At 44.9% G+C, this 54,496-nt stretch carries 52 protein-coding genes and 1 tRNA gene (1 of these 53 only partly in view); 26 read left to right on the top strand and 27 right to left on the bottom strand.

The features are described 5' to 3' along the window. Positions 1–215: 215 nt before the first annotated feature. The 10 genes from F0261_RS12360 to F0261_RS12315 all read left to right on the top strand — a co-directional run bounded on the left by F0261_RS12360 (position 216) and on the right by F0261_RS12315 (position 5,514). Entirely contained in the window at positions 216–638 is a 423-nt protein-coding gene (locus F0261_RS12360; protein ID WP_110289466.1) for a GCN5 family acetyltransferase, read from the top strand. A gap of 672 nt (positions 639–1,310) precedes the next feature. Further along, complete coding sequence (locus F0261_RS12355) at positions 1,311–1,676, top strand: hypothetical protein (RefSeq protein WP_171338092.1); 366 nt, start codon at positions 1,311–1,313, stop codon at positions 1,674–1,676. 149 nt (positions 1,677–1,825) lie between these two features. Further along, positions 1,826–2,614 carry a YwqG family protein gene (locus F0261_RS12350; protein ID WP_171338091.1) on the top strand — a complete coding sequence of 263 codons (789 nt, stop codon included), beginning with the start codon at positions 1,826–1,828 and terminating at the stop codon, positions 2,612–2,614. 65 nt (positions 2,615–2,679) lie between these two features. Continuing rightward, entirely contained in the window at positions 2,680–2,946 is a 267-nt protein-coding gene (locus tag F0261_RS12345; protein ID WP_171338090.1) for a thioredoxin family protein, read from the top strand. After that, positions 2,936–3,193: a PspC domain-containing protein gene (locus F0261_RS12340; RefSeq protein ID WP_171338089.1), complete on the top strand. Its 258-nt coding sequence runs from the start codon at positions 2,936–2,938 to the stop codon at positions 3,191–3,193. The genes F0261_RS12345 and F0261_RS12340 overlap by 11 nt, the downstream gene beginning before the upstream one ends. A 161-nt stretch (positions 3,194–3,354) precedes the next feature. Then, complete coding sequence (locus F0261_RS12335) at positions 3,355–3,789, top strand: energy transducer TonB (RefSeq protein ID WP_171338088.1); 435 nt, start codon at positions 3,355–3,357, stop codon at positions 3,787–3,789. A gap of 66 nt (positions 3,790–3,855) precedes the next feature. Next, the gene (locus F0261_RS12330; protein WP_252119685.1) at positions 3,856–4,188 is read left to right on the top strand and encodes a YnfA family protein; all 333 of its coding nucleotides are present in this window, start codon (positions 3,856–3,858) and stop codon (positions 4,186–4,188) included. 35 nt (positions 4,189–4,223) lie between these two features. Further along, positions 4,224–4,652: an N-acetyltransferase gene (locus F0261_RS12325; protein WP_171338086.1), complete on the top strand. Its 429-nt coding sequence runs from the start codon at positions 4,224–4,226 to the stop codon at positions 4,650–4,652. A 52-nt stretch (positions 4,653–4,704) separates the two neighbouring features. Next, on the top strand, positions 4,705–5,160 hold the full coding sequence (locus tag F0261_RS12320) for a GNAT family N-acetyltransferase (protein WP_171338085.1): 456 nt from the start codon (positions 4,705–4,707) through the stop codon (positions 5,158–5,160). Positions 5,161–5,184: 24 nt separating this feature from the next. After that, positions 5,185–5,514 (top strand): zinc ribbon domain-containing protein YjdM, encoded by a 330-nt coding sequence (locus F0261_RS12315; RefSeq protein ID WP_014948132.1) that lies wholly within the window; start codon positions 5,185–5,187, stop codon positions 5,512–5,514. Positions 5,515–5,605: 91 nt separating this feature from the next. On the opposite strand, the gene F0261_RS12310 is transcribed toward F0261_RS12315, so the two are convergent. Further along, positions 5,606–6,463 (bottom strand): LysR family transcriptional regulator, encoded by an 858-nt coding sequence (locus F0261_RS12310; protein ID WP_014978205.1) that lies wholly within the window; start codon positions 6,461–6,463, stop codon positions 5,606–5,608. Between the two features lie 171 nt (positions 6,464–6,634). On the opposite strand from F0261_RS12310, the gene glyA reads away from it, so the two are divergent. Next, on the top strand, positions 6,635–7,891 hold the full coding sequence (gene glyA, locus F0261_RS12305) for a serine hydroxymethyltransferase (RefSeq protein ID WP_014978204.1): 1,257 nt from the start codon (positions 6,635–6,637) through the stop codon (positions 7,889–7,891). Between the two features lie 9 nt (positions 7,892–7,900). Here glyA and F0261_RS12300 read toward each other — a convergent pair whose 3' ends face one another. From F0261_RS12300 to F0261_RS12280, 5 genes are all read right to left on the bottom strand, one after another. Continuing rightward, positions 7,901–8,371, bottom strand: coding sequence for a hypothetical protein (locus F0261_RS12300; protein ID WP_039225015.1), 471 nt, complete (start codon positions 8,369–8,371; stop codon positions 7,901–7,903). 147 nt (positions 8,372–8,518) lie between these two features. After that, positions 8,519–9,790 (bottom strand): NRAMP family divalent metal transporter, encoded by a 1,272-nt coding sequence (locus F0261_RS12295; protein ID WP_171338084.1) that lies wholly within the window; start codon positions 9,788–9,790, stop codon positions 8,519–8,521. 142 nt (positions 9,791–9,932) lie between these two features. After that, a complete protein-coding gene (locus F0261_RS12290; protein WP_171338083.1) occupies positions 9,933–11,270 on the bottom strand; it encodes an alginate export family protein in 1,338 nt (445 codons plus the stop codon). Between the two features lie 145 nt (positions 11,271–11,415). After that, the gene (locus F0261_RS12285) at positions 11,416–12,213 is read right to left on the bottom strand and encodes an ABC transporter substrate-binding protein (RefSeq protein ID WP_171338082.1); all 798 of its coding nucleotides are present in this window, start codon (positions 12,211–12,213) and stop codon (positions 11,416–11,418) included. 19 nt (positions 12,214–12,232) lie between these two features. Continuing rightward, positions 12,233–13,351, bottom strand: coding sequence for a porin (locus F0261_RS12280; protein ID WP_014975544.1), 1,119 nt, complete (start codon positions 13,349–13,351; stop codon positions 12,233–12,235). A 275-nt stretch (positions 13,352–13,626) separates the two neighbouring features. Between F0261_RS12280 and F0261_RS12275 the strand changes: the two genes are divergently transcribed. The 4 genes from F0261_RS12275 (at position 13,627) to F0261_RS12260 (ending at position 15,668) form a co-directional block, all read left to right on the top strand. Then, positions 13,627–13,881 carry a Rho-binding antiterminator gene (locus F0261_RS12275; RefSeq protein ID WP_014978199.1) on the top strand — a complete coding sequence of 85 codons (255 nt, stop codon included), beginning with the start codon at positions 13,627–13,629 and terminating at the stop codon, positions 13,879–13,881. 48 nt (positions 13,882–13,929) lie between these two features. After that, complete coding sequence (locus F0261_RS12270; protein WP_014978198.1) at positions 13,930–14,316, top strand: VOC family protein; 387 nt, start codon at positions 13,930–13,932, stop codon at positions 14,314–14,316. Positions 14,317–14,408: 92 nt separating this feature from the next. After that, on the top strand, positions 14,409–14,720 hold the full coding sequence (locus F0261_RS12265; RefSeq protein WP_014948122.1) for a hypothetical protein: 312 nt from the start codon (positions 14,409–14,411) through the stop codon (positions 14,718–14,720). A gap of 222 nt (positions 14,721–14,942) precedes the next feature. Next, complete coding sequence (locus F0261_RS12260; protein ID WP_014978197.1) at positions 14,943–15,668, top strand: YitT family protein; 726 nt, start codon at positions 14,943–14,945, stop codon at positions 15,666–15,668. 425 nt (positions 15,669–16,093) lie between these two features. Here F0261_RS12260 and alr read toward each other — a convergent pair whose 3' ends face one another. Further along, complete coding sequence (gene alr, locus F0261_RS12255) at positions 16,094–17,170, bottom strand: alanine racemase (protein ID WP_039225023.1); 1,077 nt, start codon at positions 17,168–17,170, stop codon at positions 16,094–16,096. A 190-nt stretch (positions 17,171–17,360) separates the two neighbouring features. On the opposite strand from alr, the gene murQ reads away from it, so the two are divergent. Together murQ and F0261_RS12245 are read left to right on the top strand one after the other, a co-directional pair. Then, positions 17,361–18,374 (top strand): N-acetylmuramic acid 6-phosphate etherase, encoded by a 1,014-nt coding sequence (gene murQ / locus F0261_RS12250; protein WP_084081806.1) that lies wholly within the window; start codon positions 17,361–17,363, stop codon positions 18,372–18,374. 18 nt (positions 18,375–18,392) lie between these two features. Further along, positions 18,393–19,916, top strand: coding sequence for an exo-beta-N-acetylmuramidase NamZ domain-containing protein (locus F0261_RS12245; RefSeq protein WP_171338081.1), 1,524 nt, complete (start codon positions 18,393–18,395; stop codon positions 19,914–19,916). Between the two features lie 159 nt (positions 19,917–20,075). On the opposite strand, the gene F0261_RS12240 is transcribed toward F0261_RS12245, so the two are convergent. After that, a complete protein-coding gene (locus tag F0261_RS12240) occupies positions 20,076–21,146 on the bottom strand; it encodes a mechanosensitive ion channel domain-containing protein (protein WP_171338080.1) in 1,071 nt (356 codons plus the stop codon). A 118-nt stretch (positions 21,147–21,264) separates the two neighbouring features. Next, positions 21,265–23,238: a glycoside hydrolase family 3 N-terminal domain-containing protein gene (locus F0261_RS12235; RefSeq protein ID WP_171338079.1), complete on the bottom strand. Its 1,974-nt coding sequence runs from the start codon at positions 23,236–23,238 to the stop codon at positions 21,265–21,267. Between the two features lie 196 nt (positions 23,239–23,434). Between F0261_RS12235 and F0261_RS12230 the strand changes: the two genes are divergently transcribed. Together F0261_RS12230 and ggt are read left to right on the top strand one after the other, a co-directional pair. Next, complete coding sequence (locus F0261_RS12230) at positions 23,435–24,811, top strand: Na+/H+ antiporter NhaC family protein (RefSeq protein WP_039219347.1); 1,377 nt, start codon at positions 23,435–23,437, stop codon at positions 24,809–24,811. A gap of 76 nt (positions 24,812–24,887) precedes the next feature. Further along, a complete protein-coding gene (gene ggt / locus F0261_RS12225; RefSeq protein WP_171338078.1) occupies positions 24,888–26,606 on the top strand; it encodes a gamma-glutamyltransferase in 1,719 nt (572 codons plus the stop codon). 100 nt (positions 26,607–26,706) lie between these two features. Here the strand turns inward: ggt and F0261_RS12220 are convergent, their stop codons facing one another. Next, the gene (locus tag F0261_RS12220; RefSeq protein WP_171338077.1) at positions 26,707–27,177 is read right to left on the bottom strand and encodes an NYN domain-containing protein; all 471 of its coding nucleotides are present in this window, start codon (positions 27,175–27,177) and stop codon (positions 26,707–26,709) included. A 77-nt stretch (positions 27,178–27,254) separates the two neighbouring features. Here F0261_RS12220 and F0261_RS12215 point away from each other — a divergent pair, with 77 nt between their 5' ends. After that, positions 27,255–27,974: a PepSY domain-containing protein gene (locus tag F0261_RS12215; protein ID WP_253819407.1), complete on the top strand. Its 720-nt coding sequence runs from the start codon at positions 27,255–27,257 to the stop codon at positions 27,972–27,974. A 52-nt stretch (positions 27,975–28,026) separates the two neighbouring features. On the opposite strand, the gene F0261_RS12210 is transcribed toward F0261_RS12215, so the two are convergent. From F0261_RS12210 to F0261_RS12190, 5 genes are all read right to left on the bottom strand, one after another. Beyond that, positions 28,027–28,443: a VOC family protein gene (locus F0261_RS12210; protein WP_049588357.1), complete on the bottom strand. Its 417-nt coding sequence runs from the start codon at positions 28,441–28,443 to the stop codon at positions 28,027–28,029. A gap of 11 nt (positions 28,444–28,454) precedes the next feature. Beyond that, a complete protein-coding gene (locus tag F0261_RS12205; protein WP_171338076.1) occupies positions 28,455–29,861 on the bottom strand; it encodes an aldehyde dehydrogenase family protein in 1,407 nt (468 codons plus the stop codon). 316 nt (positions 29,862–30,177) lie between these two features. Next, positions 30,178–31,476, bottom strand: a complete 1,299-nt coding sequence (locus F0261_RS12200) for an adenylosuccinate synthase (RefSeq protein WP_014948109.1) — start codon at positions 31,474–31,476, stop codon at positions 30,178–30,180. A 503-nt stretch (positions 31,477–31,979) separates the two neighbouring features. After that, positions 31,980–32,162, bottom strand: coding sequence for a DUF2065 domain-containing protein (locus F0261_RS12195; RefSeq protein WP_039219340.1), 183 nt, complete (start codon positions 32,160–32,162; stop codon positions 31,980–31,982). Positions 32,163–32,218: 56 nt separating this feature from the next. Further along, the gene (locus F0261_RS12190) at positions 32,219–33,397 is read right to left on the bottom strand and encodes an aminotransferase class V-fold PLP-dependent enzyme (protein WP_171338075.1); all 1,179 of its coding nucleotides are present in this window, start codon (positions 33,395–33,397) and stop codon (positions 32,219–32,221) included. Positions 33,398–33,661: 264 nt separating this feature from the next. Between F0261_RS12190 and F0261_RS12185 the strand changes: the two genes are divergently transcribed. Beyond that, complete coding sequence (locus F0261_RS12185) at positions 33,662–34,087, top strand: hypothetical protein (RefSeq protein WP_039219334.1); 426 nt, start codon at positions 33,662–33,664, stop codon at positions 34,085–34,087. 144 nt (positions 34,088–34,231) lie between these two features. Here F0261_RS12185 and trxA (F0261_RS12180) read toward each other — a convergent pair whose 3' ends face one another. Then, the gene (trxA, locus tag F0261_RS12180) at positions 34,232–35,101 is read right to left on the bottom strand and encodes a thioredoxin (RefSeq protein ID WP_171338074.1); all 870 of its coding nucleotides are present in this window, start codon (positions 35,099–35,101) and stop codon (positions 34,232–34,234) included. Between the two features lie 288 nt (positions 35,102–35,389). Here trxA (F0261_RS12180) and F0261_RS12175 point away from each other — a divergent pair, with 288 nt between their 5' ends. Both F0261_RS12175 and F0261_RS12170 read left to right on the top strand, forming a co-directional pair. Then, the gene (locus tag F0261_RS12175; protein ID WP_171338073.1) at positions 35,390–35,722 is read left to right on the top strand and encodes a DUF962 domain-containing protein; all 333 of its coding nucleotides are present in this window, start codon (positions 35,390–35,392) and stop codon (positions 35,720–35,722) included. Positions 35,723–36,005: 283 nt separating this feature from the next. Beyond that, positions 36,006–38,114, top strand: a complete 2,109-nt coding sequence (locus F0261_RS12170; RefSeq protein WP_171338072.1) for a S9 family peptidase — start codon at positions 36,006–36,008, stop codon at positions 38,112–38,114. 200 nt (positions 38,115–38,314) lie between these two features. Here F0261_RS12170 and F0261_RS12165 read toward each other — a convergent pair whose 3' ends face one another. The 6 genes from F0261_RS12165 to purE all read right to left on the bottom strand — a co-directional run bounded on the left by F0261_RS12165 (position 38,315) and on the right by purE (position 42,726). Then, complete coding sequence (locus tag F0261_RS12165) at positions 38,315–39,496, bottom strand: PQQ-dependent sugar dehydrogenase (RefSeq protein WP_171338071.1); 1,182 nt, start codon at positions 39,494–39,496, stop codon at positions 38,315–38,317. A gap of 194 nt (positions 39,497–39,690) precedes the next feature. Next, positions 39,691–40,164, bottom strand: coding sequence for a Dps family protein (locus F0261_RS12160; protein WP_014948101.1), 474 nt, complete (start codon positions 40,162–40,164; stop codon positions 39,691–39,693). A gap of 186 nt (positions 40,165–40,350) precedes the next feature. After that, complete coding sequence (locus tag F0261_RS12155; RefSeq protein WP_171338070.1) at positions 40,351–40,896, bottom strand: copper chaperone PCu(A)C; 546 nt, start codon at positions 40,894–40,896, stop codon at positions 40,351–40,353. A 66-nt stretch (positions 40,897–40,962) separates the two neighbouring features. Further along, positions 40,963–41,038 (bottom strand) — tRNA-Thr (locus tag F0261_RS12150). A gap of 60 nt (positions 41,039–41,098) precedes the next feature. Beyond that, entirely contained in the window at positions 41,099–42,235 is a 1,137-nt protein-coding gene (locus tag F0261_RS12145) for a 5-(carboxyamino)imidazole ribonucleotide synthase (protein WP_171338069.1), read from the bottom strand. Continuing rightward, entirely contained in the window at positions 42,232–42,726 is a 495-nt protein-coding gene (gene purE, locus F0261_RS12140) for a 5-(carboxyamino)imidazole ribonucleotide mutase (protein ID WP_014948098.1), read from the bottom strand. Before purE ends, F0261_RS12145 begins: the two co-directional genes overlap by 4 nt. A 278-nt stretch (positions 42,727–43,004) precedes the next feature. Between purE and nhaA the strand changes: the two genes are divergently transcribed. Further along, the gene (gene nhaA / locus F0261_RS12135) at positions 43,005–44,279 is read left to right on the top strand and encodes a Na+/H+ antiporter NhaA (protein ID WP_014948097.1); all 1,275 of its coding nucleotides are present in this window, start codon (positions 43,005–43,007) and stop codon (positions 44,277–44,279) included. Here the strand turns inward: nhaA and F0261_RS12130 are convergent. The 4 genes from F0261_RS12130 to trxA (F0261_RS12115) all read right to left on the bottom strand — a co-directional run bounded on the left by F0261_RS12130 (position 44,241) and on the right by trxA (F0261_RS12115) (position 50,471). After that, positions 44,241–47,057, bottom strand: coding sequence for an ATP-binding protein (locus F0261_RS12130; RefSeq protein ID WP_014978176.1), 2,817 nt, complete (start codon positions 47,055–47,057; stop codon positions 44,241–44,243). The genes nhaA and F0261_RS12130 overlap by 39 nt on opposite strands. 22 nt (positions 47,058–47,079) lie before the next feature. Further along, complete coding sequence (locus tag F0261_RS12125; protein ID WP_014978175.1) at positions 47,080–48,378, bottom strand: amidohydrolase; 1,299 nt, start codon at positions 48,376–48,378, stop codon at positions 47,080–47,082. A gap of 229 nt (positions 48,379–48,607) precedes the next feature. Beyond that, the gene (rho, locus tag F0261_RS12120; RefSeq protein WP_014948094.1) at positions 48,608–49,873 is read right to left on the bottom strand and encodes a transcription termination factor Rho; all 1,266 of its coding nucleotides are present in this window, start codon (positions 49,871–49,873) and stop codon (positions 48,608–48,610) included. Positions 49,874–50,144: 271 nt separating this feature from the next. Further along, positions 50,145–50,471 carry a thioredoxin TrxA gene (trxA, locus tag F0261_RS12115; RefSeq protein ID WP_012517074.1) on the bottom strand — a complete coding sequence of 109 codons (327 nt, stop codon included), beginning with the start codon at positions 50,469–50,471 and terminating at the stop codon, positions 50,145–50,147. A 100-nt stretch (positions 50,472–50,571) separates the two neighbouring features. On the opposite strand from trxA (F0261_RS12115), the gene rhlB reads away from it, so the two are divergent. Beyond that, entirely contained in the window at positions 50,572–51,864 is a 1,293-nt protein-coding gene (gene rhlB, locus F0261_RS12110; protein ID WP_014975523.1) for an ATP-dependent RNA helicase RhlB, read from the top strand. A gap of 33 nt (positions 51,865–51,897) precedes the next feature. Continuing rightward, the gene (locus F0261_RS12105) at positions 51,898–53,409 is read left to right on the top strand and encodes a hypothetical protein (protein WP_014978174.1); all 1,512 of its coding nucleotides are present in this window, start codon (positions 51,898–51,900) and stop codon (positions 53,407–53,409) included. 112 nt (positions 53,410–53,521) lie between these two features. Here F0261_RS12105 and hemB read toward each other — a convergent pair whose 3' ends face one another. Then, a protein-coding gene (gene hemB, locus F0261_RS12100) for a porphobilinogen synthase (RefSeq protein ID WP_171338068.1) crosses the window boundary here: on the bottom strand, positions 53,522–54,496 show its 3' portion. 36 nt of this gene lie beyond the right edge of the window; the window shows 975 of its 1,011 coding nt (coding positions 37–1,011); the start codon falls outside the window, past its right edge; its stop codon occupies positions 53,522–53,524.

The following is a 54,496-nucleotide window of genomic DNA, read 5'->3' as shown; positions in this document are numbered from 1 at the left end:
ATGTGTATTAGTATAAAAGTTCATTGAGTTTTCTCCCTTGGTTTGGTCGCCTATTAGGATAAACTCTGTTTATGCTGATAGGGAGGAGGCTCAATGATTATCAAGCCAATAAACTCACACACCTCGTTCGCTAGGACGCTAACTCGCGGGGCCGCTTCGGTATTATGCCCTACGTGCTATCGCCCCTTATTTAAAAGTTATGCTCAAGGAAGATTATGAAGATTTATCCAGAAGTACTCGACCCAGAACAAGTTGGAAACTATCCCGCAGTTGCCAAGTCCGGAGGTGGGTATGTTTGGGATGAAGTTCTCGAATATAGGGTATGGTGTCATCCTCACGATGGCGCGCCAGACCTCGAAGGTGGAAGCGACTATTACTATGCTTTCGCCACTTTTGAAGAAGCATTGGAATGTAGCAACGATATTCTAGGTGCAGAAAGACCAATGGCTCTAGTTCTTCAACGCGAGTACATAAGCGAACCAATCACCGGCCAATATGAACACATAAAAGAAGAAAGAATAACTGAATGGCCAGTTCAATTTTTAGGGCGCCCTAAAAGAAACAATCTAACCATTCCTAACTTTATGTCTCCAGATGCTCCGGACAACAAACTGGACATAATTAGAGGCCTTGCATAACTTTGGCGTAAGGCATAACAAGCCGCTGTGGACCCAAGCGGAGCATACTGGGACAAAAACACGCAGGCATGTTCGCCATTATGTCCCACGAGCCTGCGCCCGTCATTGAAGAGCTATGAAGTGTTGAATCATTTTAGAGGACTTTTTATGAAACTCTACCCTTATCAAACGATACAAACTGTAAACCTACCAACTCTTTTGTTCGCAGCTAGAGCTCTTGGTATTTTCGCCTATATATTCTCTTTTTTTACTGTTCTACTATGGGGCGCAGCTTTCGCTGTCGATCCTAGAGTCAGAGAAACTTGTTTACTTGTTAGCATGGGCACATTTTCCGCTACTATTTGCTTTTTAGTTATTAGCGGGTTATGCGCTGCCGTTGTCTCTTGCGAACAAAAATACACTCAAGGATAGAACGCTACACAACAAACCAAGCCAGCGGGATACAAGCACGTACGTTCCCGTAACTTCGCTTTGTATTTTAGCTTACGTATTTGTGTCCCTGCATGGGATATTCTACTCACAGGAGAAGATAGTGCTATTTTCTCCTGTGAATAGAAGAAAGGCGCTTAACACGTTCACGCCGTTCATTGGAGCAGAAACCCAGCGGCGCTAGGCTATGATACCGCTACGTTGCTGCTCGTTAGCTTAGCGTTAGGTACTACAAGGAACTTTATGGCAAAAGCCGAAATAAAAAGATTCATTAAAGACATACAGTCTCGTTTTCCGGATACTGTACCTTTAATGGAAAAACACGAGAGTTGGGCGCTAACCTTTCGAATGGAAGAGTTTGCAAACTCAACAACTTTTGCGTTGAACGAGAATAGACTAGCGGAAGCTGAAAGACATTTATCATACATGAGCCAAAAATTAGACTCGGCAACTTCAATTGAATTTGAGTACATCGACAAATATTACGTCGAACACTTGTTTTGGAATGCAACACCTGCAGGGATAAAAGCTGGTTGGCCACTCGTTCCAAACAACTTAAAAAAGCTCTACATAGATTTTCACGGTAACGAACCGAAATCGAGGTCATAGAGGCACGCACCTAGCACCCAAATAAACGCACTCGCTAGGCTACTTTGGACAAAAGCACGTAGGCTCCCTACCCTTTGCTTGATATTCTAGCCTACGTATTTTTCCCATAAGCAGGGTGTTAGCCTCACCATCAAAGGAATTGAACAATAATGAATGAAAAAATACTAAGCCTCGGTGAAAAGTGCCTTAGGCTTATTCCCGCAGAGACAGAAGTAGTTAGTTTTCTTGGTGGAAAGCCAGTAGTACGTTCACCTTTCGACTGGCCTCGTAAAAATAATAAACCACTTGGGTTCATTGCTCAGCTAGACTTGGAAGAAATTAACGTAAATCAAAGTATCGAATGGTTACCTGACAGTGGCCGATTATTATTCTTTTATGATTTTGAAGAGTGGCCTTGGGGGTTTGACCCAAATGATAAGGGTGGTTGGGCTGTAATTTATGAGAATGGTTCTGGAGATCTGTACTCTCATGAACTGCCCGGAGATCTCAGTGACGAACATGTAGCCCCTTCAATTAAATATTTGAAAGCAAAAAGTTTTACTAGCTATCCAGATGCGCAAAGAATTAGCTTTGAAGAAATTGGCTTATCTGAAGACGAGGATGATGAATACTACGACTTTATCGATGAACAGTACGGAGTAGAACCTCGCCATCAAGTTGGGGGCTTTCCTACACCAGTACAAAATGACGATATGGAAGAAGAATGTCACCTTGTGAGTAGTGGAGTAAATTGTGGCGGTTCAGAAGGATACAATTCAGAAAAAGCCAAACAGCTTCGAAGGCAGGAAAACGATTGGCGAATGATTTTCCAATTTGACTCTGATGATGATATCGAAGTTATGTGGGGGGATATGGGTATGCTTTATTTCTGGGTTAGAGAAAGTGACGCTAGAAAACGTGACTTCTCTGCTGCTTGGGTGGTGCTACAGTGCAGTTAATATTAACCCATGTATTACTTCTACTTATTTGAGTTGCTATATTCTTTGACAATTAGGAGGTCATTGTGAAGAAGGTTTCGATATTTCTATTTCTGATTTTCTCAAGCGGTTCGTGGAGTCAGACATATGAAGAGAAAGTCGCAGCATCTAGGGCATTCATAGGAAAGCCTGTTCAAGAGCACACGTTTTATACTATAGATAAACTGCCCATCACCTTTCAAAGCCTTGAAGGTGAAAATGTTGTTGCTTACTTTTTCGCATCCTGGTGCTCGCCTTGTTATGAAGGATTAGAAAATTTACAGTTAAGTCAAAGAAACTGGTATGCAAAATAAAACAAGTATTCTTACGCGCAGTAGTAAAGGAGTTATTGCTGGCGTTTGCTCAGGCATCGCTGAATACTACGGTCTGCGAAAAAATGGCCTTCGTTTAGCATTTCTAATTACCAGTTGTTTCTTTGGAATTCCAGTTCTCGCCTACATTATTCTGTGGATGATTTTACCAAGCTACCCTATATCCCAAGCTATGGCTCGCGAACTAAGCCGTAAAGCAGAACAACGGCGGGGTATTAAAGGCAAGTGACTCGCCAGCTTCGGTTTTACCTCTCTTTTATAATGGAAATTATGTATTCAGAATGTTTTTTCCTTTTATTTCATACAATGCGTTAAGTGGTATCTACCTAATGCAGAAATCGTGTTAGCGTAGAATCTAGGAAATATGTCAAACAACACAAGGAAAGTTATATGTTTTATAAAGCGTCGCTATTTTCACTCTGCTTACTGTCTGCCGGCTCCTTTGCCGATACCATTTATGGCACGGTAGAGCTTACGCACTTAACACCCACTCAAGCAGAAAGTACGTGGCAAAGAGAAAATCAGGTTGTGCCTCGCTATCCAATGAAACTAGCACAAAAAGGCATTGCTGGGTGCGGCATTTTTAAAGTTAACGTTGATGCTGAAGGTACCACTAAGAGCATTACATTAGTTAATTCGGTACCTAAAAGGGTTATCGAAAAACCTGCTGCTAGAGTCATAGAGGAATGGGACTGGACGCTGGCAGAAGGAAAGTCGGCTGCGAGCGAAGAAAAGCTGATTCGATTGGATTTTTGTTTGGGCGCAAGCTCTGAAGAAGAAGCCCATCAACTGTGTAAGCAACAAGCCAGCATGGCGTGCGAGTAGCACTTTAATGCCCTTTTCAAAAGGTATTATTTGCTTACCAGCAGTATTTCAAAAGAGGTCTACCCGTTGGAATTAAAAACCATTGGTTTGTTTGTAATTACTGCACTTGCTGAAATTGTTGGGTGCTATCTGCCCTACTTATGGTTGAAAGAAGATAAGTCCATATGGTTGTTAGTACCAGCGGCTATATCGCTCGCGCTTTTTGCTTGGCTGTTATCACTTCACCCGACCGCTGCCGGGCGCGTATACGCGGCTTACGGTGGTGTTTACATTTTCATGGCTATTATGTGGCTTTGGCTTGTTGATGGAGTGAAGCCAACGTTATGGGACTTGGTGGGCACCTTTGTCGCTATGATTGGTATGGCGATAATTATGTTCGCACCAAGAAGTCATGGATAAAAGTCTTGCTTGCAATAAATAACGAAGAAAACGCGATGAAGATTACCTTTATTCCAAGTACGAACCTACCAAGGGCTGCTGAGTTTACCTTTAATAACATGCGCGATTATTACGCTCAGTTTGCGCCTGATTGGGACGCCGACAAAGTACTTGGAGTTACCGCAGAGCTCATTAATTACGACATTCAAGTAGACAGCGAAACGGTGGGGGTTATGCGCCTTCAATACGACGGTAACACCTGTATATTGCGCGACCTTCAGGTCATACCCAGCGCCCAAAACAAAGGCATAGGTAGTGCTGCCATTGAAGAAGCAGAAAGACTTGCGTTAGGGGCCAATATTAACTCGCTTGAACTACGAGTTTTCAAAGTTAGCCCTGCAGTTTCGCTTTATAAAAAAGTGGGATTTGTCATTAAAAGTGAAGACGACCGCTTTTTTAACATGACTAAACCCTTAAGCACGTAGCAAACAGGCTTGTACCGCCGTCTACTCAGAATATACCTAAAGGCCAAAGCACATGAAGATTATTATTGATGATCTCACCGGAGGAGAAGTTCTAGCGCTTTTAGAAGAGCATTTGTATGAAATGTATGCTACATCGCCACCTGAGAGCGTACATGCATTAGATGTTGAAGCACTAAAAGCTTCGAACATTACTTTTTTTAGTGGCTGGAAGCAGCAACAGCTTGCGGGCTGCATCGCTATTAAAACCCTTGATACACATAGCGCCGAGCTAAAATCTATGCACACCGCCAAACCGTTCAGAGGTTGCGGGGTAGCGTCTCAGTTATTACTTTTTGCCCTAGAACATGCGAAAATGAAGGGGTTCAGTTCGGTAAGTTTAGAAACGGGAACGCAAGACTACTTTTTAGCGGCCAGAACCCTATACAAAAAGTTTGGCTTTGTTGATTGCGGTCCATTTGGCAGTTACTCAATCGATCCCAACAGCCACTTTATGACCCGAGCGCTTTAATTTAGTACTTTAAGAGAATTCCACATGTCGTTACCTCCTTGCCCGCATTGCCAATCAGAATATGTATACGAAGATCAGCCTCTACTTATTTGCCCTGAATGTGGACACGAGTGGAACCCGAACGAGGTAGAAGAGGAAGTCTCAGCAAAAGACTTCAACGGAACACCGTTAGTCGCCGGCGACAAAATTACGCTAGCAAAAGATTTGAAGGTAAAAGGCAGTTCGTTGGTACTTAAAATTGGCACCAAAGCCGTTATCCGACACGTAAAAGATGCCAAAGACCACCAGCTAGACTGTAAAGTAGATGGCGCGGGTGAAATGATGCTAACTGCACAGTTTGTTAAAAAAGCATAAACGGCACCTTATTTTAAAGCCTTTTCTCCTTTCAACGCGCTTGCCTTTTTGTTGTTCGGCAGGCGCGCTAGCTATCCCCTGCTATCTCCTCTTAAAAATTTGCGACTTCGTTGGTGATGGTTTCAGTGAGCAAGCTAATCGCTTTCGATGACACCTTCTGAGGATTAACTAAACAAACACCCACATGCCCAAGCTCGGGTAAACTTTCTGAATTAGATAGAACGTGTAGACCAGGCGGCACCGAACTTTTTGCAAGAACGGTTATACCCAACCCTTCGTTAATGGCCGTTTGTATGCCGTTTAAGTCAGCAATGGTATACACCACCTGCCACGGTTTTTTGATAGCCGATAACAGATTGGTTGCTCGCTTGCGGTAAATACACGGCGACGGTGCAGCAATAATAGGCAGTTTAGCAGGCACGCTATTTACAAAGCGCTGACTCCCCACCCATACCAATTGATCTGAAATGATGTAGCCGTCTTGCTGAGGATCTGGTGTTTCTTGTAGCGAAAGAATTAAATCGAACTGACTTTTAAGCGGCTCACTAAGTAAGTCTTTACTTAGCGCACAATGCACCTCTAGCGATATTTCCGGATAGGTTTGCGTGAACCGTCGAATAATTTTAGGCATAAGCGTTGTGCTAAATTCGCTGGGAATGCCTAACCGAATATTTCCCGTAACCTGCGGCTTGCCGAATTCGGCCATAGCCTGATCGTTAAGAGCCACTATCTTTTCACCATACGACAATAAGCGACTACCAGCGCCAGTCAGTGCCAAGCGGTTTTTGTCGCGGGAAAATAGCTTTTCCCCAATCATTTCTTCTAGTTTTTTTATCTGTAAGCTAATGGCAGGCTGTGTGCGCTGAAGCTGCTCCGCACATTGTGTGTAGCTACCCGTCTGTGCAATAAGCACGAACGAACGCAGAAAATCTATCGATAAGTTTTTCATTACTTTGCTGTACACCTCTCTATTAGCTTTGCCTGCTGTTTTGCCTTACTGATGCCAAACTTGCTCACAATTCCATTTAATAAAATTATAATGCCATATTTTTTATTAATTTTATTTATTCTTTTTACACTCCTAGTATCAGATACAAAATAATGACATTTAGGAGCCAGCATGAACCCACTTAACCAGCACCTTCACGAACAAGACCCAGATATCGCAGCATTTATTGCGCAAGAAAACGAACGCCAAGAACATCACATTGAACTGATTGCATCGGAGAACTACACCAGCAAAGCTGTTATGCAGGCGCAAGGCAGTCAGCTAACTAATAAGTATGCAGAAGGCTATCCGGGCAAGCGCTATTACGGTGGTTGCGAGGCGGTGGACAAAGTAGAACAGCTTGCTATCGACAGAGCTAAAGCATTGTTTGAAGCTGACTATGTGAATGTGCAGCCTCACTCTGGCTCTCAAGCGAATACTGCAGTTTATATGGCGCTATTAAACCCTGGCGATACCATTCTTGGGTTGAGCCTTGATCACGGTGGGCACCTGACACACGGTGCAAAGCCTAACTTCTCGGGAAAACTATACAACGCGATTCAGTATGGCTTGAACACAGAAACTGGTGAAATTGACTATGACCAAGTAGAAGCCTTGGCAAAAGAGCACAAACCAAAAATGATTGTAGCGGGCTTTTCCGCTTACTCTCGCGTGGTCGACTGGCAGAAGTTTAGAGACATCGCTGATAGTGTAGGCGCGTATTTACTCGTAGATATGGCACATGTTGCAGGCCTTGTTGCGGCCGGTGTTTATCCCTCGCCAATTAACGCGGCTCACGTGGTTACTACTACCACCCATAAAACACTACGTGGTCCTCGTGGCGGGCTTATTATGTGTAAGTCAAACCCCGAGCTTGAAAAGAAATTCAATTCATTAATTTTCCCTGGTATTCAGGGTGGACCACTTATGCACGTTATTGCCGCAAAAGCGGTAGCGCTTAAAGAAGCCATGACAGCAGAGTTCCGCGCTTATCAAAAGCAGGTAGTTATTAATGCACAAGCTATGGCTGATGTGTTTATGAAGCGTGGCTTCGACGTAGTATCTAATGGAACCGACAACCACATGTTCCTGCTAAGTCTTGTAAGCAAAGGAATGACGGGGAAAGAAGCCGACGCGATATTAAATAGCGTGAATATAACGGTAAATAAGAACACAGTACCTAACGACCCGCAGTCGCCATTCGTTACAAGTGGTATTCGAATTGGCACACCTGCGGTCACTTCACGCAATTTTAGTGAAGAAGACTGTGCTCAATTAGCCCATTGGATTTGTGATGTGTTAACAGCGCCAGAAGACAATGCAGTAGTACAGCAAGTGATAGATAAAGTGGCAACGCTAACAGCGGCTCGCCCCGTTTATACTAAGTAAAACCTAGTACTATACCGAGCGAACTCGTGCGTTGCAGGTAGCCACCATTACCCGCCACACGAGTTTGGCTCGTTCATTAAACTGCACTATTCCCACTCCCCAAGCGTCTTCCATGGCGCCTTGCCACACGCTACACGTTTCAATGGTATCGCCGTACAAGGGGGCTAACGATAAGCTAATGCGTAGCGACTCCAACCATTCCCTAAATAACGGGTCCTGATTACCTGCTTCACGCATTTGAGAAAGCTGTAGCGAAGCTTGTTGCTTAATACCTTGAAGCCTTTTGTAGATTTCTCGAGGGTCTTCTTGCTGCCCTAAAAGATGAAGTTCGCGCTCAATGTCGTAAGCATTGTGCCAGTGGATAGTTTGCTGCGGTTCTTTTGAACAGCCCCACATTGCCGCACTCACAAGCGAAAGCAGCATGATACGCTTACCCCATAATAAAAGGGTGGAAGGAAATAGTTTTTTGCCACGCACCAAGCTGCGAACTCCTCAAACGATGTCATCTACAGTATAGATGAGTATTGCGCTAGGGCTCGCATAAGTGCGCGTAATTAAACTAATTTACTAAGGCGAGACTTGCGAAGCACCTAAAGTGCTCTGCGCTCTCGTTACGGTAGGAAGTGGCTAGCTAAACCACTTCCACCATATAAACACCATTAGAAACCCAAATAGATAGATTAGGCCTAAATAGCTAAGCAGCTTCACTACCACGTTTGGCGCCGCGTCTTGATGAAGCTTGGTTTGTGCCACAAGCTTATGGTTAAGCCAAGCAAACATTGGAGTAGTAACAAAGGCCAGCGTCATCGCAAAGCCTAACATTGCCAATAGCGCAGATTTAAAGAACAACACAATGATAAAACTCGCCACTGCCATGAACAGTAACACCGGCGTTACCAGCGTATTTCGTGCGTTTTTATCTTTGTTAAAAAGAAGCGCTATTGCTTCAGCAACCACCCTCGCATAACCATCATAAACGGTTAGCGCCGAACCAAATATGCACAAAAATGCAACCAGTGCGATAAGCCAATGCGCCCACTGGCCAATGGTTGATGAGTACATGCTAATTAGCTGATGGGAAAAGCCGATACCGCTAGTACTTAGCTCTGTACCGCTGCCATACAAAATTAATGCACCTAAGCCCAAAAACAACAATGCGAGTAGCACCGTCACTGCATAACCTAAATTAAAATCGAAAAGGGCCGACTTTGGCGTTACGGCTTGCCCCTTGCACTGCCGCTTTAACCAAAGTGAAGTAATGGACGATATTTCAATAGGTGCGGGCATCCACCCCATTGTGACTACTAAAAAGCCTAATGTAGCGAGCGTCCAAGGTGAAGGCGGTGCCACGGCAGGTGCTGGTGAAGCAGAATAATTGCTTAGTGCCACCACGAATACGGCGGCTGTCGCCACCACAAGCACGCCCATTATGCCTTTGGCGATATTGTCCAATCCTTCAAAATGGCCAGCGAGTAGAATGATTAAAATAAGTGCCAAAACCACTGAAGCAGACAACGTTATGGCGATATCGAAAGGAATAAAATACGACAATAAACTTGCTGCAAACAACAACAGCGCTGCAGCATTGACCACCGACGCAATGGTATTCAAACCCAAGGCAAGGGCCAAATATCGTCTCCCCATTCCCAAGTACCCTTGCTGAAGGGTTTGTTTGGTACTGATGGTGTAGCTAACGCCTGCTCTAAAGAATGGGTATTTGAGTAAGTTAACTACCAATATAAGCAGCGCTAACTGCCAACCAAACTTCGCCCCCGCTTGAGTTGATGCTACTAAGTGACTACCGCCTACCGCCGCTGTTGCCATAAGCACACCCGGGCCGAGCAATTTTAATAGTGCAATACAACGGGCAAAAAACGATGTTTCAGCTGAATACGACAAGGCAACCTCTAAATGGGCATTTCAAAATAGCCGTTAACCATATCAGTAATATAATAAACAGAAAAGAGAGTACGCGCTCATCTGCAAGGCTTGTGGTGTAAGCAGCTGTACCCAGTTTACGCGGGCTATTTAGCCGGAGACTTTAAAAGGTATACAAAGCGCCAGTGAATAAAAAGGCGCTGTTGTCGCTGTAATCTCCACGCGCAAAACCCCCTCCTTTTTTGAGGTAGGCTCCACCTAGCACTAATCGCAACTCGGGTCGCACTTGATAACGCCAGCGAGCTTCCACTTGATGGCCAATGAAACTGTCCACGTCTTGAGGTGCTTTTTGGTACCACATGGCTTTGTAACCAAGCATAATATTGTGCGCTTTTGCTGGCTTAGACACGCTTCGAAGCCCCACTGCTTTTAGGTTTCTACGTGGCATAGCCTGATATACATCAGTAGGTCCGAAATCAAAACGTCGCACGCCGTATAAGGTATCAAAGTCAGAGATTGTGTCATCGCTTGTGTCGTTGTCGCCACTGATATAGTCAACTTCAGCTCTAAGAAAGGTGTTGTCTGTAATCTGTTTCCCAACATAACCAAATAGCATATATGCACGAACGTCTTTCTCGTTTGTATCGTTCGCAGATGCGGTTTGATAAGAAGTTCCCGTTTGCCCCACCACCTCTATATTTGTTATTAGGCCATTATCGAAAGGCTGGGTATAGTCTACACTCAATGTGTACAGATCACGTTTTTTGGTGGCAAGCGCTTCACTATCGTCTTCTTTTAACCAGTAGCTTTGCAGCTTGACGTTGTTGTCTTTTGACGCAGCGTACACACCAAAGAATTTTCGTTCGCTAAAGCTTTTGTCGAACGCGCGTTCGTTCCCATCCAGACTTTCATTGTCAGAAGGAAAGCGAGATACCGGCAGCACGTACACGCCGTGTACTTGCCAATCTGCAACTCTTGCTTCTACCACAATTCCATCATAGCTATTGGTGGCATTGCGATAGGCTGTTTTGGCCAATAGCCTGCGACTGCCGTAGTCGAGCTCCATACGCCCTACCTTTACCGCAGACACTTCGTATAAGTCAGATGCTCGTTCGGGTTTGTAGGTGATAAAGAACTGTGTAGGCTCTAGTGTATTAACCTGATTGGCCGTTAGCGTTGGATCGTTTTCATCCAGAAACACTCGCGAGTCACGAATTTCGATCGTTGCCGCGAGGTTTTGATAACTTACCGTAGAATTCACGATAAAGCGTGTTGAAAGACGCTGATTACTTTGTTCTCGTGCAGCTGAAGATGTTGGAAATATAGGGTTATTCAACGACTCGTAGCGCACTCTAAGCGAGCCAGAGACATCAAAGGCTATTTCATCACTCGACGCGTTGGCTAACGGGCAAACAACAACGAGTATTAGCAGAAGGCATGTGCTCAACAGCGAGCGAAAACGACCACGCCCGTAAAGTCGCACAAATAAAGGGCTGCGCATTAGGAAATAACCATTACATCAGTATCATGTGCACTGAAGTATATAGATTATTTTTATTATCGCACTGCCCTTTTAGTTTAATTTATTATGCCTTTGGCGTTTAGCCAGCGGGGTTTTGTATAGCCCCTTAGGCCTGAAACGCCAGCTAGCGTCTGTCAAAATTCACTTTTTTCTGCGGATGCTGATAGTAGCCTTCTTTTAGAAGGCGTTTAAAGCGGGTCAGTTTTCCGTCCAGCGTTAACTCTTCTAACCCTTTATTAAATAGCGACAGAATAAGCTGACTGTCACTTTCGCCTTTAGGCACTAACAGATGCGTGGTTACAGTTGAGATAAACGGCTTAATGGGCATCACATCTCTGCGGTCGCCACTATCGAAATCACGCTGAAGCAAGTACCATCCTGTTAGCTCATCAATGGGAAAAACGTCAATTTTACCGTCAATCAGCGCCTGTAAATTGTCTTTGTCTGTGGCACTTTCCACAACATTACTGCTGCTTTTAATGTAAGCGGCAAGTTCATCGTTATATAAGTACCCTTCTGTTACGCCCATCTTTAGGTCTTTTAAGTCGCTTAATTCAGCCCAAGTATCAGGGCCCTTTTCAGCATTAACATAAAACACCAAGCTTTCCGCACTAATAGGGTTACTGTGGAAAAACTCACTTTCCCGGGCGCGCACAAAATTGCCGTATGAGATGGCGTCGTATTCGCCTTTTAGCGTTGCTTCAAGCGCTTCTTCCCAAGGTAAAGATACAAACTCAACCACAACGCCCGTTTCTAAAAACGCATCAGCGATAATGTGATTGATATAACCGTCGTGCTGCATGTCAGTTGACGTATAAGGGGCATACTCTGTGGTGGCTATGCGTAGTTTCATCCATGAATGGGCAAAACTTTGCATCGGAATTAGCGCTAATAAAAATGTCGCTATAAGTAATGTTCGCATGTCAAAGTCCTGTGAGTGATTAGAAGTAAATACCAAGGTTTATGTTCAAACGGTGAGTAGTTTCTTGTCTGCCACCTAAGTCGAGTCCCACGCCCGGGCCACCTGAAAACCACATGTTTTTGCCTTGGATACTATCTACATATACAAACAATTTATCCCAGCCAAAGCTACAGCCGTTTATCCACTGCGACGAGTTTTTCCCTTCGCTTCCTTCACCTTTTGCCACGCTGTACTCTGAGTAACAAGTAAGTGATTCTATGTGAGTAAACTTATAAGGCACAGAGTACACAAGGTTTGCTGAATAGGTTTTACCGTCGGCCGCGGCTAAGAACGGGAAGGTGAAAGAGGATAGCGCTATGCGATCGTCTGCTTGCCCTTCTGGTGCAGCCAAATCGTATTCATAATCGATATACTGCAGTTCGACTTTTAGGTCGCCTTGGGTATGGCGCATATGCACGGCATAGGCATTCATATCGCCATCGTCCAGGGTATCCAGGTTTAAGATGTTGCCGTATTGGTAAGACACGCCAATATCGGTAGTGCCTCCGCGAATAAAGTTTGCCGTGTAGTTAGCACGTAAATTGTATTGGCCGTCTTCTTTATTTCGATATTCACCGTCGTCCGCCACGTCGAACGAATAGCGCCCAAACTCAGCGGCATCGTTGTACTCGTCGTTCATAAAATAGGCGGCTTGAAAATCCCAGTTGCCCCAATCGTGGTTTATTTTCACCCCAGCATCGTAATCATCTTCGAAGCCAAGATAATAATTTACCGAGAACCAAAAGTTGTTACTGGCAAAGGGCTGCAAACCAAACGGTGTTTGGGTTATACCTGCTGTAATTTCGGTTTGCTCATCGAAATGATAAGTCAGGTCGGCGAACCTTACTGTGTCGAAGTCGGTATTTTCATACCATCGATATTCGGCTTTATAGCTAAATTGATCTGACTCACCCGACACGCCAAGTTTGAATGATTCAAATTCGAAACCATCTCTAAACTCGGGAATTTGCCAGTCTTGATGCCCGTAGTTAACCCTAACATGACCGCTTAAATTAAAGGGAAGTTCGTCGGCATTTGCGAAGCTTGAGGTGCACGAGGCTATTGAAACTAAAGAAAATGCGGATAGTAGCTTGTTCATTACTGTTCCTGTATTGAATTTTTGGCGGGAACCCTTTGCTAAAAAATGCCTCTAAGAAACATGAGGGGCGTTCAAGCGCTTAGGTGTATCGCGCACCAAAATAAATCCTTCAGTACTAACAATACTGAGCAAACCTTAAAAAAAGATCATTTGTTAAGGTCAGACTTCTGTGAAGTGAAGCGCTATGTATGCGCGGTAAATGCGGAAAGTTTTGCTGTGAACGTTAGGTCTACTCTACTAATTGGTCGCCACTTGAACAGCGAATAGGGGAATATGTGAACATAGCGTGCCAGCTTTACGACTACATCGAAATTGCCTGCATGTATGGGCTTGAGGTGAGCGTAGTATTAAAAGACGGGAATACGATAAACGGTACAGCACTGACCACAATTATCGATAAACGCAACGACGTGGCCACAGAGTGTATTCAAATGTCCATCGACAAAACCACGCAAAATATTGCGCTTAATGAAATCGCTCAACTTCACGCAATAACTGACAACCCGCATTTCAGCTCAGTCAGCTTTTAGGTAGTATGCGCAGCTAACTTAGCTTAACTTTCAAAGTGATCCTGATTTATGACGCAAAACCTCTCGGCCATTACTTTTTTTGTAGACGACTACGACAGTGCCATTGAATACTTCTCCACGGTTTTAAACTTTACCTTAACCGAAGACAAAGTAACCGGCGAAAACTCGCGTTTTGTTCTGGTAACCCCACCACACAGTGCTACGAGCTTGTTGTTGGCGCAAGCAAAAAATGACACAGAAATGGCACTCATTGGCAGCCAAGCCGCCGATAAAGTATTTTTAATTTTGAATACTGACGACTTCTGGCGCGACTTCAATGCCATGCAAAGCAAAGGGGTGGCATTTTTAGAAACCCCTCGGGAAGAAGTGTATGGTACGGTAGCCATCTTTAGAGATAAGTTTGGCAATAAGTGGGATTTGATCCAAACGACCTAATTGCACTTTATATAAGTGCGCCTTGTCGTTGCGATATTTTTTGCGGCAAGGTTTTAAATGAATAGTGTAAGGAAGTAGAGGAGAAGTAGCACGTGCAGGCCATGAAGCGTTCCATTATTGCTGATGTTGTTGCAATAGCGGCAATAGCACTGTTGATCACTACGACGTTTTATTGGATAGAAGCAAGGCGCGAAGTCATAATTCTCTGCGATAACTTTACGCCTGGCGTATCGAAAAAAAGTGTCGAACGCCAGCTAGATACTGCAAACTTATTGTTATGGGATACAGAGTTTGTTGCAAATGGCAGCAAAATCGAAGCATATAGCCCTCTACACTTAGGCATTATGAAATGCAGTGTAGAGTTTAATAAGCAAGATACCGTTGTATTCTCTATTGTTGAGTAATCAGACTCCCTAGAAGTTTCCTCTACTTTTTGCGATTTATGTGAACCAGGTTGGTGCAACGTTTACATCGACGCAACACCCTATTCACCGGTGCGCTAAAAGTCGTAAAGGCAAACTTACCTTCCGCCATTTATCGCACCGAGTTAACTTTTCATCTCGCTGTAACCTACTGTGTTGTAAACGTATAATTACGCTGTGTCTTCTTAACGCAAACTTTTTCTTATGCAAAAAACAAAACACAGTGTCATCGAGGATGTTTTCGCCCTGATAAGCGCCGGCTTGTTTGTTGCTTTTGGCGTATATTTATTTCAGTCTCAAGACTTAATGGTAGGTGGCGCGGCAGGCTTAGCACTGTTAGGTACTTATGCCGTAGATATGGACTTCGGCTTGCTATTCTTTCTGATTAACTTACCGTTTTACACCCTAGCTTGGACGCAAATTAGCAAGCGTTTCACCATTAACACCTTTATATCCGTCACCACGGTTTCTGTACTGACTGAGCAAATTCCAGCGTTTGTGGATATTAGCCACGTAAATCCATTTTTCGCGGCGGTATTTGGCGGTATTCTAATTGGTGTAGGTATGCTGATGATGTTTCGTCATAGCTCAAGCCTTGGTGGCATTGGTATTATGGCGTTCTACTTACAACAGCGTTTCAATATTAGAGCCGGTACATTCCAGCTGACCGTAGATAGCTGTATATTACTTAGTGCTCTGTTTTTCATCGCTTGGCCTTTAGTGCTAATTTCAATTTTAGCGGCATTTTGTTTGAACATGGTTATTTCGCTTAACCATAGACCAGAGCGTTACTTCCCAGTGCAAGGCGAATCTGAATCAAAAAAGGCAAACGCTGAGTCAAACAATGCCGATACCAATCACATGGAAAATCGTGCTGAAAACAGCCTAGAACAGTGCTTAGACAGCGAGCTTCGCGCACAAAACGGCTAAATTTACTCAGCCAGTCTTTGCCATTCGGTCATAAATTTTCGCTGTTACTCCCCTCAAAAAGAGACAGCAGCGATGATTAGGGCAACAAATAAAAAGCCCGGTTAGGCACAACCTAATCGGGCTTTCTTGTATCTTTTATTTGTATTCCTAGACGCCTACAACAAACCTATTGCTTCTTCTGAACAGGTCTTGACGGTCGACTTACTACTCCACGGTTCACTCTTGGACGAGAAAACGAAGTACGCATACAAACCTCACTTATGAGTTGTTGCTCAGCACAGTTGGAGGCGAAACATTCACCGCAATCCCGCAACCAAGCCGATACAGTATAGGCTCAAAATGGGGGTAAAAGTCTCATTCTTTTAATGAATAGTGCTTTATTAAAACTTATATGAAGTCTAGCCAAATTGGCACTGCTTTGAAAGTTAAAGGTATTTTACAATGCGCGGCACCCGTTGAGAAACGCGGGTCATTAATTCGTAGTCGATAGTGTCAGCATTAGCCGCAACTTCCTGAATTGGCACATTCTGCCCCCAGAGTTCAACTTCATCGCCCACCGCGACGTTGTCGATATGAGTTACATCGATTGTGATCATGTCCATAGAAACGCGGCCAGCTAAATAGGCGCGTTTACCTCTAATCATTACCGGCGTACCGTTTTTGCAGTGTCTTGGATAGCCATCGGCATAACCAATGCCTACGGTTGCAATTTTGCTGGGCTTACTTGCTACCCAGGTTTGACCATAACCAATTCCCTCGCCTGCCGGTATGGTTCGTACCGCTAATACACTGGAGCGAAGTGTCATGGCAGGGTAGATTTCAATGTCGAGATTTTGTGAGGTAGAAACGGCACCGCCATAAACCCCCACACCTAAACGGTTCCAAGCATTTCGACTTGCAGGCCAGTTTACCGTGGCGGGAGAATTAGCCACGCTGGTTGGCAAGTCCAATTTACTCGCTACTTGATTGAACGCATCGATTTGCGTGTTGGTAAAGTTATTATCTACATCGTCAGCGCACGCAAAGTGCGTAGCAATAACCGTTTGCTCGCTAAGTAAATGATTGTACTTAGCAGCAATCCCTTCGATATCGGAAAGGGCAAATCCCAACCGGTGCATGCCGCTATCCACTTTAAGCCAAATATGCGGGCGCTGCTGTTCGGGGCAGCTTTCTAACCACGTAAGCTGTTCTTCGCAGTGCATAACTAATATACAGTTATGCTGAAATGCCATTTGGCACTCTTTTGCCTGATGTGCCCCTTCTAACACCACAATAGGCGCAGAAATTCCCGCGTCGCGAAGCGCAATGGCTTCTTCAATTATTGCTACGGCAAAACGCGAAGAAACATGCTGAAGAATGCGCGCTACATTTACTGCTCCATGACCATAAGCATCGGCCTTTACTACCGCCATAGACTGACTTGAGGGCGCTAAAGCAGCAAGGGCTTTAAAATTATGTAAAAGGGCATCAGCATGAATGATAGCTTGCGTTTGTCGGCTCACAGAAAAACACGTTCCTTAAATGTTTAATGAGAAAGAATATCGAAAGCCACAGTGTACCACGAGAAGCGTATTAGCTGCGCAGGATTAATAATGAAAAACGTACCATCTAACGCAAGGTTTCTTATGGCATAAAATACCGTTATGCTTTGCGCTAGCTCATTATTACAATTTCGTTGCCCCAAGGTTTTCAATGTCTTCGCACAATTCTTCTACTTCAGAATCATCCGCCAACGCCAGTATTGAAAATACAGTCAGTACTGACAATCAAGCGGCAGGTAATAAACCCACCGTTAACGAATTAGCCCAGTCACTGAATAAAATTGTGTCAGAAGGCAGAAACCCAGACACCCTCGATATAGACACGCTAAGCACCGAAGGCATTCTTGCCCGCATTAACAATGAAGACGCGAAAGTGGCAAACGCAGTTACCTCGCAAATTCCGCAAATCGGAAAAGCGGTGGATGCTGCAACCACTAGCATTAGAAATGGTGGCAGGCTCGTTTATATAGGCGCGGGGACCAGCGGCAGGCTGGGCATACTTGATGCGGTGGAGTGCCGCCCAACGTTTAGCGTGCCTGATGAACTGGTTGTTGGCGTGATAGCTGGCGGTGAAAAAGCCATTCAGCACGCCGTAGAAGGTGCAGAAGATGACGTCGACGCGGGGCGTGCTGATCTTGTAGCGCTGTCCTTAAACCACAACGATACCGTTATTGGTATTTCGGCAAGCGGTCGTACACCCTATGTAAGTGGCGCACTGGAATATGCCCGTTCGCTTGGCTGCTTTACCGGCGCTATTGCATGTAGCCCTAACGCCGCTATTTTTACCCATGCTGATGTAGCTATATGCCCAGTTGTTGGCCCTGAGGCACTTACTGGCAGTACGCGCATGAAGTCGGGTACGGCGCAAAAGCTAATTCTTAATATGATTAGCACCAGCACAATGATTAAGCTGGGGAAAACCTATCAAAACTTAATGGTAGATGTGAATGCCACTAACGAAAAACTAAAAGCCCGTGCGCTTCGCATTGTTATGCAGGCTACGGACTGCAGTGAAAATGCTGCTATAGCAGCGCTTGGTGCGTGTAATAACAAAGCTAAAGTTGCTATTTTAATGGTATTAACCGGGCAATCTGCCGAGCAGGCCACCGCTCAATTAGATGCTAGCGGTGGGTATTTACGTTCCGCCGTGAATAAAAGCGAATAACCACGGTAAACTAATGCTATGAAGGTTTTAACTTCGGTCACATTGAGCAAGGTATTCAGACGCCTAACGTCAAGCGCATTCATTGCTGTACTTTCTCTAGCATTAATTAGCTTATCGCTTAACGGCTGTGCACAACAAAGCTTATCTACACATGTATATACAAGTGATACTGATGGCCCTGCGAATCACTCAACATTAATAAACAAGCAACCTGCGCTAGGGACTAAGCAGCCCGTATCAAGCACCAAGCAGTTTACTGTAGGCGCTGAACGCTATTCGAAATACCTGCCCTTGCTAGCAGGTAAACGGGTTAGTTTGGTGGTAAACCAAAGCGCGTTGGTTTCGAGCCACAGCGCTTTGCCTTCTAGCAAAGTTGAGCCTGAAGAGCGCGAATCGAGCAACAGCTTGGCTGCACAAAAAAATAAGATAAAGACAAGCCAGCGCAATCAGCATCTGCTTGATGCCCTTCTTCAACGCAGTGTTAATGTTGTAAGTATTATGTCGCCGGAGCACGGATTTAGAGGAGACAAAGGCGCCGGCGAAAAAGTAGATAGCAATATTGATGCTAAAACCGGTATACCTATTCACTCCCTTTACGGCGCAACCAAAAAGCCTACCCCCGACATGTTGGATGGCATCGATGTGATTGTTTTCGATATTCAGGATGTAGGCGTACGCTTTTATACCTATTTAAGCACCTTGCACTATGTGTTGGAGGCGGCCTTTGCGCGTAATATCGACGTTATCGTGTTAGATAGGCCAAATCCTAACGGCCGTTATGTTGACGGCCCAGTACTTCAATCTGAATTTTCGTCGTTCATTGGCATGCATCCTATTCCCGTCTTACACGGTATGACCTTGGGCGAACTTGCTCAAATGATTGTGGGGGAACAGTGGTTAGATATTGACGCGAGCAGTTATGACAACGCTCAGCTTACCGTTGTCCCGGTGCAGGACTATCAACGCACTGCACATTATTCATTGCCCGTAGCGCCTAGCCCTAACCTGCCAAACGATTTATCGATACGCCTTTACCCAACGCTGTGTTTTTTTGAGGGCACCGACGTGAGTATAGGTCGCGGCACTGACTTTCCCTTCCAACTTATTGGCCACCCGTTTGTTGAATTTGGTAAAACCAAGATACCGGTAAATACAAATAATGCAGCGCCCCACCCTAAACATGAAAATACTCTGCTAAGTGCACATGTCTTTTCTTATGCTGATCCTACGATCTTGGAAGGCTCTGACTCTAAGCAAACAACTCACAAGCGCTCACCAATTAGTGGCTTAGATATCGCTACATTGATAGATGCCTATTCTCGCTTTTCTGAATATAACAAGGTGATCAGCGCCAGTGATGCCTCTGAAGAAACCTTCTTTACTCGCCCAGATTTCTTCGACAAATTAGCGGGTAACGATGCGCTACGATATCAAATTCAAGCCGGTAAAACGCCTGCAGAAATTCGCCAAAGTTGGCAGAAAGATTTAAGCAAATTTAGAGAAAAACGAAAAGCATACCTGCTTTACGAAGACACGGATTGATGTACAGATAAACGCCTTTACCCTTGAGGATTTGAGGTATCTTATCAAGGTAAATGTGGAGGAAGTGTTAGCGATACTAAACTTACCACATAATGTGTAAGTAAATACTCACACCCGCATAGCCCCAGATTTAATGGAAGCTAAAAAAGTTAGTAAAAACTAACCTTCTTCATTTTTTGTTTTTACCAAAGCTGCGAGCTGAGCTTCAGCGGTGGCTTTTTGATGTTTAAGCTCATCTCTGTTTTCGCCGTCACTCTCAGCGATTTTTGCATCAATATCGGCGATCGTCTGCATCAGCGTTTCTTTACTTTTTTCTTTTTGCTCGGCCTCTTCAGCTTTGTCAAAAATAACGTCTTCAGGAGATGCTTCTTCTTGTTTAGTGTGTCCAGGCGATTTAGCTATCATTTTCAAGCCGTCAGGTTGGGGGCGTTGATTCATAAAGCTAGGAGAAACAATTTCAATATCGGCATTATGCAAAGCGTCGAGTACGGCTTTGTGAAGTCTTGAACGCGCGCTCAGCAAACTCTTTACTTCGGTTAGTAGACCTGAAATGCGATAACTTACTGAAAAGTCGCCTAACCCAACTACTTGTACAAATGGCTCTAACAGCTGAGCATTTTCAGCTGCAACAAGTAAGTGCTTTTCAATAATGCTGTGATGAATATCGTAACCTAAGCTGATATCCACACTAACAATTGCGCCAGACGCTCTGGTCACAGAAACGGGCGAATTCACCATCAGCGTATTGGCAAAGGCAATAAGCTCTCTGCTCTCAGTCTGAATTTCCACATCGAGCAAGCCCATTTCGGTAACGCGACCGCTGTAGCCTTCTACCTTGATAAAGTCACCCACTTTAAACGGACGATTTACACGAAGTACGATCCCCGCCATCAAATTCCCTACCATGGTGGTAGAAGAAAAGGCAATCACACCTGATATAAGTACGCCGATAAGTGCAATAACCTGATTTCTAGTACTCTCACTTACAGGGAGCGTCATTGCAATTACAACAGCGCCAATGATAGTAAGTACCAACATTCCAACTTGGCGAGGTAACTTCTGCTCACTAGTAAGATGGCTCTGCTTGGCTAGCAGAAGGTAGTGCAGTGCGATGAGCGCACTTATTACCAATACAATAGCGACAAGAAGCGGAACAAAAGGGAACAACGCACTTAATGCCGTATCGACTAATGAAGTTTGCGTAGCACCTGATGTATTTGTTGTATTCACGATAACTCCTTTTAAAATGGCTTTTGAAATGGCTTTTGAAATGGCTTTTGGCTTGGCTCTTTGTTCGCACTTAAATGGGCAATATCTTTGGTTTTGGTCTCTGCTTTCGCGTGGCCACCTATTTCAACGAAACAGGTGAACGTCCCTCAGCGAGCGCGCTACCAAGTAATACATCAACCAATGCATTAAGACTATAGCTCGTAACGTGCTGATTTTCTTTGTCACTTTGCTGTGTAATGTTCACCGCATAACTAAATGTAGCAATAGCAACATCGGCTAGCTCTTTCACGTCATGCGCTTTATATGGCATGCGCAGTGGAGCAAAGACCACGGTTTTATTCTGTGCTTTCGCAGCAACCATTATTTTTTTGCTAAATGCCATCACCTCAGTCTCGCTTGCGCGTCGTTTCACATGCTCAGGTAAATCGACTCCTCCTAATTCATAGTTAGCATGTAGCGGACTAATATTACCAACCACTAGCACGTCAGCTTGTTTTAGTAGATTCATTGCTAATTGGGTTTTAGGTAACGCAGTTAACGGCAAACACGCAAACTCAAGAGTCTTATTGTTGAAGTTGGAACGTGCGCGTGTAAGCGCGGCTTCAAATGCTAAACATCTTGCTGCGTCTGGCATAAGCGCCAACCAGCGATTTGAAGTTATTGGCAACTCATCCTTCCCGAAGAGTACAGATACTGACGATTTAGAAAGCGCTTTCTCAATTTGAATTCCTCTGTTTTTCAAACTGTTAGGGTTATTCATTGAAGCATTTTCTTTCGCTTCATTGAGCCACCATGACATGGGCTTGGAAATAAAACTTTGCAAAGCAAAGCGCTGTTTTGCCTTAATAATACGATTATGAGACGCTTTCAAGAAAGCGCTTTCTGACATTCGACTTGCTGCATTATCCAAAAGTAACGCGAACTTTTTTATGTCGTCTTGGGTTCTTATGGTGAACGGCATAAGCGCAATGTCAGCACCTGCGCTGAATGCACTGACTAATGCTTCTTCATGGGAGAAAAACTGAGTAATACCTGCCATGTCTAACGCGTCAGTAACGATAAGGCCTTGATATCCTAATTGGTTGCGAAGCAAATTGCTTAGTATTCTCTTCGACAAAGTAGCAGGAACTATTTGTGACTTACCATGCTTATCAATAATTGTCGTATCGTCTAAAGACGGGTACTGAATGTGTGCACTCATTACCATTGCAGGAGGCGTTGCACTATTAATGATATTCGCAAAAGGAAGGATGTCACCCGCCATAGCTTGCGCTTTGCTATGCGTTACTTGCGGCAAGCCACTGTGGCTATCTACATGGGTATCACCATGGCCTGGAAAATGTTTGATAGCACTCATTACACCTGTACTTTGCATAGCACTGACAAATGTCTGCCCGAGTGCGGCTACCTGCTCTGGATTTTGCGAAAAGCTGCGTACGTTAATAACGGGGTTCTTCGGCTCGCTATTTACATCAACCGACGGCGCAAAATTGGTGTTTATTCCCAGCGGTAAAAGCGTTTGGCCAATATGCGATGCCACACTTTGCGCAAATGCGCTGCCTCGCTGATGAAAAGTGGCGCCAATGGCCATGTTACCCGCAAACGGCGAGAGCATGTCTGAAGGCAACCTTGCTACTCTGCCCCCTTCTTGATCGACAGCAATAAACAACGGCTGACGACCTGCTTTTACCATATGCTGCTGCATGGTGTAATTGAGCGTAATTAACTGCTCGGTATTTTGAATGTTCTCTGAAAACAAAATAACACCGCCGATGTTGTGCGTACTAAGCACATTTAAAAGTGACGGTGGAATTACGGTCATGGGCGTACGACAGCGCGAAGACGGCGTATTGTCTTCACAGAAATAGCGAAAATCCAAAATGATTTTTTGCCCGAGCATGTTTTTTACAGCGCGAATTGTTTCAGCATCAGCGCTGGGCTTAGGATTATTCGAAGCGTTAGCACTTCCAGATTGAGCGGTTGCGCTAGCAGTAAACAGTGAAGCACTTAATAAAATGAGTATGCCTGACAAGATAGCGCTCAGGCCCATCAATGAAGCACGTTTTTTACAAATAACTTGCTGGAATAACAATGTTTATCTAATCCTTGGTAACACGAAGCACAATACGGTACGCTAGCATAAATGAGAGAAGCATGTTCGCCAACTTTGAACTGCAATCACACATTCTCTTACGCAAATAGACATACCTATAGGGCAAGTAGAGCGTAGTAACTTATCAAAGCTCAACAAGTCCTAGGCACACATAAATTTAAGTTTGGAAAGAAGTATGGATTGGATGTCAGTCATCCCCCCTCTTGTGGCTATTGCCGTCGTCTTTTGGAAAAAAGAAGTCATACTCGCATTAGCGCTGGCTGTTTTGTGCGCGGAAGCGTTAATTTTGATAAATGCTGATATCGCTAGCAGCTATATGGCGCCCATTAATGCCATAGAGCGCGTGGTTGATACCGCCGCGAGTCCTGGCAATACACGGGTGCTTATTTTCTCTGTACTAGTGGGCGCGTTGCTCGCATTTATACGTGACTCTGGCGGAGTAACGGCAACGGTCAACTTTCTAGTAAACAAAGGGGTAGCGAAGAGTCGCAAACAAGTTGGCGGCTTGACCATGTTCACTGGCATCGCTGTATTCATAGAATCAAACTTAAGTGTGCTCACTGCCGGCATATTCGCCCGAGGCCTGTTTGACCGTTTCGGCATGAGCCGCGCGCGCTTAGCCTACATCATCGACTCCACCAGCGCGCCCGTTTGTATTTTGATTTTATTGAACGGCTGGGGAGCATTTATACTCAGCCTGCTCGATGCATACGAGCTACCAGCTTCGTCAGCCTCAATTTTATGGGGCAGCGTATTTTTTAACTTTTACGCTATCTTCACCTTACTTATTGTGGCCTACACTATTTCCGCTGACAAAGTGCATGGCCCCATGGCTGAGGAAGAAAAAGCACTCACGCATGCAGAGGTTAAACAAACTACGGAACCTGCCACCAAGGCTCGTTTCATGTTGGTACCGCTAATAATAATGGTATTAAGCATGGTTGGCTTCATGTTCTGGACAGGTAATGGCGTATTGTCTGAAGGCAGCGGGAGCAAATCTGTACTTTACGCTACGGCTCTTGCCACTGCCATTGCCTATGGTCTGCTCTTAATCCACAAGCGTTTTACCCACAAGGAAGCGGTAGAAATTGGTTTTAAAGGGATGGGTGAACTACTTCCTCTAGTAACCATAGTGTTACTCTCGTTAACCTTAGGCAATAGCCTTAAGGTGCTTGGAACAGGCGTGTTTGTCGCGGGCATAGTGGGAGAGTATCTTCCTTTAGTGCTTATTGTTCCCATGCTATTTGTTGCCGGAGCGATCATGTCGTTTACCACAGGCACGTCATGGGGCACATTCGCCATCCTAATTCCTATTGGTGTGCCGCTGATTCAAAGTTTAGGGTTACCCCCTTCACTGGTCATTGGCGCTATTTTGGGGGGCGGCATATTTGGTGATCACTGTTCGCCTATTTCCGACACTACTGCCGTATCTTCGCTAGCAGCAGGTACTGACGTATTAACGCACGTTAAAACTCAGTTTCCCTACGCACTATTTGCGGGCGCACTTACGCTTATTGCCTATTTTGTAGCAAGCTTGATCATGCTTGGTTAATGCCGTTGATTAAAGTTTGCTGGAAGTCAGTTGCTAATCGCAAAGGTTTAGCAATGTCTGTAACAAGGAGTTTGTAATGAAAAAGCGGATAGCTAACGTCGGGTTTATCTCGGTAATAGTGGCATTTATTTCAGTAGTGGCAGCGTGTTCCCATGCGCCAAATCCCCCTGTTGATAGTGCTAGCAACAATACAGTAGGGCTTAGCCAACAGGCCGTTGCCATGCCTGACAGCTACAGTGCCGATGCTGCAATGCAGGTACTCCAAGAAGGTGGTAACGCAATTGATGCTGCTATTACGGCACAGTTTGTCTTGGCTGTTACTCTACCTGAGGCGGGCAACGTAGGCGGTGGCGGCTTTATGACAATAAAGTTTGAAGATAGCACCGACTTTTTAGATTACCGTGAAATGGCACCTGAAAATGCGCATCGCGATATGTATCTTGACGAGCAAGGTGACGTAAAACCGTACGAGTCTTTGTTTGGGGCTAAAGCGTCTGGCATTCCTGGTACCGTTGCTGGTATGTGGGCCGCGCACAAAAAATACGGCACATTGGATTGGGAGCGTCTACTCGCACCAGCCGTTGATTTGGCCGAGCAAGGTTTTGTGGTTCACGAGAAGCTGGCCAATAACATTGATCACTATATTGAACGTACCAAAGAAGCAGCTATCAATAACAATTTTAGCGAGTATTTTGCACACGCTAAAGCAGGCACTACCTTCAAACAGCCAGAGCTAGCGAAAACGCTTAAAGCTATTCAGCAACAGGGAAAGGATGGCTTTTATAAAGGCGATGTAGCAAAGCATATTGTTGATTTTATGCAGCAAAACGGCGGCCTTATTACCTATGAAGATTTACTGGCTTACAAAGCAGTGTGGCGCAAACCTCTTCACCTAAACTGGCAAGGTTATGAGCTGGTGACCGCACCTCCTCCAAGTTCTGGTGGTGTTGCCGTTGCCCAGTGGATTGGCATGCTAGAAGCCTATGACGCAACGCACGATTTGCCAGCGCAAAACAGCACTGAATACATTCACGTTATGTCAGAAATTGGTAAGCGCGTGTTTGCCGATCGCGCTGAATACATGGGCGATCCTGATTTTGTTAGTGTTCCGGTAAAAGCGCTCACTGACGCTAACTATATCACTCAACGCGCAGCAGATATTCAGCCTACCAGCATTTCTGATACCCCAAGCGTTAAGCCTGGTTTAAAAGAAAGCGAAGATACAACACACTTCTCTATTATGGACAGATGGGGTAACGCGGTTGCCAATACAACGACCATCAACCTCACTTTTGGTAGCGGTGTTGTTGTGACTGGCGCTGGCTTTTTGTTGAATGATGAAATGGACGATTTTAGTGCCAAGCCTGGCGTGCCTAACTTCTTTGGCGCAGTGGGTGGTGAGGCGAATGCTATTGAACCTTACAAGCGCATGCTGTCTTCTATGACGCCAACGCTGGTCACTAAAGACGACCAAGTGGTTCTGGTAACAGGCTCTCCTGGCGGCACTACCATTATTTCGTCAGTCACTCAGTCGCTATTGAATGCCCTGCTTTACGATATGAGCGCTGAAGAAGCCGTGAACTCACCACGTTTTCATCACCAGCTATTGCCCAAAGACACCATTCGTATGCACGACGGGTTTACAGAGGCAACGGTAAATGAGCTTAAAGCAATGGGCTATACCATAGATAACCGTCGCTTTGGTGATGTACATTTAATTAAGCGCACTAAAGAGGGTGTAGAAGCCGCATCTGAAAAAAGCGGACGAGGTAAGAGCCTAGTACAACCATATTAGTACAGCCTTATCAGCACAGGGCTGTTAGCTGAGCCACATTAGTGGAGCTTTGGGGGCTCAGCGTTATTAGTTCAGCCTTGAACAAAGTACAAGCTGAAAACTACAACAACAGCGTGGTGTCGATAGGCACGTACTTAGACGCCGCTTTTTGAATACTTTCAGCCGTTAATGCAGGAACACCGTACACAGTTACGGTTTTCCCTTTTGCTTTAAGGGCGTTTACAAGAATATCGAAATCGCCGTCGCCCGACACCAAAATGATCTCATCGACATCGTCGGCGTGTTCAAGTGCATCTACTGTTATACCTACATCCCAGTCACCTTTCGCCGAGCCGTCAGCACGTTGAATGAAAGGCTTTAACTTTACTTCAAATCCAATAGCACGAAGAATGTTTTGAAATTCACGCTGCTTGCTGTCACCCCTGTCTATGGCGTATGCGAAACCATGGGCTATATCCAAGTTGTAGGTAAGTTCACGCCAAAACTGGTTGTAATTAAAGTTGCGTTTGTACGCCTGACGGCAGGTGTAATACACATTTTGTACGTCTACCAGCACTAATGCTTTATTCAAAACCACCCTCTTCTTCGGTTTACTCGGTTATTGTTTTCTGATGTTATAGCCTTTTGATAATAAAACCAAAAAACCTGATGATGAAATTTATGCGCAAGGCGCACAACTATTTGGGCTTAATTCTATTTATTCAAATAGGCCTATGGTTTTTAAGCGGCTTGGTTATGGCCTGGTTACCCATAGATGAAGTAAGAGGGAACCATTTAAGGAACAGGGTAACCACATCATGGCACAGCGCTTCCGTTACTCCTTCTGATATTTTGCGTAACCACAGCAGCACTGCGGTGCTATCACTCACCCATCGCATAAATGAAGTAGGCCTCGCAGAACCGGGCTCGCTCAATGCTATTCCTGTTTATCATGTCGTGGATGACAACATTGCCTATCGCTACAGCGCATTAACAGGTGAAGCTTTGCAAACCATGCAAGAAAGCGCTATTCGTAAAGCAGCAAAAGGGCAATACGCAGGTACTGGCGATATTGGTGAGACCCAGCTATTAAGCGTGTTACCTCAAGAAGTGCAAAACCTGTCTGCGCCATTATGGCAGGTAAACTTCGATGACGACCTTAATTCGCGGTTTTATATCGACCCAAACACAGGCAGTGTTCTGCGCGTACGTACCGACACATGGCGGCTGTTTGATTTTATGTGGATGCTGCACATAATGGATTATAAGGACAGAAGTAACTTTAACACGCCGTGGTTAATTGCTTTTTCGGGCAGCGCCTTTTTGTTCACCCTTACAGGTGTTGCGCTTTTATATAAGCGCTTCAAACCAAAAAAGAAGAAGCGCTAGCCTAGTATCAGTCAGCTCTTTGATGTACGGCAAAGAGCAACTGCCCCCATTATTATGAAGCGAAAAGCTGAGAAATATCGGCGAACGCTTTGAACTCTAAGGCGTTGCCGAAAGGGTCTTTGAAAAACATAGTGGCTTGTTCGCCCGGCTTTCCTTTAAAACGAATATAAGGTGCGATAACAAACTCGGTATCGGCAGCCTCTAATTTACTTGCCAGTGCTTGCCAATCGTCCATGGTTAGCACAACGCCAAAGTGCGGCACCGGCACAGCATGATCGTCTACCCCGTTATAGGCAGGCGGCGACGGCATAGCCTCTACACAATGGGTCACTAATTGATGGCCGAAGAAGTTCCAATCTATCCACTGGGTATCACTGCGGCCCTTTTCACAACCCAACAACTCACCGTAGAACGCTTCTGCGTCGGTTAAATTAGTGACCGGAATGGCAAGATGAAAAGGTTGAACCATGGAAACTCCTGTTATAAAAACTTCTTAAGCAACGACAGCTTAAACTTAGAAAACGGCGCATAACGGAAGAACACGTCGAGGGCGAATGAACGTTTCATTACCGTTTTAATATGGCTGAATGTATCAAAACCTGCTTGGCCATGATAGCTACCCATGCCGCTATTTCCTACGCCACCAAACGGCAACTCAGGGTTAGTCATAAACAGCATAGTGTCGTTAGTACACACACTGCCTGAACTGGTTTTGCTGATAATATTATCAAGCACATCGTCCTTATCACTAAATGCATAAAGTGCGAGTGGCTTAGGCCTGCTGTTCACAAACTTAATGCCCGCCTCCATGTTGTCGACAGTGATAATAGGTAGAATAGGGCCGAAGATCTCTTCTTTCATTAGCGGGCTATCTAGCGGTGGCTCCAGTACAAGGGTAGGCGCCATTGCTGGACGAGATTCATCTAGCTCGCCTCCATACACCACATTGACGTTTTCAAGATAACTTTCAAGACGCTTTAAGTGACGATGATTAACGATATTGCCGTAATCTCGTGACGATAAAGGTGCTTTGCCGTATTGCTTTTTCAGCTCTTTTTTAACCGCATCAATAAGCTTTTGCTCAAAGCCCTTTTCAACAATGACATAGTCAGGCGCAATACAAGTTTGGCCCGCATTCATCCATTTACCCCACACTAAACGGCGCGCGGTTACAGCAAGGTTTGTGTTTTTATCAACAAAGCAAGGACTCTTACCGCCAAGTTCAAGGGTTACTGGCGTTAAATGTTTGGCCGCGGCGCTCATGACAATATTGCCCACCACTTCACCACCGGTGTAAAAAATATGATCCCATTTGCAAGCAAGTAGCGCCGTCGCTTCATCTTTACCGCCTTCTATTACGGCAACGCATGAATTATCCATATATTGAGGGATAAGCTTAGCCACCAGCGACGAGGTTTCTTCAGCCAATTCAGAGGGTTTCAATACCGCACAATTGCCCGCTGCAATAGCGGCGATATAAGGGGCAAGCAATAACTGAAGCGGATAATTCCACGCTCCGATAATAAGCACAGTGCCAAGCGGCTCAGGCTTGCGAAAGCTTCTCCCTGGCCATGCCACCATGGGCGTTGATACTTTGCGTGGCTTTGCCCATTTATCCAAGTGCTTAAGCGTATGCTTGATATCAGAAAGCAGAAACCCTTGTTCCGCCACCATGGCTTCGGTCTTACATTTGCCCAAGTCATTTTTAAGGGCCTGTAAAATGTCGTGCTGGTTGTCTTTCAGTAAAGTTTCTAATGCCTTTAACTGGCTTTTACGCCACTCCAGGGACTGGGTTTTCCCTGTATCGAAACTGTCGTTAAGCTTGTGAACAACGTCAACGAAACACACGCCAGTTTCCACCGCGTGAAGAGAAGGTCTATTTGGCATAAGAAGGCTCCGATAGCATAACACCCACTGCAACAATTCTATGGCTCATCTTAAGATTGTTGCCGGGCCAAGCAGCGTAATAATTAACTGATACTACCTTATATTAATAGGGATGTTCGAAGACAACGCAACTAAATTGTTAATTAATGTTTAACGAGCTCGTATTTTAGGTGCAAGTGGCTGACGTTACACTTAAGAAGTATAAACAGTTAAGGTTGAAGCAATAACAAGATTATATAAAAGTAAAAGGTCGAAAAATTACAAACAAAAAAGCCCAGTGAACACTGGGCTTTTAAACATATTTAATGTGAAACTATTACGCGTCGTATGGGCTGCGTAAAACGATAGTTTCGTTTCTGTCAGGGCCTGTTGAAACGATATCAACCGGCACACCTGTTAGCTCTTCAAGGCGCTTAATGTAGTTTTTCGCAGCTTGTGGAAGCGCTTCAAATTCAGTTACACCAAAGGTGTTGTCTGTCCAACCTGGCATTTCTTCATATACTGGCGTTACTTTCTCGTAACCGTCAGCCGCCATAGGAGGAACGTCTTTCACGTTACCGTCTGCATCTTTATAGCCTACACAAATTTGAAGGCTTTCAAGGCCGTCTAGTACGTCAAGCTTAGTTAAGCAGAAACCTGTAATAGAGTTGATTTGTACTGCGCGTTTCATCGCAACTGCATCGAACCAACCTGTACGGCGCTTACGGCCTGTGGTTGCGCCAAACTCGTGACCTTTAACACCTAAGTGTTGGCCTACTTCACATTCTAGTTCAGTAGGGAAAGGACCTGAGCCTACACGGGTGGTGTACGCTTTAACAATACCCAGTACGTAATCTAGCTTAAGTGGGCCAAAGCCAGCACCCGTTGCTACACCACCAACGGTAGTGTTTGACGACGTAACATAAGGATAAGTACCGTGATCGATGTCTAGAAGTGTACCTTGTGCACCTTCAAACATAATAGGCAAGCCAGCATTGTGTGCTTTGTCTAGTTCGTCAGTTACATCAACAACCATTGCTTTAAGAATGTCAGCAACTTCCATTGCACCTTTTAAGGTTTCATCAAAGTCTACTGCTTCTTCGCCATAGTACTGAGTAAGCGTGAAGTTATGCACGTCTAACACTTCTTTCAGCTTTGCTGCGAAGTCTTCAGCATTAAATAAATCGCCAACGCGTAATCCACGACGGGCTACTTTATCTTCGTACGCTGGACCGATACCACGACCGGTTGTACCAATTGCTTTTGCGCCGCGGGCTTTTTCGCGCGCTACGTCTAGTGCAATGTGATAAGGAAGAATAAGCGGACAAGCTTCACTAATCTTTAATCGCTCGCGCACTGGAACACCACGCTCTTCAAGCATAGTCATTTCCTTCATTAGTGCGTCTGGGCTAAGCACAACACCGTTACCAATAATACAGGTAACATTATCGCGTAGGATGCCTGATGGGATTAAGTGAAGTACGGTTTTTTCACCGTCGATTACTAGAGTGTGACCTGCATTGTGTCCGCCTTGGTAACGAACAACATATTTTGCGCGATCAGTGAGTAGGTCTACGACCTTGCCTTTACCCTCGTCACCCCATTGAGTGCCGAGTACCACAACGTTCTTTGCCATGAATCATATGTGTAAGAAAATTAGGCGGGGATTCTACAAAATTCTAGGGCAAGGATCATCTTTTTTTCGAACAAAAATACGACTATTTTATTTTTATTTTTGAAATCACAAAGATGCCCCACTGCCGCTCGAGCCTTTTTGAAATAAGGCTTGGCTTCTTATTTTCCAGCACAAACATTCTAAGACGCTAATTTTTAAAGCTTTCTAAACATTACCTGGTATGAAAGCTGAACAGACGGTCTACCGCAGTCTGCACTACGCCCATTTATATAACGTTTTGCTATTATTCGTGGGCATTCGGTACTTAAGAGCTAATGAGGTATTCAAAGGGCTGAAAATATACCTCTGAATGTTGAATACAGGTTTAAGAGCACACTTTTCAGTCAACGGTAAAGTCGCGCTCCTTTTCGTACTATGTATTACGGTAAAGCGCGTGGCAGTGTTTGATGAGGTCCGTTTTCACACCGCTTTACGCCACTTAATGTCTAGTTCTGGGCGCTAACTCAACTGAAATAAAACAGCAGTAGTGCGCCTATTATCACAAGGGTTCCGCCAATTTGACGCAGTTGATTGCTGGGCTGTTGGCTTATCTGAAGTAAATAATTGCGCCATTTATTAGGAAAAAGAAGCGGCCCTATTCCTTCTATAATAAGTACAAACGCTAAAGCGGGTAGTAGCCACTCCATAAAACTATCCTTAAATAAGTGTGACGTTAATATTTACGTATGTTTAAAGCAACGACTTACGCTTTCTGATTCAGTGCGGTTAAATCAATGTACTCAGGGGTGTGGTACAGACCAAAACCAAACCGTAAACGGTTTCCTCTAAAATCGGTAAGGATATGGTGCTCTTTAAGCGCTGAAGCAAGGGCTTTTGTTTCATCGGCACTATCTAATTCAAAGGTAAGGAAGTGCCCTCGGTTTGCTTCATCACTTACTGCTAGATGTTTTTCGTTTAGCAAGGGATGGTTGCAGGTAGCAAGTTTCTCTAGAAATGTGCGCTGCATGCCCATTATATATTCGTTAACTGTGGTTACATCAATGCCATTGTCGTCGAACATGCGAAGCACGGCTCTTAATCTGTAGAGCGCGGTAAAATCCATGGTCGCACCAGCAAAGCGCATTCCATCTAGACTATATTGAACGCCCTCTTTGCCGCCAACCTTGCGAGGCTTATCTAGCTCGCCAAACTCTGCAAACCAGCCTGTGTAAGCAGGTCTTAGCTCACAGCCCACGGGTACGTGCGCAAAACATGCCCCCTCTCCTGCCTGAGCATATTTGTAACTACCGGCAAGATAAAAGGCTCGGTGGGCAATGTTCGCTATATCGGTAGGTTTTGCCATAAACCCGTGATAGCCATCAACCACAATAAGGGTATTGTCGTTAGTTACGCTATTTACGATATCTGTGACATCGTTCACCACGTATCCGGAATTAAAAAACACCTGACTAAAGAAAACCAGCTTGGGATCGTGTTCGGCAATGGCGGCCTTAAAGCGCGACGCAAACGTATCGTAGGGTTTAGTAGGTACGGTAATAAGTTCTATCGCACCCTGCTCTTGCATCCTACTCGCTTGGCGCTGAAAACTGTGAAACTCGCTGTCTGTCGACACTACTTTATAAGGCGCAGCACTATCGATGCAGCTCATTACGCGATAAAGCAGCTCATGGGTATTGGGCGCAAAAACGATTTGCTGTGGTGCTCCAGTGTTCAGTATGTTGCTAATGCGCTGCTGTAGCTCTGGCACCAAAGTTTGGAAGAAATATCCCCATTTTTCGTCAACATACTTAGCGCTGTCATCCCAGTAGTTGAGCATTGCATCACGCGTGCAGTCGGGCCAAAAGTAGTGGCTGTGACACGCATAATGCTGTTTACCTTTGTTCGCATTAAGAAAACCCGTATAAAAATGCTGATATGCCATGCTCTATTGCCCAATATAAAAACTGCGTAAACCCTAACAGACTTCTTTATTTTTCGCATGATTCTGCGCCTGCAACAAAACATTTATTTACAAATTAAGTGTAAATTGTTTTGCCCAAATCGACGTGCTTAGTGATATTTCTTATATAAACACAATCACAGCAAATTTTAAGAACTCTGCTATACCCTAAAGAGGCAAGATGTTTTTGTTAGCTGAGTTAGCAAGCTCCGTCTGTTCCACGCAGACAAACATTAAAGGTATTTTATGCGTTTTCCTAAATACGGAAATTATTCATTGGATGTCTCAGGTAACGTACTTGAGGTGTTTGCAACCGGGGCGTGGAACCTGAAAACGACAGAGTTTTTTATAGAAGAAATGCATGAACTTATCGCTAAGTTCGACAATAAGCCTTGGGCTGCCCTAATGGACGGTCGCCGCTGGGTGTTATCTACTCCAGATTGCCAAACTCGGTTAGCCGAGGCAATTAAGGTGAACATTTCGCGAGGATTAACTCGCTCTGCTTATGTGCTGGAGACTGGCATGGTAAGGCGAGCCCAGTTAGAAAGAACGCACCCCTCTAAGCAACGGGAGTTTGAAACTAGCAACTACGAACGAGAATATTTTCAAAAGTACTTTCAAGCTCTAAACTGGCTGCACAAAGAAGGTTTTTCCCCTATTGTTCAGCCTTAGTAAATGGGTTTATCAATGCGCTGGTGAAAAATAAAAGCGCATAGTTACAATTTTTTGTTCACCAGCACAAAGTCGCACGCCCCATTTATTGAAGTCAAAATGACCGTTTTCACGCTTTAACTACTTTTAAAGCGCTTTTAAAGCTTAATACAATAAACTGTATACTTTACGGCGGTATTCCGACTTAAGTGGGTCGCCGTCGGCTAATGCATTCATCATATCCATCATTAGCTTTCTAGCATCGCCAAACCCAAGTTCTTTCTTTAACACACTATAAAGAAGTTCTAGTGCATCTTGTGCTTTGTTCGCTTGCTGCAACTGTACCGCTAAATCAACTTTAAGCTGCAAGTCGTCTGGGTTCGCCTCTACCGCTGCTTGAAGCTGACGAATTTCAGGGGTGTCTGCCGCTTGCTCTGCCAGTTCAATTTTCCCTGCCAAACTTTTATAGCGAGAGTCTTGATCCACCAGCTTAATCTCTTCAAGCAAAGCTTTAGCTGTATCAATAGAACCGGTTTCAACGTAGCAATCAATAAGCATATATTTAGCGTTTACGTTATCTGGGTTAAGCGCTAGGGCTTCTTTAGCTGCGGGCAGTGCCTCTGCATAATCACCTTGCTGAATCGCTTTGCCAGCCGTGGCAAGTAAATCGTCTTCAGGATTAGGTAAATATTTAGCGAGCATTTCGCGAATTTGCTGCTCAGGCTGTACGCCAGCAAAGCCGTCAACAGGCTGACCATTTTGCACCACCATCACCGTTGGCAGACTTCTAATACCAAACTGTGCAGCCACTTCTTGCTGGGCTTCGCAATCAACTTTGGCCAAAATCAGATGCTGACTATATTCACCCGCCAGCTTTTCCAAAATAGGCATAAGATCTTTACAGGGCTCGCACCAATCTGCCCAAAAATCGATTAGCACCAGCTTATCTTGCGACGCTTCAATGATGATTTGTTGAAAGTTTTCTACCGTAATATCTACGATGGTTGCTTGGCTATTCGCAACGAGATGTTCCATAACGCAGGCCTTTAATTTCTTGTATTGAGAGGAATATGGGGCAGACGGCCTGAAATTACAAGGTTAAGGTAGGCTATCTTTGTTCACCGCGCCTTGCACTAGGAAGCGCCTCTTAATTCGCCACTTTGTTGGATCCGCGCCAGTGAGCACGCATGTTTGGAAAAACTCATTCTCTTTTTGTCGTATTCACGACAATCTATTTCAGAATAGAATGTTAACGTAGTGTAAACTACTGCTACTAAGTCACTCTACTTCTATAAAATACATGCTTATGGCCGAGAGGGTTTTATGTCTACACAAACAAGCGCTGACACGCATTTTTCTTCATTCAAAGAGTTTTACCCGTTTTATTTAAATGAACATAGAGATAGTACATGCCGCATGCTTCATTTTATAGGCTCGTGGCTGGTTCTCGGCGTTATAGCACTTGCAGTATTTATGGCTAGCTGGTCGCTACTGTGGTTTATTCCGCTAGTAGGTTACGGTTTCGCTTGGGTAGGTCATTTCTTCTTTGAGAAAAATCGCCCTGCAACATTTAAGCACCCGCTTTACAGCCTAATGGGCGACTGGGTCATGTTTAAAGATATTCTTGTAGGCAAAATTAGCCTTAAAGGCGAATAAAGCTCAAATGACGTAAAGGACGGCCAGCCCTCTATCGATAATGACAACCGCCATTGCTAGCGCCCTGCGTTGTTAAACGTTCCGCTTAATGTTGGATATGTACTTTTAACGGACAATCCAGCCTCTTCACCGCACACGCTTTACATAAAAGAAACGAAAGCGATATGGTTAGAGACAACGTTCGCAGGTTGCTACATTTGCGTAAGGATTTACGCTAAGCACACGACAGCGAACATTCTACCTATCGCGCTCAGCGCAAAAAACAATAACAAAAGGAACAACTATGTTTGCGTCTCGTTTCGCCTTTCGACCAGTACGAAAAGGCTTATGTGTTACCTCGACTGCATTATCACTATTGGTTTTAGGTATAAGTCAGGCCAATGCATTGCAGGGATCTGCCTCTGATTCGACTAGCTTAAATGCGCTGACATACGATGACACCTTTAACTTAGAATTTGTGGCCAACCCACAGTTTCTTAACAAGGATACGGTAATTTATTCTCGTCAGAGCATGGATGTCATGACTGACGGAAGACAAAGCCGACTTTGGCAAGTAAATATTAAATCCGGTGAGCATCGCCCGTTTATTGGTGTAGATGAAAACTTGTCACAGGCTACCTTATCGCCCAACGGTAAAATGGTGGCATATACAAAATCGGTCAACGGCCGCGCACAAATCCATCTCTATTACTTAGATACCATGCAGTCTGTGCGCTTGACCAACACCAGCGAAGCACCTCGTCAGTTAACCTGGTCTCATGACAGCAAAACCTTAGCATTCACCCAGTTTACCGAAGAAAAGCAAAAGCCATTGTTTACCGGCATGCCGAGCAAGCCTAAAGGAGCAAAGTGGGCTGACCAAGGCACCTATATTGATGCGATACAGTATAGAAGTGACGGAAGAGGCTACTTGCGTGAAGGCTTTGACCAGATATTTGTTCTGCCTGTTGAAGGCGGTACGCCGCGTCAGTTAACAACAGGAAAATTCCCTAGCGGCGGCACCCTTTCTTTCTCTAAAGAGAATGACTGGATTTATTTTGCCACACCACAACGAGAAGACTACGCGCTGCACCCTTTGTTTAGCGACATCTATAAAGTGAATGTGAATACAGCGGCAGTTGAACAAGTTACCGATATTGAAGGGCCTGAAGGTAGACCAACCTTGAGTCCCAACGGACAATACTTGGCGTTTACTCAGCTCAACGACAGAAAGCTTTCTTATCAGAATGGCGACCTAGTTGTACTTGAGCTTGAAAGTGGTGACATCACTCGATTAACCACGTCACTAGATAGAAGCCTAGGCAAATTTGAATGGCGCAAAGACAGCCGAGGATTAATCTTTTCTTACCTTGATCATGGCGAAACTAAACTTGCTGCGGTGAACCTGAAAGGCGATGTGAAACCGATCGACGTTAGCATAGGTGGACAAGCGTTTGGACGCCCTTACACGTCGGGCGACTTCGCCGTTAGTGATAAAGGCGACATTGTTTACACCACGGCAAGCCGCACTGTGCCTGGCGACCTAGCGCTTTATAGAAAAGGTAAAGACGATACGCAACTCACCGATTTAAACAGCGATGCACTTGGTCATAAAACGCTGGCAGAAGTACAAGACCTTTCCGTAGTATCAAGTGTTGACGAGCTACCTATCGACGCATGGATTGCATTGCCTCCTGGATTTGATAGCAGCAAAAAATACCCGCTTATATTAGAAATTCACGGCGGCCCGCATGCTGCCTACGGCCCTCACTTTGCTATGGAAATTCAGCTAATGGCCGCGCAAGGTTATGTCGTGGTATGGGCTAACCCAAGGGGCAGCAGCTCTTACGGTGAAGACTTTGGTAATTTGATCCACCATAACTACCCATCAGAAGATTATAACGACCTAATGGACGTGGTAGATGCGGTTGTTAAGCAAGGCTATGTAGATTCAGAGAACTTGTTTATTACTGGTGGCTCAGGCGGCGGAACCCTTACCGCATGGTCCATCGGTAAGACTGATCGCTTTAGCGCAGCTGTTGTAGCTAAGCCGGTCATTAACTGGGTAAGCTTTTCGTTGACTGCCGACGCATACCCGTACTTCAGCAACTACTGGATGGCAGATATGCCATGGAATATTGCCGATAAGTTATGGCAGCGCAGTCCGCTAAGTCTGGTGGGCAACGTGGTAACACCAACCATGTTGCTAACCGGTGAAGCCGATCACCGTACGCCAATTAGCGAAACAGAGCAGTATTATCAAGCCTTGAAGTTACAAGGCGTAGATGCTGCAATGGTGCGAATTCCAGGGGCTTCACACGGCATTGCAAGCCGTCCTTCTCGCTTAATACAGAAAGTAGGAAATATTGTGGCGTGGTTTGAACGTTACAAAAAGGGTAACGACAGCGAATAAGTCAATACGAGACCCGATGTCTTTATAAATAAAAAGGGCGCTTACTTCATTTTACAATAACAATGAAGTGGCGCCTTTTCTCATTCTACGTCTTATACCAGAATTTGAAAGGGAACAGCCATTCCTGCATTCCCACGCTTCGCTATGAAGCTTGCCAGCGCCTTCTGAGTGAGCACTTATCTATGCGGACTGGTATTATGCTATTTGGTTAGCTTTAATACTTTGCCGTTCGGTGCATCGGTCAGTAAGTAAATGGCACCTTCTGGGCCAACTTCAACGTCGCGAATACGGGCGTGATTGTCACGAACATATTCAAACTGCTCTTCGGGCTTTCCACCTTCTACCTTGATACGGCGAAGGTGGGTAAATTTCAACGAACCCACTAATATATCGCCGTTCCACTCTTTGAACATGTCGCCTTGGTAGAAGGTTAGGCCGCTTGGTGCAATAGACGGGTCCCAGTACAACCAAGGCTGCTTCATACCATCCATATGGGTTTTGTCGCTGATAATGTTGCCACTATAGTCAACGCCATAGGTAATCACAGGCCAACCGTAGTTTGCACCGCGCTCAAGGATATTGATTTCATCACCACCTTTCGGGCCATGCTCCATCGCCCATACCGCACCAGTTTCAGGATGAATAGTAACGCCTTGCACGTTGCGGTGACCATAGCTGAATATTTCAGGGGCTTTGCCGTCTGTGAAAGGGTTATCTTCTACTGCGCTGCCGTCACGCTTTATGCGTACAATTTTACCGAAGTGGTTATCGGTATTTTGTGCTTCTTTCATATACTTATAACGGTCGCCCATTGTGACGTACAAATGCTTTTTAGCATCGAACGCTAGACGACAGCCAAAGTGAAAGCCGTTATCGACGATTGAGTCGGCACTAAAGATAACATCAACATTTTCAAGGCCTGAATTAGTAAGCGTGGCTTTTGCAACACTACTGCTGCTGCCCGGCTTGCCCTCAACCTCACTCGCTTTGCTGTAACAGAAGTAGATAGTGTTATTGCTGGCAAAATCCGGGTCGATAGCGATGTCCAACATACCACCTTGGTTTTGCGCAACTACCTTAGGCACATTACCTAGACGTCCTGATAACTTACCGTCTTTTGATAAACGCTGAATGCCACCTTCACGTTCCGTAACTAGCAGATCGCCATTTGGCAAAAATGCCATTCCCCAAGGATGAACAAGCCCTTCAGCAAGCGTGGTTACGGTAATATCGCTGTCGGTGATTTCATGCGCTTCGCCATGTTTGTGGTCTCCGTGAGCTAAAGCGGATTGGCTGATCGTAAGCGCCAATACACAAGCAAGTGACTGCGCCAGCGCGCTCACAGGTTTGGATGGTACAGCTAAAATAGTTGATGGTTTCATCGCTAGGAGCCTCATTTTAAAAAGCCGTGTAAGCGTTGACACAGGCTTCTTCTATTATTTTTAGTGGAAGGCAGTATACAAAAAAGGGCACAGCGCTGCTGTACCCTTTGTGATAATTTCACTTGCTTATGCGATAAAGGTGCCTAGTCGATTGAGCCTAAGTTAAACCACCGTCACCGCACTTATATAGCGATTCACTTTGGTAATGTTGCGCGAAGCATCCACGCAGTTTTTTCGTGAACGCGCATACGATCGCCAATTAACGCTGCAGATGACTCATCGTCTGCGTCTTGCGCTAGCTTTAACGATTCACGGCAAGTTTTCACAACTTGCTCATGACCGTGAGTTAACAATCTCACCATTTCCGTCGCTTCAGGCACACCTTCCACTTCTTCAATTGAACTAAGCTCAGCGAACGACTTATATGTGCCCGGTGCAGCAACACCTAGAGTACGAATACGCTCTGCAATTTCGTCTACCGCTTCGGCAAGCTCTGTGTAATGCTCTTCAAACATTAGGTGCAATTCACGGAACTGCGGCCCTTCTACGTTCCAGTGAAAATTATGCGTTTGAAGGTACAAAGTGTAAGAGTCGGCCAATAGCTTTTTAAGGCCTTCTGCTACTGCGTTACGATCGCTCTCAGAAATACCAATATCAATCTTGCTCATGTCACACTCCTTAACGTTAAAACCCTTTTTAGATTTACCTTCAGCCCATTCATCGGCGCTGAAAAATCTTGGTTTAAATAATATAAGTTAATAGTACTACAGAAATTTTGATTTAGATTAACGGTTTAGTTGATTGCATTCATCGCATTAATCGATGACTTTATACATTCTGCCTCAGCCACTCTATTAATGGTGGTGATGGTGGCTTTCGCCCGCTTCTTTTTTAACAGGTAGCAAAACCGGTAGTTCACTCCCATCGCTAAATGTGAGGGTTAGTGCTACTTCGCTGCCCTCTTCTAATCCTTTGGTCAGCCCCATCAACATGATATGACGGCCGCCTGATTCAAAAGAGACCATTTCGCCCGCTTTTATTATAACGCCGTCAGTTAGCTCACGCATTTTCATCACGTCTTCCTCCATCACCGTTGTGTGGATTTGCGCTTCACTTGCTACATCGTTTGATACTGAAACAGACGTCAGTGTTTTATCGCTGTCACTATGATTATGCAAAGTAAAGTACACTGCGCCGGTTTTTGCCAAAGCAAATGTTGCTCTGGCATAACCATCCATAACCATTACATCTGATTGCTTACTGGCGTGCTTGTGCTGCTCTTTCGGCAAGTGATGATTTTCATGGTCATTGCCATGCGCGTAAATAGTCGCAGATATGCTTAAAGAAAATAAGCCAGTTACGATAACTAATGGTTTAAATGATTTGGAAAAAAGTGACATACAGTCTGCTCCGAATGAATACTCGTAAGCAAGTGTACGTAAGATTGGCATAGGAAAAAAGAAAAATGGTGCCGACTGCCGGAATCGAACTGGCGACCTACTGATTACAAGTCAGTTGCTCTACCAACTGAGCTAAGTCGGCACACTTTAAAAACCGCTGCCTAGACAGCGGATGCGTATTCTAGCGATAAACGCGTGGGTGTCAACCTTTTAATCGCGTTGCTTCACCAACTAATTTTGGGAAGTACTCAAGTGGTAAATATTTACTCAAAGCCATGAGCTTTTCACCTAAGTTTTCATAAGAATTAGTGGTGACGTTAATGTGTCCCATCTTACGCTTTTCACGCACAGATTTTCCGTACCAGTGAAGATGGCTACCATCAATGCTTAGCAAATCTCTTGAGAAGCTACTGCAACCAATGATGTTGACCATAGCACTTGGGCCAATAGCGGAGGTGTCGCCAAGGGGCAGTCCACATACTGCGCGTAAGTGATTTTCAAACTGACTGGTTACCGCGCCTGATTGACTCCAGTGACCAGAGTTGTGCACGCGGGGAGCCAGTTCATTAACAAGCAGCTTGTCGCCTACTTGGAACAGCTCAACAGCCAGCACTCCTACGTAGTTCATGCCTTCAGCCAGTTTCACGAAGATATCGTGAGCCTGATCTTGAAGTGCGTCGTCAACATTAGTCGCTGGTGCAACCGATACGTGAAGCTGACCTTGGTGATGCAAATTTTCAGCAAGTGGATAGGTGCGTACGTCGCCATTAGCATTGCGTACTCCGATTAATGACAACTCTCTGTCGAAAGCCACCATTTTTTCGACCACTAAAGGCACGGTCTGCAAATCCAATCCCTGAAGGGCATTTTTTAGTTCAGGTAAATCAGACTCATCACTTAGACGCCATTGACCATATCCGTCATAGCCATCACGGCTAGCCTTAAGAATAAGTTTGCTACCCAACTGCTTTACGCAATCGTCTAACTGGGCAAGGTCGGTAACTATTTGGTGCTCACAATTTGCCACCTGCATGCTTTCAAGCAGCTTTTTCTCACGTACGCGATCGGCGCCAACAAGAATGCTGTCAATATTTGGCATCAACTTGTTTGTTTTCGCCGCGTCTTCAAGAAGCCTTTCAGGTACATGCTCAAATTCTACGGTAAGAGCATCTGCACCTTCTAGTGCTTGAGCAAGTGAGATTTCAAGAGGGGTTTTGCTAACTGGATGTACAACGGTATCGTTGTTTACGTCCACAGCTTGAACGTCAATACCTAACGGGCTTCCCGCCAGGTACATCATTTGAGCAAGTTGGCCTGCGCCGTAAACGACTACTCTCATTCATCTAGCTCCAACGTATTGCTTGAAGCAAGTACCGTATCAGTTTGCGATTTTCTAAAAGCGATAACGGCATTGCGTACGCTTTCGTCTTGCAGCGCAACAACTTGTGCCGCGAGAAGACCCGCATTTGCTGCACCAGCCTCACCTATTGCCAGTGTACCTACCGCAACACCTTTCGGCATTTGAACGATAGAAAGCAGTGAGTCTAATCCATTGAGCGCCTTTGATTTAACCGGGCAGCCAAACACAGGTAAATGCGTGTGTGCAGCAATCATACCCGGTAAGTGAGCTGCGCCGCCTGCGCCAGCAATGATTGCGCTAAAACCTTCATCTGCAGCGCTTTCTGCAAACTCTACTAGCAAGTTGGGTGTACGGTGCGCCGACACCACCTTCGCTTCAAATTCAACACCAAACGACTTCAGCATTTTTGCGGCCTGCTGCATAGTAGGCCAGTCTGAAGTTGAACCCATTACAATCGCGACTTTTGCCATCTAGAGATCCTCGGGGTAGGTAAAGTGGACAACCTTGGAAAGGCCGCGATTGTAGCGTAAAACCGTTCAAAATCCCACCGTAAATGGCGTCAATTATAGCGCCACTCGCTTAAGGGTTGTTGAGGCTACTCTCTTATAAGGGTGATCTATCTCTTCGCTGTCAGTCGTATTAACTATAATTAATTTATGTAGAAAAGTTGCCTGACTACACGGATTAACGAACGCTTTTATTTCCACATTTTGCGACGTTGACCATGAACGGGCGTTAGAGGTTATTGATGACAGATAAACACGAACCCGACGTACTTGATGAGGTGATAGAAGAAGTACAAGACGTGGTCTCTGACTTCTTAAATCGCGAAGCCGCTCCCGGCATATTGTTAATGGGTGCAACGATTCTTGCGCTCATTATTGCTAATTCTCCCCTAGATACGCTTTACGATCATTTAATCAGTATGCCGGTACAAATATCAGCCGGTACGTGGGCTATCGATAAGCCATTATTGCTGTGGATTAACGACGGGTTAATGGCGGTGTTCTTTTTTCACGTGGGTCTGGAACTGAAGCGGGAAATCTGCGAAGGTGAATTGGCCAATCCTAAAGATATTATTTTACCCGCAGCGGGTGCTGTTGGTGGTATGGCACTACCCGCCTTGATATATGTAGGCATCAACTGGGACAACCCCGTAGCCATTGCAGGGTGGGCAATTCCCGCCGCTACTGACATCGCGTTTGCGTTAGGTATTTTGGCGCTACTAGGTAGTCGAGTACCTACGAGCCTTAAAGTTTTCTTAGTTACCCTAGCTATTATTGACGATATCGGTGCTATCGTAATCATTGCCCTGTTTTACACCGAGCACATTACCGCGGGTGCGCTGTATATTGCTGCAGGTTGTTTATTGCTGTTGTGGCAAATGAATAAACGCAATGTGGTAGATATTCCGCCTTATGTTTTTGTGGGAATCATTCTGTGGGTAGCCATGTTGAAGTCAGGCGTTCACGCCACACTGGCAGGTGTCGTACTTGCTGGCTTTATTCCTATGCGGGATGAGAAAGACGAATCTTATTCTCCGGTAACGCGACTAGAGCACGGTTTGAATGGCTCGGTGAGTTTCGCGATCCTACCTTTATTCGCCTTCGCTAACGCCGGCATAAGTTTTGGTAACATCAGTCCGGAGGGTATTTTCCATCCTGTTACCTTTGGGATCTTTCTTGGCTTGGTTGTGGGTAAACAAATTGGCGTATTCGGTTTTTGCTACTTAATGGTGAAGTTAAAGCTGGCTAAGTTACCAGAGGATCTTAACTTCAAGCATATCTATGGCTGTGCGCTACTTTGCGGTGTTGGCTTTACAATGAGCTTATTCATTGGGGGACTGGCCTTTGCACAGACAGGCATCAATCAAATTTTTGACGAGCGTGTGGGCATTTTAACCGGCTCTCTTGTCTCGGCGTGCTTAGGATATATTGTACTGCGATTCGTTAGCGAAGCGCCGAGCGATAACACTGATGTAGCCTCAAACGCGAGCAAGTTCACGGGCAATACAGTCAAATAGAACCTGCTTGCGAATAGGCTTACTTAAATGCGCATTCATGCCTGCTTCTAAGCAGGCATTTTTGTCTTCGATAAACGCATTGGCGGTTAAGGCGATGATTCTGACCGTGTCCTTATTCCTGCCTTCACTTCGAATAAGTTTCGATGCTGTATGACCATCCATGATCGGCATTTGGCAATCCATTAAAATTACGTCGAAATCGTGCCTCTTCTCGGCCTTAACAGCATCTTGCCCGTTTTTCGTTCTAATACATTTGATGTTGGACGATTTGAGCATGTCCATGACGATTTCAGCATTAATGTCGTTGTCTTCAGCCAATAAAACCCGTAATCCATCAGGTAATGACGGAATCACCTCATTTTCTGCATGCTCTTTTTCTTCACTTACTGTGGCAGGAATGTGGAAGGTGAAGCTTGTTCCTTTACCCAGTTCACTTTCAACATAAAGCTCTCCACCAAGAAGCTCAACCAAACCTTTAGAAATGGCCAAACCTAAGCCTGTGCCACCAAAATTTCGAGTAGTGGACGGATCTGCTTGCTCAAACTTATCAAAAATAAGGCGTAGTTTGTTGGGAGCAATGCCTATTCCTGTATCGGTAACCGAAATTTTAAGTCCTTGGTGGGCATAGCTGACGTTAACCGTCACGACACCATCGCTGGTGAACTTAATCGCGTTACTAAGTAAGTTATTGATGATTTGGCTCACCTTTCCTGCATCAATATTCAGTGCGTTAGGTACGCCCTGATTAATATACAAAGCAATATCGTACCCTTTTACTTGCGCAGCGTGACGGTAGAGGTCACAAGAAGCTTCAAGTAACTCGCGAATGGCACAGCTTTGAATATCGGTAAGCATTTTACCCGATTCAATCTTCGACCAATCTAAGATACTGTCCAGAATGATAAGTAAATTGCTAGCAGAGCGTGAAATTGTTTTGGCTCTAGCCGAAACATTTTCCGGCAACTCGTTCTCGAGCATCAATTCACATGAGCCAATAATGCCATTCATTGGCGTTCTAATCTCGTGACTCATGTTGGCGAGAAACTGCGTTTTCGCCACATTAGCGGCTTCCGCTTCTTTAAGCGCTAACGCAAGATGCTCGGTTTTCTCTTCTATGCGCTTTTCCAAAGACTGATTCAATTCCCCTAGTTCGACATTCAAGCTTTGCTCTACTTCTCTTGCTACCTTTAGCTCTTCAAATGCATCGAGCAATCGGGCTTCTAAACTCACGAACTCATCGCTTAGCGACGAGAGCTCTTGAATGTGCAGTGCCCTTTGTGGAGCTTTAACACCTTCTTTTTGTGTGGGGTCGAATTCGGAAATATAGCGAACAAGGCGACGAATAGGCGCGCCGACCATTTTTGCAACTACGTACCCGGTGAATGTTCCAAATGCAGATAATGCCAATAGCAGCAGTAAGTCTTTGAGTAAATAATTACTCATTGATGCCATTAACAGTCGTTTGTCGAAGTAATAGCTGACTTTCCAGCTAGCAAAAGGCATATCTTTCGCTAACCTCAACCATGTTTTTCCCTGAGGCCCGTTCTTAACCTCAACAGCACAATCAGGTTCACAAATATAAAAAGGTGCTTTAGTGAGTGGCTTCATCTTCAAGCCTTTAGATGCATAGATAACTTCGCCTTTTTGATCCTCAATGAGCATCAAAAAACCACCCAAGCTTAGGTTATCAATAGCAGAAAAGCTCTTTAACGATAAAGAGCCCTCTACAATACCTTTTGGAGTGCCATCTGCGTCTGTAATGGGGGCTGACAAGGCTACAATTGGATCGTTACCAAAACCTCGGCCTTGAAATGCATTTGAAAGAAATGGTTTACCTGCCTGCATGACTTCAAAGAAATACGGCCTGTAAGCCACGTTTGGCATACCGTTTTGCCTTGCTTTATCCAACAATGTAGGCGGGTAAGCGTGAATAATATCGCCATTGTCACCCGCAATAAGGAAGGTCAGAAATTCAGGGTTATTCGATGCCAACACCCGCAAATTTGTCACCGCTGCGTTATCGAAATCACTGTTTGATACCTCGCTAGATAACACTTGCGCTGCGCTAATAATGGCACTTTGATGTTGCTGAATAAAATTTGAAAGCTGGAACTCCAGCACATTCACACGCTGCGCCATGTAACTGTAAATTTGTCTTTCTTGCTGTTGTTGAAACAGGCTCACCGACAAATAAATTACCGCCATGGAAGCAACGAAAAAACAACCGGAAAAGAAGTATCCAAAAAGAAAGTGTAGCGTAACCCGCTCGGACTTACTTGATGTTTGTCGCTTAAGCCCGTGGACTGCCAAATACAAAAAGTGTCCAGTCACAAGGCCAAATACACCACTTACCCAGGTAACCAGCACGCCCGAAAACAGCATGTTTGCGTTATCACCATCATAAAGAGAATGCTCTAAAACGAGAATGGGCAGAAAGACAATAGACCAAAAACCTGCGCCTACTTTTATCACCTGTTTAAGCGACTTGTTATAGCCAAAAAAGCTAAGCACGACAGGCAGCAGAGTAAGGCTTTCCTTTCCAACAATGCTTCCGTCGTTAAGCCACAAGGGAAGGCTAACAATAAGCGCAATAGGAATGGAAATAAAAGGAGAAAACCGAAGTGAAGCGTAAACTGCCGCACCTATACCAAATGTAGCTATCCCTGTGCTGTCAAAGGGTGGGTTGAGAGCATTAAGACCCGCACCTAACACACATACAAGTAGTGCTTGAAGGGCCAGAGACCATGAAAAAGAAAATGAAATACTGCCTATTTTCAACGCATGTCTCCGGCCATCACATTTAGTGTTGAGCCATGTAATCTAGAGTAAAGTTTGTGAGAAGCTTCACGCCTAGTTTCATGCCTTCATCATCAACATAAAATTCCGGTGTGTGATGAGCTGGGCTATCTTCTTCAGACACGTCCAATGGCTTGCCGCCTACCCAAACATACAAACCTGGAATTTGTTCTTGGAAAAATGAAAAGTCTTCCGCCCCCGTGACCGGTTTAGAAAGCAGCGTATTTTCAATGCCTGCGGTACGCTGCATAGTAGGCAGCATAGCTTTTGTAAGCTCTGGGTCGTTGTACGTAATGGGGTAATAGTAATCTAGCGGTAACGTAAGTTCTGCTTCTGCTCCCATACTCTCAGCTATAGCCTTAACTTTGCGCGGAAGCGATTCGTAAATGTGATCGCGAGCGGCTTCATTGAGTGTACGAATTGTGCCAATCATTTCTACTTCATTTGGAATGATATTTGAACGGTTGCCGCCGTGAATAGAGCCAATAGACACCACCGCTGCATCGTCAATCAATTTCAACTCACGACTAACGATAGTCTGAATTGACATGATCATTTGCGCAGCGGTAACCACTGGATCAACACTCTTCCAAGGATAAGCGCCGTGGGCTTGCTTACCGTGAATAACAATTTTAAATGGGTCTACCGCGGCCATGGTGCCACCCGCGTTATAACGCACTTTACCCACATCAGTATTAGCATTGATATGCAGGCCAAAAATAGCGTCTACATCAGGGTTTTTAAGTACACCTTCAGCGACCATAACTTCCGCACCGCCTTTTTCTCCAGCGGGTGCGCCCTCTTCTGCAGGCTGAAAGATAAACTTCACTTTACCTTTCAGGTCGCCTTTAATTTCGGTAAGAATTTTTGCCGCGCCCATGAGCATTGCCATGTGAGTATCGTGACCACAGGCGTGCATAACCGGCACTTCTTTTCCGTTATATTCACCCACCTGCTTTGAGCGGTAGGACAAATCGTTTTGCTCTTTTACAGGAAGACCGTCCATGTCTGCACGTAATGCAACCACAGGACCTGGCTTGCCCGAGTCTAGAATAGCTACCACACCCGTTTTTGCCACACCGGTTTGCACGTCTAAACCCAGGCTTTCAAGGTAGTCAGCAACATATTCAGCGGTTTTAAACTCGCGATTCGATAATTCGGGAAATTCATGAAAGTGATGGCGCCATTTAATTACATCAGGTTCTACTTTATTGGCTAATTCATCAACATTGATTTGAGTAGCATAAGCAGCAGACACAGAGGTCAGCCCTGCAAACGCAAGTGACAGCAATTTCTGGTACATAACTATTATTTCCTTTGGTGTTGTTTAGACAGAGTAAATCATCTCAAGGGAGAACACACCACTGAACTAACGATTGCTGTTAAAAATCAATAAGCAGACAAAAGTACCTCATTCACAAGACTGAGGGTATTAGACGGAAGTATAAGAAAAGTGCTTTATCGATGCAGGGAATAAAAAAGGCGCCGAGTGGCGCCTTTTCTTTAAATATCAACTTATTACTAAGTTTCTATTAACTCTTTTGTCTACGCATTGCGTCAAAGAACTCATCATTTGTCTTAGTCATTGACAACTTACTGATAAGGAAGTCCATTGCGTCAATTTCTGACATTTCGTGAACGATTTTGCGAAGGATCCACATTTTCTGTAGTTCATCTTGCGCTGTAAGCAGTTCTTCACGACGGGTACCAGAGCGGTTGAAGTCGATAGCCGGGAATACACGTTTTTCCGCGATTTTGCGATTAAGGTGTAATTCCATGTTACCTGTACCTTTAAACTCTTCGTAGATAACTTCGTCCATCTTAGAGCCGGTATCGATAAGCGCTGTTGCGATAATCGTTAAGCTTCCGCCTTCTTCAACATTACGGGCAGCACCAAAGAAGCGCTTAGGCTTGTGAAGAGCATTCGCATCAACACCACCGGTAAGTACTTTGCCTGATGATGGGATAACCGTGTTGTAAGCGCGAGCAAGACGAGTAATCGAGTCAAGCAGGATAACCACGTCTTTTTTGTGTTCAACAAGACGCTTGGCTTTCTCGATAACCATTTCAGCAACTTGTACGTGACGACTTGCTGGCTCATCGAAGGTTGAAGCAACGACTTCACCTTGAACAAGACGATGCATCTCGGTTACTTCTTCCGGACGCTCATCAATAAGTAATACCATTAACTCACAATCTGGGTGGTTAGCAGCAATTGACTGAGCAATATTCTGAAGAAGAAGCGTTTTACCGGCCTTAGGTGGCGCTACGATAAGACCACGCTGGCCTTTACCGATTGGCGACGCCAAATCCAGTACACGAGCCGTAATGTCTTCTGTTGAGCCATTACCACGTTCCATGCGCAAGCGGTCTGCTGCGTGAAGCGGTGTAAGGTTTTCAAAAAGGATTTTGTTACGTGAATTTTCAGGCTTGTCGAAGTTAACTTCGCGGATTTTTAGCAGGGCAAAGTATCGTTCACTGTCTTTCGGTGGACGAATTTTCCCGGCAATCGTATCACCGGTACGCAAGTTAAAGCGTCGAATTTGGCTTGGCGATACATAAATATCGTCTGGTCCTGCAAGATACGAAGAGTCAGCTGAGCGTAAGAAGCCGAAACCGTCCTGTAAAATTTCTAGTACCCCATCACCAAAGATGTCTTCACCGCTTTTTGCGTGTGTCTTTAGGATTGAGAAAATGATGTCTTGTTTTCTGGCGCGCGCCATGTTTTCCAGGCCCATCTCCTCGGCCAGGTTAACCAACTCGCTTATTGGTTTGTTCTTTAATTCAGTTAAATTCATACTGGTGGGTCTTTGTGCTTGAACTTCGCTTACAGGACTTAAAGTCACTCTGTTCTAGTTTAGATTTGATATCACCCTGATGTGGGCGTAAGCAGAACGCTGCTCGGATGAGCGCTGAAGAAAAGTTAGCACTATATTTAATCAACGTCCAGCGTTTTACCGCCGAAATGTTAAATAATTTGTGGCTTGCTCTTCTAGAATGAAACGTTAGTCCCTGTGGCGTAAATAAAAACCGGTGCTTCGTTAGCACCGGTTTTCAATTTGAAATCAATTAAAGGTTTTCGTTAAGAAACTCTGTTAATTGAGCTTTAGATAGCGCGCCTACTTTAGTTGCAGCAACGTTACCGTTTTTGAAAAGTAGCAATGTAGGAATACCACGAATACCATATTTAGGTGGAGTTTCGTTATTTTCATCGACATTCAACTTGCCAACTGTTAACTTGCCATCAAACTCGGTCGCAACTTCTTCCAAGATTGGTGCGATCATTTTACACGGGCCACACCATTCGGCCCAGAAGTCAACCAGTACAGGACCTTCAGCATTGATAACATCTGCTTCGAATTTATCGTCAGATAACTGGATAATTTTGTCGCTCATTCTTTTCTCCATTATTGGTCTGTCGCTGATTTGTCTCAGCCTGACCATAAGTGTTATATAGAAACTGTTTTTTAATGCAAGCACTGATAAGCTATAAGCTATGCCTACTCACTTAACTGATACTCACTTTTCTGACCTGCCGATTAACGGCAAGGTTGTTGACGCCTTGGCGGCAGCTAATTTTTCACATTGTACACCAATTCAAGCACTTGCACTGCCTCCTTTATTGGAAGGTCACGACATTGCAGGTCAGGCTCAAACCGGAACCGGTAAAACCATTGCCTTTTTGGTAGCTACATTTCACTATTTGCTAAGCAAAGCAGAAAATGCAGATAACAGCAAATCAAATGGCCCTCGCGCAATTATTATGGCGCCGACCAGAGAGCTCGCCGTTCAAATTTATAACGACGCCAAACTGCTTAGTGAGCATACTGGATTGTCGCTTGGTTTGATTTATGGGGGCGAAGGTTACCAAAGTCAACGTGAAACTTTGGAAGAAGGGGTAGATATTATAATTGGTACGACAGGACGCATACTGGATTACTACAAACAGAATGTGTTCACACTGAAGAATATTCAGGTTGCCGTACTTGATGAAGCCGACCGCATGTTCGATTTAGGCTTTATAAAAGATATCCGCTTTTTATTCCGCCGCATGCCACCGGCAAGCGAACGTTTGAGCATGCTATTTTCAGCTACACTTAGCTACCGCGTGCAAGAGCTTGCTTACGAGCACATGAACAACCCTACCCACGTACAGGTAGCGCCAGAACAAACAACGGCAACTCGCGTTTCTCAAGAGCTATTTTATCCGTCTGATGACGACAAGATGCTGCTTCTTCTTACACTGCTTGAAGAAGAATGGCCAGAAAAGGCAATTGTTTTTGCCAACACTAAAAATAGCTGTGAGAAAGTTACCGACTGGCTTACCGCAGATGGCCATCGCGTGGGCTTGCTTAGCGGCGATGTACCACAGAAGAAACGCCTTGGGATCTTAGAAGATTTCACCAAAGGCAATCTTGATATTTTAGTCGCAACCGACGTTGCAGCGCGCGGTCTTCACATCGACGCGGTAACGCACGTATTTAACTACGACTTACCTGACGACGCAGAAGACTACGTACACCGTATTGGTCGTACTGGCCGTGCAGGACAAAGTGGTGTTGCAATTAGTTTCGCGTGCGAAAAATACGCACTAAACTTACCTGCTATTGAGCAATACATTCAAAAGGCAATACCGGTTACCGATTACGACCGCAGTGCCCTACTTGATGATGTAACGCCTCCAAAACCACGTAGAAGACGTACGCCTAACAACCGCAATTCTTCACGTCGTGGAAACGGAAGAGGCCGTGGAAAGCCTCAAAACCGAAACAACAGAGCGCAACAGTGAGGCGTAAAGGTACTCAATAAGAATCGAGGTTTTATGCAGGCAGAACTCCAGCACGACGCACAAACCTACGGCGAGTATTACGCCGCCGTAGATTTAGGCTCTAACAGCTTTCACATGGTGATTGTTCATGTTGTTAACGGCAGTGTGCAAATAATAGGGAAAATTAAGCAGAAAGTGCGCCTAGCAGCAGGTTTAGATGATCACCTAGCGCTTGATGACGTAAGCATGGAACGCGGCTGGCAATGCCTGCAAGTATTCTCGGAACGCCTGCAGGATATCCCCCCTTCTAATATTAAAATTGTAGCGACCGCTACATTGCGACTGGCAACCAATGCGCATGTATTCATTCGCAAGGCAGAAGAGATTCTCAATCACAAACTTGAAGTGATTAGCGGTGAAGAAGAAGCGCGACAAATTTATCTTGGCGTAGCCTACACATCCGCCAACCAAGGCAATAGCTTAGTCATAGATATTGGCGGCGCCAGCACAGAAATCATTATCGGTAACGACATGCAGCCTATCCATCTTAAGAGTTTGGATATGGGCTGTGTAACGTTTATGGAACGCTATTTCACCGGCGGCACTATCACCGAAGACAATTTCGACAATGCAAAACAAGCCGCACTCGCGCTTATTGCAGATGTGTCTAGCGCATTTTTGTGTTTCGATTGGGAGAATTGTTTAGGTGCATCTGGCACGCCGCAAGCCATTACTGAGATTCTTGTAGCACAGGGCATTAGTGATGCTATCCGCTTAGACTATTTGTATCATTTAGAAAAGCAATGTATTGAATGCGGCAGCATTAAAACCCTTGATATCGACGGATTGGAAGATAACAGAAAAGCTATTTTCCCGTCTGGTTTAGCGATCCTCATCAGCTTATTTGAAGCGCTAAATATTAAGCACATGAATATTTCTGGTGGTGCGCTTCGAGAAGGACTTATCTACGGAATGCTAGATAACGTTACCGAGAATGATAGACGCCAGCAGACCCTTAATCAGGCAAAACATCGTTATCATGTAGATGCCAGTCACGCGAACTCGGTTAGTCACGTAGCGCTTACTTTATGCCATCAACTTTGTGCACAACAGAACATTTGTCACTTAGATACCGAAACCATTTTAGGTGCAGCCGCACAGCTTCATGAAATAGGTCTTCATATTGAATATAAGCGCCATCATGAGCATGGTGAATACATATTAAGTCACATTGATTTGCCTGGCTTCACGCGCCTTCAGCGCGCCGCCATCCGCGATTTAGTTGCTCAGCATAGATTAAACATAAAGCCAGACGTATTTGAAAAGTACCACGAAGACTACCGTCCAATGCTAAAAGGCTTATTGCGAATTTTACGTATAGCAGTGGTGTTATGTCTGCGTCGTCAGAATAAACATATACCAGAGGTAACTTTGCAGTGCGAAGAAAGTAAGTGGACACTTACTTTTCCTGAAGGCTGGCTGAAATCGCATCCTTTGATCAACGCAGAGTTAGCAAATGAATGCTGGCTTCAGCATAAAGCTGGCTGCGAACTCGTTTGTAAGTAACCACTTACATACAGATAGGACGCGTTAAACGTATTACGATAAGTAGAAAAGAAATATAAAAAAAGCCGTGCATTGCACGGCTTTTTTGTTGTCGAACCTTTGGTTGTTGGTATTACTTGTCGTTTTGCTTCGCTAAAAGCGCAGCAGCTTGCGGAGCGAAATAAGTCAGAATCCCGTCGGCGCCAGCGCGCTTAAACGCTAATAACGATTCTAGGATCACCGCGTCTTCATTTAGCCAACCATTAGCAAAAGCAGCTTGATGCATAGCGTACTCGCCACTTACTTGATAGGCGAATGTCGGTACTTTAAATTCGTCTTTACAACGACGTACAACATCTAAATACGGCATACCTGGCTTTACCATTACCATGTCAGCGCCCTCTTCTATATCAAGCGCAATTTCGTGGAGTGCTTCATCGGTGTTGGCAGGATCCATTTGATAGGTTTTCTTGTTGCCGCCCTTTATATTTGCAGCGGAGCCGACGGCATCACGAAATGGACCGTAGTACGCAGACGCGTATTTAGCAGAATAAGCCATAATACACGTATTGATGTGACCTGCTTCTTCAAGTGCTTTTCGGATACTGCCAATGCGCCCATCCATCATGTCAGAAGGCGCAACAATATCAGCGCCAGCTTCAGCATGCGATAACGCTTGCTTAATGAGCACCTCGACTGTTTCGTCGTTCATCACATAGCCAGTTTCGTCTAAGAGGCCATCTTGACCATGAGACGTAAATGGATCTAATGCGATATCAGACATCAGCATTACTTCAGGAAACGCCTCTTTAAGCGCTCTCATAGCTTGCTGAGCAAGCCCTTCAGGATTGAACGCTTCGCTTGCACACTCGGTTTTAAGAGACATAGGTGTCACAGGGAAAAGCGCAATCGTTCTAATGCCCAGCTCTACCCATTTCGCCGTCTCTTGCACTAGCAAATCGATAGAAAGTCTTTCCACACCAGGCATAGAAGGTACGGCTTCTCGTGCGTTCTCACCGGGTAGTACAAAAACAGGGTAAATGAGATCGTCAGTGGTTAAACGGTGCTCTGCCACAAGCCCTCTTAAAGCATCTTTGGCGCGTAGTCT

This window comes from Alteromonas sp. 07-89-2 (assembly GCF_013113925.1).
GTDB classification, from domain to species: domain Bacteria; phylum Pseudomonadota; class Gammaproteobacteria; order Enterobacterales; family Alteromonadaceae; genus Alteromonas; species Alteromonas macleodii.
Note: the sequence above shows the minus strand (reverse complement) of the source record. Positions and strands in the feature narration are given on the sequence as shown.

What these genes read in the sequence shown, in the direction of transcription:
- F0261_RS12145 (WP_171338069.1), bottom strand. Translation starts at nt 42,235, where the DNA reads ATGAGAGTAGTCGTTTACGGCGCAGGCCAACTTGCTCAAATGATGTAC.
- rhlB (WP_014975523.1), top strand. Translation starts at nt 50,572, where the DNA reads ATGCCTACTCACTTAACTGATACTCACTTTTCTGACCTGCCGATTAAC.
- F0261_RS12355 (WP_171338092.1), top strand. Translation starts at nt 1,311, where the DNA reads ATGGCAAAAGCCGAAATAAAAAGATTCATTAAAGACATACAGTCTCGT.
- F0261_RS12175 (WP_171338073.1), top strand. Translation starts at nt 35,390, where the DNA reads ATGTCTACACAAACAAGCGCTGACACGCATTTTTCTTCATTCAAAGAG.
- F0261_RS12190 (WP_171338075.1), bottom strand. Translation starts at nt 33,397, where the DNA reads ATGGCATATCAGCATTTTTATACGGGTTTTCTTAATGCGAACAAAGGT.
- F0261_RS12335 (WP_171338088.1), top strand. Translation starts at nt 3,355, where the DNA reads ATGTTTTATAAAGCGTCGCTATTTTCACTCTGCTTACTGTCTGCCGGC.
- F0261_RS12360 (WP_110289466.1), top strand. Translation starts at nt 216, where the DNA reads ATGAAGATTTATCCAGAAGTACTCGACCCAGAACAAGTTGGAAACTAT.
- F0261_RS12290 (WP_171338083.1), bottom strand. Translation starts at nt 11,270, where the DNA reads ATGCGCAGCCCTTTATTTGTGCGACTTTACGGGCGTGGTCGTTTTCGC.
- F0261_RS12170 (WP_171338072.1), top strand. Translation starts at nt 36,006, where the DNA reads ATGTTTGCGTCTCGTTTCGCCTTTCGACCAGTACGAAAAGGCTTATGT.
- F0261_RS12185 (WP_039219334.1), top strand. Translation starts at nt 33,662, where the DNA reads ATGCGTTTTCCTAAATACGGAAATTATTCATTGGATGTCTCAGGTAAC.
- F0261_RS12205 (WP_171338076.1), bottom strand. Translation starts at nt 29,861, where the DNA reads ATGCCAAATAGACCTTCTCTTCACGCGGTGGAAACTGGCGTGTGTTTC.
- F0261_RS12160 (WP_014948101.1), bottom strand. Translation starts at nt 40,164, where the DNA reads ATGAGCAAGATTGATATTGGTATTTCTGAGAGCGATCGTAACGCAGTA.
- nhaA (WP_014948097.1), top strand. Translation starts at nt 43,005, where the DNA reads ATGACAGATAAACACGAACCCGACGTACTTGATGAGGTGATAGAAGAA.
- F0261_RS12325 (WP_171338086.1), top strand. Translation starts at nt 4,224, where the DNA reads ATGAAGATTACCTTTATTCCAAGTACGAACCTACCAAGGGCTGCTGAG.
- F0261_RS12215 (WP_253819407.1), top strand. Translation starts at nt 27,255, where the DNA reads ATGATGAAATTTATGCGCAAGGCGCACAACTATTTGGGCTTAATTCTA.
- F0261_RS12125 (WP_014978175.1), bottom strand. Translation starts at nt 48,378, where the DNA reads ATGTACCAGAAATTGCTGTCACTTGCGTTTGCAGGGCTGACCTCTGTG.
- ggt (WP_171338078.1), top strand. Translation starts at nt 24,888, where the DNA reads ATGAAAAAGCGGATAGCTAACGTCGGGTTTATCTCGGTAATAGTGGCA.
- F0261_RS12285 (WP_171338082.1), bottom strand. Translation starts at nt 12,213, where the DNA reads ATGCGAACATTACTTATAGCGACATTTTTATTAGCGCTAATTCCGATG.
- F0261_RS12260 (WP_014978197.1), top strand. Translation starts at nt 14,943, where the DNA reads ATGCAAAAAACAAAACACAGTGTCATCGAGGATGTTTTCGCCCTGATA.
- trxA (WP_012517074.1), bottom strand. Translation starts at nt 50,471, where the DNA reads ATGAGCGACAAAATTATCCAGTTATCTGACGATAAATTCGAAGCAGAT.
- rho (WP_014948094.1), bottom strand. Translation starts at nt 49,873, where the DNA reads ATGAATTTAACTGAATTAAAGAACAAACCAATAAGCGAGTTGGTTAAC.
- F0261_RS12165 (WP_171338071.1), bottom strand. Translation starts at nt 39,496, where the DNA reads ATGAAACCATCAACTATTTTAGCTGTACCATCCAAACCTGTGAGCGCG.
- glyA (WP_014978204.1), top strand. Translation starts at nt 6,635, where the DNA reads ATGAACCCACTTAACCAGCACCTTCACGAACAAGACCCAGATATCGCA.
- F0261_RS12105 (WP_014978174.1), top strand. Translation starts at nt 51,898, where the DNA reads ATGCAGGCAGAACTCCAGCACGACGCACAAACCTACGGCGAGTATTAC.
- F0261_RS12155 (WP_171338070.1), bottom strand. Translation starts at nt 40,896, where the DNA reads ATGTCACTTTTTTCCAAATCATTTAAACCATTAGTTATCGTAACTGGC.
- F0261_RS12200 (WP_014948109.1), bottom strand. Translation starts at nt 31,476, where the DNA reads ATGGCAAAGAACGTTGTGGTACTCGGCACTCAATGGGGTGACGAGGGT.
- murQ (WP_084081806.1), top strand. Translation starts at nt 17,361, where the DNA reads ATGTCTTCGCACAATTCTTCTACTTCAGAATCATCCGCCAACGCCAGT.
- F0261_RS12320 (WP_171338085.1), top strand. Translation starts at nt 4,705, where the DNA reads ATGAAGATTATTATTGATGATCTCACCGGAGGAGAAGTTCTAGCGCTT.
- F0261_RS12315 (WP_014948132.1), top strand. Translation starts at nt 5,185, where the DNA reads ATGTCGTTACCTCCTTGCCCGCATTGCCAATCAGAATATGTATACGAA.
- F0261_RS12230 (WP_039219347.1), top strand. Translation starts at nt 23,435, where the DNA reads ATGGATTGGATGTCAGTCATCCCCCCTCTTGTGGCTATTGCCGTCGTC.
- F0261_RS12210 (WP_049588357.1), bottom strand. Translation starts at nt 28,443, where the DNA reads ATGGTTCAACCTTTTCATCTTGCCATTCCGGTCACTAATTTAACCGAC.
- F0261_RS12245 (WP_171338081.1), top strand. Translation starts at nt 18,393, where the DNA reads ATGAAGGTTTTAACTTCGGTCACATTGAGCAAGGTATTCAGACGCCTA.
- F0261_RS12280 (WP_014975544.1), bottom strand. Translation starts at nt 13,351, where the DNA reads ATGAACAAGCTACTATCCGCATTTTCTTTAGTTTCAATAGCCTCGTGC.
- F0261_RS12340 (WP_171338089.1), top strand. Translation starts at nt 2,936, where the DNA reads ATGCAAAATAAAACAAGTATTCTTACGCGCAGTAGTAAAGGAGTTATT.
- F0261_RS12270 (WP_014978198.1), top strand. Translation starts at nt 13,930, where the DNA reads ATGACGCAAAACCTCTCGGCCATTACTTTTTTTGTAGACGACTACGAC.
- F0261_RS12310 (WP_014978205.1), bottom strand. Translation starts at nt 6,463, where the DNA reads ATGAAAAACTTATCGATAGATTTTCTGCGTTCGTTCGTGCTTATTGCA.
- F0261_RS12350 (WP_171338091.1), top strand. Translation starts at nt 1,826, where the DNA reads ATGAATGAAAAAATACTAAGCCTCGGTGAAAAGTGCCTTAGGCTTATT.
- F0261_RS12195 (WP_039219340.1), bottom strand. Translation starts at nt 32,162, where the DNA reads ATGGAGTGGCTACTACCCGCTTTAGCGTTTGTACTTATTATAGAAGGA.
- trxA (WP_171338074.1), bottom strand. Translation starts at nt 35,101, where the DNA reads ATGGAACATCTCGTTGCGAATAGCCAAGCAACCATCGTAGATATTACG.
- purE (WP_014948098.1), bottom strand. Translation starts at nt 42,726, where the DNA reads ATGGCAAAAGTCGCGATTGTAATGGGTTCAACTTCAGACTGGCCTACT.